Below are 57,211 nucleotides of genomic sequence, written 5' to 3' on the forward strand. Positions count from 1 at the left end.
AACATTGAAGCACGGTAGCCTTGTGGCTGTGGTTTTTTTTTTCCAAGCAGAGGACGCCATCCGAGCTGGCCAAACAGTTCTCGTGGCCTCGGAGATTTGTATAGGAGACAGCCCCCCCCCGCCTGCCCCGTCACGCGCGGCTCAAGAACTCAAACCGACGCAATCCCCCCCTAAGTCCGCCAAAACTCAAACCCCACCCTCATACCCCTGCTGCCGCCAAGCCTCAAACACCGTCACCGCCACCGCATTCGAGAGATTCAAGCTCCGCTGCCCCGCCCGCATAGGCAACCGCAACCGCTGCTGCGGGGCAAACATCGCCTGGTGTTCGTCGGACAACCCTGCGGTCTCCCGCCCGAACACAAACACGTCCCCCGGCTCGAAGCGCACATCCCCCACGCTACGCTGCGCCTGCGTCGTCAACGCATAGATATGCGAGGCCTGCGCCCCCGTATCCTGCAACGCCTCCTGCAGCGTGTCGTGCACCCGCACCGGCTGCCACTCGTGGTAATCCAGCCCTGCCCGGCGCATGCGCGCATCATCCAGCTCGAACCCCAACGGGCGCACCAGGTGCAATTGCGCGCCCGTATTGGCGCACAGGCGGATAGCGTTGCCCGTGTTGGGCGGAATCTCGGGGCAGACGAGGATGACGTGGAACATCGCGATAGGGCCGAAAACGTTGAAAGACTGGCGACCCACACGGGCCGCGCGTAGCGGATTGTCGCCGATTTACCCGGGGGCCCGCGGGGTACGGGCCACCACCAGCACCGTCACGCTGGCCGCTCCCGCCGCCCGCAATGCCTTCGCCGCCGCGTGCACCGTGCTTCCGGTCGTCATCACATCGTCCACCAAACCGACATGGCGCCCCGACAGATCCCGTACGCAATCAAACGCTCCCGTTGGCCCGCGTACCCGGGCCTGCCGTCCCAGCGCCGTCTGCCCAGGCGTCTCGCGGCGCCGCTTGAGCGCGGTGCAGGCCAGCGGCAGCGTCAGTTGCGCCGCCAGGCCACGCGCGATCTCCGCCGCGGGATTCATGCCGCGACGGCGCAGCGACTTTCGGCTGGACGGCACCGGCACCAGCAGCAAGCCACGCGGCAGTGCCTCGTACCGCCGCACCGACTGCGCCAGCAGCCGCGCCAGCACTGGCGCCGCACTGAGGCGCAACTGGGTCTTCAATTGGCTGACCAGCGCATCCGCCGGCGGCTCGTAGTCGAACGCCGCGATCGTCCGCCCGAAGGCCCGCGGCATCGCCAGGCAAGCCGTGCAATGCGGTGCGGCCAGACCCAGCCGCAATGCGCAGCGCGGACAACGGGGCGTCCGGGGATCGATTGCCAAGTCCGCCTCGCAGCCGTCGCACAGCCTGGCGCCGCGCACCCGCGCCCCGCACAAGGGACAATCGCCGGGCACGCGGGCAAGCAGGCCCCGCCCCATGGCCAGTAGGGACAATCGGCGGTGTCCGCCGGGATGCGCAATAATGTCTGCCATCCCCCATGAAATCATGATCCGCCCCGCGCCGCAGGCCCGGGCGCGACCGAAATGTCCCTGCCAGCACCCGCCACCCCGCCTTCGCTTCCCCTCGTTGCCGCCGACGTGCCACGCCAGTTCGCCCGCCGTGGCGACCTGGCCGAAGCCCAATTCCTGTATGGCGAGGTTGCCCGCCGCATGCTTGGCCGGCTGCAGTACATCCGCGTCAAGCCGCAAGCCATGCTGGACGCCGGCTGCGGCGCGGGCGACAACCTGCCCCTGCTGCGCGAACGCTATGCCGATGCCGCCTACACCGGCCTGGACAACTGTGAACCGCTGCTGGACATCGCCCGCAAGCGCCACGCCCCCGCCGGCCTGACCGCCTGGATCGGCAAGCTGGCCCGGCGCGGCCCGGCCGTCGGCTTCGTCAACGCGGACCTGGCCGCGACCGGCCTGGCGCCGGAATCCCTGGAACTGGTGTGGTCCAACCTGGCGCTGCACTGGCATCGCGAGCCGCACGCCGTGCTGGCCGAATGGCGCCGCATCCTGAAAGTGGGCGGGTTGGCCATGTTTTCCTGTCTGGGGCCTGCCACGCTACGCGAGCTGCGGCAGGCGCTGACCGACGCCGGCCTGCGCACCGCCACGCCGGCCTTCGTCGACATGCATGACTTTGGCGACCTGCTGGTCGAGAACGGTTTCGCAGACCCGGTAATGGACCAGGAAATCCTGACCCTGACCTACCGCACCCCCGAAAAACTGCTGCAAGACGTGCGCGCCCTGGGCGGCAACCCGGCAGAAGGCCGCCGCGGCGGGCTGGTCGGGCGGGCTTGGCAACAGCGCCTGTGCGCGGCGCTGGAATCCCAGCGCCGACCCGATGGCGTCATCGCCCTGAGCATCGAAGTGGCCTACGGCCACGCCTGGCGCGCCGCGACCCATCGCGGCAGCGCGGGGGAAACCCGGCTGTCGGTCAGCGCCATCGGCGGCCGCCAGCGCGGCACGCCCTGAGCCCGCAACAAGCAAAAGGGCCGCCAGCGGCGGCCCTTTGCGTCAACCCGGCTGTCCAGCCCTTTGCGCTTAGTGCAGGCGTTCCGGCAAGGTCGCCGTCACCCCCGGCTCTGCCGCCGACAGAGGCTGCATGGGCTCGGAATTGGCGCGGATGCGCCGCCGCAACACTGCGGTCGGCTCAGCCGGCGCGGCCTGGGGCGCCTCGCCACGCCATGCCTGCGACATCGATTCCACCACCAGCGGCAGATCACGCAGGCGATGGAACTGGCTGCGCAGCCAGCGCGCATCGTTGCCGCTACGCATGGCTTCGTCGCGCAGCGCGGCAATCATGTCGCCCGTGCCAAGCTCCTCGGCCACTGGCATCAACCGCTGGAACAGCGCGCGCAGATGGTCCATCAGGCGGGTACGCTGACCGTCGGGCGTCACGTAGCTGCCCTGCAGGCCGAAACGACAAGCCTGGAAGTGATTGCTACGGTACGACAACCAGGCCTTGTCGCTGGGATCGTCCTCGCGCATCAGCAGCACCGACAGCGCCTGGGCGAAGGCGGCGATCTGGCAGGCGCGCTCGACCGTCAGCGGCGTGTCGCAGACGCGGATTTCCACGGTGCCGAATTCAGGCTTGGGGCGAATGTCCCAGTACAGGTCCTTGATGCTCTCGGCCAGGCCGTAGGCGCGCAGTTGCGACAGATGGGCCTCGAACTGGTACCAGTCCTTGACCTCGGGCGGCATGTGCCCGGCCAGCGGGAAGCTGTTGACCGCATTCAGGCGCGAGCACGAGAACAGCGTATCCACGCCCTCGCAATACGGCGACGAGGCCGACAGCGCAATAAAGTGCGGCACATAGGGCGACAGGCGGCGCAGCAGCTTGATGGCGTCGTCGCCGCTCTTCACGCCCAGGTGTATGTGTTGGCCGAACACCGTAAATTGACGCGCCAGGTAACCATACATTTCTGCCAGGTACTGAAAGCGCGGGGTGTCGGAAATGGAGCGCTCTTGCCAGCGCATGAAGGGGTGAGCGCCACCGCCTGCCACGGAAACGCCAACGGCGTCGGCCGCTTCCACCAGGGCGTCGCGCATTTCGCGCATTTCGGCCAAGAGGCCCATCGGGTGCTCGTGCACCGAGGAATTCAATTCAATCATGGACCGTGTGATTTCCGGTTTGACGCGGTCGGCGATGGGGTGGTTGGCCATCTGGGCCAGCAGCTCGTCCGAGGCTGCGGTAAGGTCAAAACTGCGGGGGTCGATCAGTTGCAGCTCGAGTTCGATGCCCAGGGTGTTGGGGGCCGACGAAATGAACGGGATCTGTTCCATCTCGGACTCCTTCGAATGTGTGATGAGGGGGTGCGCCGTTCGACCTTGAAGCCCGGCAACTTCCCGGGGGGCGCTAGACGGCGGCTTGTGAACGCATAATAGCCGCATGTTTGTGGCAAAACGATTGAAAATAGTGACATTTGTGTGCAACATCGCGAAGCATTCGGTTTTGCCCTCTAGAACAGAGTGAGCGAGCACTCACAAGCTAGAAACGATGGGGCTTCCCGGCCCAAGGCGACCGAAATCGCAGTCTGGACGGGCCTTTTGGAAGGGGGTGGGATAACCCTTATTCGGGTTTACCCGCACAAAATGCGCAAGAAAAATGGCCGCCCTGCTGGGGCAGCAAACACGCATAGCGTGTGCAGCGTGGGGGTCCACACCCCGCCGCCGGGCCGCCCCAAGGCGGGGTCGCCCCCTCGGGGGGCAGCAAACACGCATAGCGTGTGCAGCGTGGGGGGCCCTCTATTTCCGCCAGAAGATGGGCGTGAACAGCACCAGGACCGTCAAGAGTTCCAACCGTCCGATCAGCATCGCGAAGGTGCAGACCCAGATCTGGAAGTCGGACAGCACCGCGAAATTGCCCATCGGGCCCACCGGGCCCAGGCCGGGGCCGGTGTTGTTGACGCTGGCGAACACGGCCGAGAAGGCCGTGATGGGGTCCAGCCCGGACAGCAGCAGCAGGCTGGTGAAGACGGCGATGGACAGGCCGTAGAACAGCATGAACGCCAGCACCGACGACATGGTCCGGGATTCCACCGCCCGGCCGTTGATCCGCACCGGACTGACCGCGTGCGGATGCAACATTGTTACCAGCTCGTTGCGCGCCTGCTTGACCAGCAGGATGGCCCGGATCATCTTGATGCCCCCTCCGGTCGACCCCGCCGACGTCGCAAAGCCCGACAGCAGCAGCATGGTCAACGGCGCGAACAGCGGCCACTGGGCGAAATCGGTATTGGCATAGCCCGTGGTGGTGGCCATGGAAATGGTGTTGAACATGCCGTAGCGCAGCGCTTGCAGGGGTTCCTGGTACACGCCCTTGACGTACAGGAACACCGAAATCACCAAGCCCACGCCCAGTACGATCACCAGATACGGGATGGCCTCGGGACAACGCAGATAGGCCCGGGGACTACGCTGGCGGAAAGCATTGAAGTGGGTGGCGAAGTTGATGCCGGCGATCAGCATGAACACCATGGCCACCATTTCGACCGCCACCGAATCGAAATGCGCGAAACCATCGTCCCAGGTGGAAAACCCGCCCAGGCCCATGGTGGTGGCCATGTGGCACCAGGCCTCGAACCAGGACAGCCCGACTGCCCGGTACGACAGCAGGCACAGGATCGAAAACGCGAAGTACACCGCGTACAAGGCCTTGGCCGTGCTGGCGATGCGCGGGGTCAGCCGCTCGTCTTTCATGGGGCCGGGCGTCTCGGCCCGCACCACCTGGTGGCCGCCCACGCCCAGCAGCGGCAGGATCGCAACCGCCAGCACCAGGATGCCCATGCCGCCGATCCAGATCAGCGTCGCGCGCCACAGGTTGATCGAAGCCGGCAACGCATCCAGGTTGGTCAGCACGGTGGCGCCGGTGGTAGTGAGCCCGGACATGGCCTCGAAATAGGCCCCGGTGAACGACAGCGGCAGCCCGGCGCGGTGGAAATAGATCAGCAGCGGAATCGCGGCCAACAGCGGCAGGCCGGCCCATACCGCCGACACCAGCACAAAGCCGTCGCGGGCCCGCAGTTCGCTGCGCGAGCGCCGCGTCACGGCGGCCAACACCACGCCGATGCCCAGGGAAATCAGGAATCCGTGCAGGAAGGCGTCGCGCGCGGCATCGCCGCCCACATAGGCGACCACGAGCGGAATGAGCATGGTGAGGGCGAACATCACCATGGTCAGGCCCAGGATATGCAGAGTGGCCAGGACGCGCTTCATGGCAGTTATCCGGCTGCCCCGGGCCCGCGGCAAAGGGAGGCGTACGGGCTCATCAGAAGAACGACGCCGAGACTTGGAACAGCTTTTCCACGCGCGGCATCTGCTTGCGCGAGGGCACGAAGACAATGACGTGGTCGTCGGTTTCGATCACGGTATCGGCATCAGGCAGGATGATTTCGTCTTCGCGCACCAGGGCACCGATGCTGGCGCCCTTGGGCAGGCTGATCTCGCCGACCCGGCGGCCCACCACCTTGGAAGTGGAGCGGTCACCGTGGGCGATGGCCTCCAGCGCCTCGGCCACGCCCTGGCGCAGCCGGTGCACGGCGGCCACGTCGCCCCGGCGCACGTGGCGCAGCAGTTCGCTCATGGTGGCCTGCGACGGCGACACGGCGATGTCGATATGGCTGCCCTGCATCAGTTCACCGTAGGCCTGCCGGTTGATCAGCGCGATCACCTTGCGTGCGCCCAGCCGCTTGGCCAGCAGCGACGACATGATGTTGTCCTCGTCGTCGCTGGTCAGCGCCAGCCAGGTGTCCATGTCTTCGATGTTTTCGCGTTCGAGCAGGGCCTCGTCGGTGCCGCTGCCATGGAGCACCAGCACGCTGTCGGGCAACTGGGTGGCCAGGTACTCGCAGCGCTTGAGATCGCGCTCGATGATGCGCACGCTGTAGTTTTCTTCGGCCAGCGCGCGCGCCAACCGCAGGCCGATATTGCCGCCGCCCGCGATCATCACGCGGCGCACGGCTTTTTCGGCTTCGCGCAGCTGGCGCACGGCGCGGCGGGCGTGGCGCGTGTCCACCACCAGCACCACCTCGTCGCCCGGCGCAATGACGGTGCCGGCGCCGGCCCGCAGTGGCCGCCCACCCCGCAGCACGTCGATCACGCGCGCGGTGACGTCGGGCCAGACCTCGCGCAGCTTGTCCACGGGATGGTGGGCCATGGGGCTGCCATGGCCGACGCGCACGGTCACCACGCTGACGCGGCCCTCGGCGAATTCCACCACCTGCAGCGCCTCGGGGAACTCGATCAGGCTGTGCAGATAGGTCGTGACGCTGCGCTCGGGGCTGATGATGGCGTCGATGCAGAAGCCCTCTTCGCTCATCAGTTCAGGGTGTTCGGGGAATTCGGCCGAGCGGATGCGGGCGATGCGGCGGGGAATGTTGAACAGCTGCCGCGCGATCTTGCAGGCCACCATGTTGGCGGCATCGGACGCGGCACAGGCGATCAGCAAGTCGGTGTCGGCGGCGCCGGCGGCTTCCAGCACCGACACCTGCGAGCCGTCGCCATGGACGACCCGCAGGTCGAAGTGTTCTTGCAGGTACTGGAGCTGGGCCGGGTCCGAGTCGATGACCGTGATGTCGTTCTGTTCCGACACCAGGTTCTCGGCCACGCTGGTGCCTACGCGACCAGCGCCCATGATGAGGATCTTCATGCGCCCCGCTTGCGGGCGGATTCGATGCCCAATTGCTTGAGCTTGCGGTAAAGATGGGTACGCTCGAGGCCGGTGCGTTCGGACACCCGCGTCATGCTGTGGCTTTCGCGGACCAGGTGGTATTCGAAGTAGATGCGTTCGAATTCGTCCCGGGCTTCACGCAGCGGCTGGTCCAGCGAAATGCTGCCCAGTTGCCCGTTGGCGGTGACCGGGACTTCGTTGGCCGGAGCGGCCGACAGCACGGGCGGATCGAGTTCGTCTTCGAGGGCGACGGTCGCGCTGGCCGCGGCCGGCGCCACGGCCGGTGCCGGATGCGGCGCCCGGCCCCGGGCCAGGCCGGCGGCCACGGTCTTGAGCAGACGCTGCAACGTAATGGGCTTTTCCAGGAAATCCATCGCACCGATGCGGGTGGCCTCGACCGCCGTATCGATGGTGGCATGGCCGCTCATCATGATGACGGGCATGTCCAGCAGACCCTGCGAGCCCCATTCCTTGAGCAGGCTCACGCCATCGGTGTCGGGCATCCAGATGTCCAGCAACACCAGATCGGGACGCATGCGAAGGCGCGCGGCGCGCGCTTGCGCCGCGTTTTCGGCCAATTCGACCGTGTGTCCTTCGTCGTAAAGGATTTCCGACAAAAGCTCGCGAATACCGACTTCGTCGTCAACCACCAGAATTCTGGCCATAAAGCATCCACCTATTGCGTAGCCGCATTATCCTTTTCTTGCGCGGTCGCGTCCATAGTATCGGACCCGGCTGCAAGCCGGGTCAACAAGATGGAAATCCGCGCGCCCCCTTCCTTGCGGTTCGCAAGGTCGATTCGCCCACCGTGCTCTTCCACAATCTTGCGTACGATTGCCAATCCTAACCCAGTCCCGTGGGACTTTGTGGTTACGTAGGGCTCGAAGGCGCGCTGCATGACCTGGGGCGGAAAGCCCGGGCCGGTGTCGGCCACCGTGAAGCGCAGGGCCTGGTGGTCGGCGCGGTCGGGCTGTTCGCTGCGCATCAGCTGGGTCGTGACGCTGACGCGACCCTCGCCGCCCTTCTCGGCAATGGCGTCGCGGGCATTGGACAGCAGGTTGTGGATCACCTGGCGCAACTGGGTCGGGTCACCTTCGATGGCTGGCAGGTCCGGTCCCAGGTTGACGTCCAGATTCAGGGCTTTCCCGGCTACGCGGGCAGGCGCGCCGCCATCGGGATCCCAGCCGTACAAGGACAGCACGTCGGCCACCAGGGCATTGAAATCGATACGTTGCATCACCGCCGGCGGCGTGCGCGCGTATTCGCGGAAGTCGTCCACCATCTGCTTGAGCGAGGCCACCTGGTTGACGATGGTGTTGGTGGAACGCTCGACGATCTGGGCCTCGGCGGGCTGCAGCTTGCCCTCCAGCTTCATGGCCAGGCGTTCGGCCGACAGCTGGATCGGGGTCAGGGGATTCTTGATCTCGTGGGCCAGACGGCGTGCGACCTCGCCCCAGGCGACGGTGCGGTTGGCCGAAATGACCTCGGTGATGTCGTCGAACACGACCAGGTAGCCGTTGCCCCGGCCATCCACCCGCAGATGGGTACCGCGCGCCAGCAGCGTCAGGGGCTGCGGGCCATTGGGGGTATCGCCCTGCTTGGGCGCGATCTCGAACTGCTGCTGCCAGTGCTGGCGCTCCGACCCGACCGCGGCGTGGGTGGAAAACGCCTGCCGAACGATGTTCGCAAATTCGAGCATGCCATCCACGGTTTCCAGCGGCCGCCCGATCACGGACCGCAGATCGGCCTGCAAAATGGTCTGCGCGCCCTGGTTGACGGTCGTGACGCGGAATGACTCGTCAAACACCAGCACCCCGGAAGACAGGTTGGACAGCACGCTTTCCAGGTAGACGTTGGAACGCTCGAGCTGCTGGCGGTTGCTTTCGACCATGCGGCGGGCTTCGTCCAGCTGGCGCGTCATGGCGTTGAACGACCGGGTGAGCTGGCCGACTTCGTCGCGCTCGGGCGGCTCGGGCAGCGGGCGGTAGTCGCCCACGCCCACGGCCTGGGTGCCGCCGGCCAGGCTGAGCAGGGGGCGCACCAGCCGCTTGGACAGCGACAGGGCCACGGCGATGGCGCCGAACGCCGCCAGCAGCAGCGCGAGGGTCAGCGTGATGCCGTACAGCTTGCGCAGGCCCAGCCGCGACAAGGCCAGCTCCTGGTAGTCGCGAAAGCCCTGCTGCACCAGGTTGGCGTTGTGGGCGATCTGCTCGGGCACCGGCTGCAGCAGTTGCAGCCAGCGGGGTTCGGACGCCGCGCCCAGCAAATTGTCGTAGCGGTCGGGCCCGGTCAGGGGAATCACGACCCGCAGGTGCAGGCCGCTGTCCATGCCGGGCTTGACGGGGTCGTCGGCCTCGGCGGCCGAATAGCCGCGCGACAGCCGCAGCTGGTTCATGACGGTGGGCGGCGGCATGGCGGGCAGCAGCTGGCCGTACTGGCTGGTCGAAAACGCCACCATGCGGCCGCTGCCGGTGAACACCATGGCTTCCTGCACGCCATTGGCCTCGCGCAGGCGGGTCAGCGCCAGGGTCACGCCGGTATCGGAATTGCGGTTCAGTTCGGCCGCCATGGACCGCGCGCGGGCGTCCAGGTCGGCCAGCAGGGAATCCAGTGCCGCGCGGCCCAGGTTCAGGCCCGCTTCCAGCGCCGTGTCGACCCGCACGTTGAACCAGGACTCGATCGAGCGCGACATGAACTGCACCGAAACGGTATAGATCAGCGCGCCGGGCACCACCCCGATCAGGGCGAACGCCAGGGAAAAGCGGGCTGTGAGCCGGGCGCCGAACTGCCGCCGCCGGATCTGCCGGGCCAGACGGACGGTCAGCGCCACCACCCAGACGAACAGGGCCAGGGCGAAAATGCCGTTCAGCACCAGCAGGATGTCGTAATAGCGGGCAAAGCGCGAGGCGTTGCCGGTGGACCATGCCAACAGGCCCAGCAATGCCAGGCCGCTCACGGCGCCGACCATCAGGGCCAGCCGAAGCAGCAGCCTCATGAGGGGTCTTTCTCCTTGTCGCCGAGCGAGAACGAGAAGTCCGTCCACGGCGTGCCTTGGGCCCACGAACTGCTGTTCAGGGCGTTGACCTGGAACGGCCGCGGCAGCAGCGAGGTATCCAGCCGCAGCCGCAGCTGGCCGCCGTAGACCACGCCTTCGTCGAAGTCATCCGCGTCGGCGACCTGCCAATTGCGGACATGGCGGATGACGCTCATGGCATCGTCCAGCGAGGCCACCGGGAAGGACAACTCGCCCACCCCGGCCCGCCATTGACGGGTCAGCGCGTTATAGAGCACCCGCCAGGTGCGCGAGGTGTCCACCAGGGACTTGTCGAACCACCACCACCGCTCGCGCGTGATGGTGAGATCGGCCGTGAAGTACAGCGGCACGCCGCGCTGGGCCGCGTCGCGCAACTGCTGATTCAGTTCGAATTCGATATCGGCGTCGATTTCAAGCTTGTCGCCGCGCACCACGGGTTCGACGCGCACGACTTTCGGTTCGGCCGCATGCGCCTGGCCGACCGGCGCAAACGAAAGCAAGGCAGATACGAACAACAACCCCAGAAATAAGCGTGAAATGATGGACATACGACACCGAAACCCCGTCATGCCCCTATTCTTGGCGATTCACGACGCCTTGGCAAACAAGGCGTAGAAAAACCCGTCCTGTTGCTGCGCAGGTGTTGCATCGACCGCAACTGGCAGCAATTGGCCGGGCGCGTCCAGCCGCTGGGCTTCGGGATGGCGCTGCAGGAATTCCAGCGCCTGGCGCGCCCCCTCGATCGGAAACACCGAGCACGTCACATACAGCAGGCGGCCGCCCGGCGCCACGGTGGTCCAGAGCGCGTCCAGGATCCGGGCTTGCAGCGTGGCGGTGCGGCGCACGTCGTTTTCGCGACGCAGCCAGCGGATGTCCGGGTGGCGACGCACGATGCCCGATGCCGTGCAGGGCACGTCGGCCAGCACGGCGTCGAACGGCTTGCCGTCCCACCAGGCGTCCAGGTCGGCGGCGTCGGCCGCCTGCAGGCGCACGCGGTCGCCCGACAGGCCCAGGCGATCCAGATTCTGGCCGACCCGCACCAGGCGGTCGGCGTCGGCGTCCAGGGCCAGCAGGTCGATGTCGGCCAATTCCAGCAGGTGGGCGGTCTTGCCGCCGGGCGCCGCGCAGGCGTCCAGCACGCGCATGCCGTCGGTCGGGGCCAGCAGTTCCGCAGCCCGCTGCGCGCCGGCGTCCTGCACCGACCACCAGCCTTCGGCAAAGCCGGGCAACTGGGTCACGGGCTTGGGCGAGGCCAGCACCACGCCGGCCACACCCACGGGATCGGCGGCCAGGCCAGCGGCCTCGAAAGCCGCCAGCACCTGCTCGCGGCTGGCGCGGCGGCGGTTCACGCGCAAGGTCAGCGGCGCCGGGACGTTGGCCGATTGCAGGATGGCCTGCCACTGCTGCGGGTAGGCCACGCGCAACTGCTTGACCCACCAGCCCGGGTGGTTCCATTGGGCTTCAGGGCTGTCCGCCACGGCGGCGTCCAGCGCCGCCCGTTCGCGCAGGAAGCGGCGCAGGCAGGCATTGAGCAGGCCCTTGAACGAGGCCAGGCTGCGAGTATTGGACGCGGCCGTCACGGCCTGGTCCACCACCGTGTGCGGCGCGTAGACCGGCATGCCCGGCAAGGCGGCTGCGGCATCACCCTCGGCCTTGAGCAGGGTCAGCGAGACCAGCAGCAGCGACTCGAACAGCACGTTGGGATAGCGCTGCACCAGCTCTCGGCCCACCGCGTCGGCCCAGCCCAGGTAACGCATGGCATGGAACGACACCGCCTGGGTGGCCGGCCGCAAGGCCGATTCGACGTCCGTCAGCGCGTCGGTGAGGGACCGGCCGTCCAGGACTTGCTCGACCACCCCCGCGCTGGAAAGCAGAACGGCGGACAGCGGCGGGGCGAGATGGGGGGAGTCGGAACGCGTGGACATGGCAGGAAATCAGAGGATAAGACCGCTATGGTAGCCCGGCGCGGTCTGCCTGCCCCGGGCAACCCTGCGGCCGGGCGCGCTTGCGCCCCGCCGCCGCTGGACGAACCGCCCTGCCGGCGTCACACTGGCCGCTTGCCACGGAGCCCGCCATGTCCACCGCCACGCTGCTGTTGTTCATCCTGGCCTCGGCCGTCGCCATCGTGACGCCCGGCCCGACCGTCCTGCTCGCCATGAGCAACGGCTCGCGCCATGGCGTGCGAGCCGCCTGCTGGGGCATGGGGGGCGCGGTGCTGGCAGACCTGATCCTGGTGGGCGCGGTGGCGTCCGGCTTGGGCGTGGTCCTGGCAGCCTCCGAGGTCGCCTTCCAACTCCTGAAGTGGGCGGGAGCGCTCTACCTGGCCTATCTGGGCTGGAAGATGCTGCGGTCCGATGCCGCGTTGGTCCTGCCGACCGCCCCCTCGGGCGCGGCGCGGCCCACCGGCCTGAAACTGGGGCTGCGCAGCTTCGTGGTGGCCGTCACCAACCCCAAGCTGCTGCTGTTCATGTCGGCTTTCCTGCCGCAATTCATCAATACGCAGGCCCCCCTGCTGCCGCAATACCTGACCGTCGCCTGCGTGCTGGCCTTGATGAACCTCATGACCATGCTGGCCTATGCCACGCTGGGCGCCCAGCTGGTGCGGGCTTTCCAGGGGGCCGGCCTGCGCTGGCTGAACCGCGTCTGCGGTTCGCTGATGATCGGGCTGGCGGGCACGTTGGCCCTCTACCGCCGCAGCGGGCCCTGACCCGCACGGCAACCGCAGGCCCCCCCACTTCGGGCGTTGGTCTGACATTTACCCCGGCCCGACCCGGGTGCCCTGGCGCCGTCCGCGCGCCTGAAACCCGCGTGCGCCCTGGCGCCGCCGTCCTTCCGACCCCTCGCTTCGCCTGACGGCCTGGGATTTTCCCTAGCTCGGCGAAAACTGGCCGCCAGGTTAATCTATGGTTATATGTAAACCAATAGTTAACAAAGCCGCTGCAAGGGCCCCGCCCTTCGCCAGCAACGGAGCCGGAGACAACCCATGCACCGCCCAAAGCCAGACCTTTTCCTGATCGCCGCCAGCCTGGTAGCCGTCGCCCTTCCCGTCATCGGCCTTGCGGCATTCCCCGCCGCGGCCGAGACCTTCGCCAGCACGCTGTTCGACTTTTCCACCCGCGCCTTCGGCACCCTGGTGCTGGTGTTCGTATTCGCCGCCGCGCTGGCCGCCGGGTATCTCGCCTTCAGCAAGTACGGCAACATCCGCCTGGGCAGCGGCAAGCCCGAATACGCCACCGCCACCTGGGTGTTCATGTTCATCTGTGCCGGCATGGGCTCATCCACCCTGTACTGGGGCGTCATGGAATGGGCCTACTACTACCAGACACCGGGGCTGCACCTGGCGGCGGGGTCGCGCGACGCGCTTGAGTACAGCATCAGCTACTCGTTCTTCCACTGGGGCATCAGCGCCTGGGCGCTCTACGCCATCGCGTCGCTGGCCCTGGCGTATCACTTCCACGTCCGCAAGAAAAGCGGCCTGGGCATGGCGTCCATCGTCGAAGCCGTCACCGGCCTGCGCGCCAACGGCTGGGTCGGGCGCGTCGTCGACCTGATCTTCGTCTTCACCATGTTCGGCGCCCTGACGGTGTCGCTGGCGCTGACTGCCTCGACGCTCACCCGCGGCCTGTCCGCCCTGACCGGCATGCCGGACACCTTCACCAGCCAGTTCATCGTCATCGCCATCATCTCGGTCGTGTTCTCGCTCAGTTCGTACGTCGGCATCGACGGCGGCATGCAGCGCCTGAGCAAAATCGTCTGCATCGGCGCCCTGGCCTATTCCGCCATCGTGCTGGTCGTCGGCCCCACGCAATTCACCGTCAACAACATCACCAACGGCCTGGGCCTGATGATCCAGAACTGGGTGCGCATGAGCCTGTTCACCGATCCGTCCGGCGATGGCGAGTTCACGCGCAGCTGGACGGTGTTCTATTGGCTGTGGTGGATTTCCTACGCGCCGGGGGTGGCCATGTTCGTCACTCGCGTGTCCCGCGGCCGCAAGATGAAGGAAGTGATCGCCGCGCTGGTGCTGGGCGGCAGCGCCGGCTGCTGGTTCTTCTTCGGCGCACTGGAAAGCTTCAGCATGCACCAGTACTTGACCCAGGCGGTCGACGTGCCCCGCCTGCTGGCCGAGCACAGCGGCGAAACCGCGGTGGTCACCCTGCTGACCAGCCTGCCCTGGGGCGGCGTGTTCCTGGCGGCCTTCCTCTTCATCATGGCCGTGTTCTGCGCCTCTCACATGGACGCCGTGGGCTACGCCATTGCTGCCACCAGCACCCGCAACCTGAAAGAAGGGCAAGACCCCAGCCCCACGCTGCGCCTGTTCTGGTGCGTGATGCTGGCGTTGCTGCCGCTGGCCATGCTGTTCGCCCACGTGTCGCTGAACACGATGAAGACCGCCGTGGTCCTCACGACCATCCCGTTCCTGCTGGTGCTGGGAATCAAGCTGTTCGGCCTGTTCCGCTGGCTGTCGCAAGACTATGGCGCCCTGTCCACGCAACAGATCGAAGAACAGGCGCGCCTTCTGGCCGCGAACGACCCCGCCGACGGCCAGCCCGCCCAAGCCGCTGCCCCGCACACCGCCCCCACCGCCATGCCCGTCCCCCGGGCCTGACCCCCGCTTTCCCGAACCATGGAGACCATCATGAACCCCAACACGAACACCATCGAACGCCTGCCCGCCGACTTTTGCACCAACGCCGACGTGGCCCACACCATCCCCGCCAGCTACTACACCAGCGACGCCATCTACGAATACGAAAAAGAGAAGATCTTTGCCGACAGCTGGATCTGCGTCGGTCACCGCAGCGAAGTCGCGGAAAACAACGCCTACATCACCCGTGACGTCATCGGCGAAAGCATCATCGTCGTGCGCGGCCGCGACGGCGTGCTGCGCGCCTTCTACAACGTCTGCCCCCACCGCGGCCACCAACTGCTGCAAGGCGACGGCAAGGCCAAGAACGTCATCACCTGCCCGTATCACGCCTGGACCTTCAAGCTCGATGGCGACCTGGCCCACGCCCGCAACTGCGACAACGTGGTCGACTTCGACAAGGCCAATTCCAGCCTGGTCGCGCTGCGCGTCGAGGAATACGCCGGCTTCATCTTCATCAACATGAATCCCGACGCCGGTTCGGTCGAGACCCAGCTGCCCGGCTTGCAGGCGCGCCTGCGTCAAGCCTGCCCGGTCATCGACGACCTGCACCTGGCGGCCCGCTTCGTCACCGAAACCCCCGCCAACTGGAAAAGCATCGTCGACAACTACATGGAGTGCTACCACTGCGCGCCGGCCCATCCGGGCTTTGCCGATTCCGTCGACGTCGGCCAATACACGCACACCATGCACGGCAACTGGAGCCTGCAGTTCGGCATCGCCAAGTCTTCCCCCAAGTCTTTCCAATTCGACGACAGCGTCAAGGACCCCTCGTTCGCGGGCTTCTGGGCGTGGCCGTGCACCATGTTCAACGTGCCGCCCGGCGGAAATTTCATGACGGTCATCTATGAGTTTCCGTCCAGCGCCGGCGTCACCCTGCAGCACTACGACATCTACTTCCTCAACAAGGAACTGACCGCGGAACAGCAATCCCTGATCGAGTGGTACCGCGACGTCTTCCGTCCCGAGGACCTGCGTCTGGTGGAAAGCGTGCAAAAAGGGCTGAAATCCCGCGGCTACCGTGGCCGCGGCCGCATCATGGTCGACCGCCAGCGCAGCGGCCAGAGCGAACACGGCATCGCGCATTTCCACCATCTGGTCGCGCAAGCACACCAAGACCGCCCTTGACCTGACCGCGGGCCCGGTGCCTTCCCTGCCCGGGCCCGCCGCTTTCCTTTCCGCCCAGGATTCCCATGCGCAAGACCGAATCTCCCCTGCTTCGCGAACAAGCCTTCATTGCCGGCCGTTGGTGCGACGCCGACAACCACGCCACCATCACGGTGACCGACCCCGCCACGGGCCAGGCTCTGGCCCAGGTACCCGACATGGGCGAAGCCGAAACCCGCCGCGCCATCATCGCCGCGCGCGACGCGCTGCCCGCATGGCGCGCCCGGCCCGCCCAAGAACGCTCACAGATCCTGCGCCGCTGGTTCGACTTGATGATCCAGCACGACGCTGAACTGGCACGACTGATGACGCGCGAACAAGGCAAGCCTCTGGCCGAAGCGCTGGGCGAAATCCGCTACGCCGCATCGTTCCTGGAATGGTTCGCCGAAGAGGGCAAGCGCGTCTATGGCGAACTGATTCCGGCGCCACGCGCCGATCGCCGCCTGATGGTCATGCGTCAGGGCATCGGCGTCTGCGCCGCCATTACCCCCTGGAACTTTCCGGCCGCAATGATCACCCGCAAGGTCGGGCCGGCCCTCGCTGCCGGCTGCACCATGGTGCTCAAGCCCGCGAACGAAACGCCGCTCTCCGCGCTGGCCCTGGCCGAGTTGGCCGCGCAGGCCGGCGTCCCCGACGGGGTATTGAACGTCGTTACCGGCGACGCGGTGGCCATCGGCGGCGAACTGACCCGCCACCCTGACGTCCGCAAGCTCAGTTTTACCGGTTCGACCGCCGTGGGAAGACGCCTGATGGCGCAATGTGCGCCCACCATCAAGAAGCTGTCCCTGGAACTGGGCGGCAACGCACCGTTCATCGTCTTCGACGACGCCGATCTTGACGAGGCCGTCGAAGGCGCCATTGCCGCCAAGTACCGCAATGCCGGCCAGACCTGCGTCTGCGTCAACCGCATCTACGTGCAGGACGCCGTCCATGACGCATTCGCCAGCCGGTTTGCCGCCAAGGCGGCCGCGTTGCGCGTCGGTGCCGGCCTGCAGGCCGACAGCCAGATCGGCCCGCTGATTACCCCCAAGGCCCTGACCCAGGTGCAACGCCTGATCGACGACGCCCGTGCCCAGGGCGCACGCCTGCTGACCGGCGGCGACCCCCATGCCTTGGGCGGCACGTTCATGGCGCCCACCGTGCTGGCGGACGTGCGGCCGGGCATGCGGGTGCTGCGCGAGGAAATCTTCGGCCCCGTGGCACCACTGGTGCGATTTCATGACGAGCAGGATGTCATTCGGCAGGCCAATGACACCGAATTCGGCCTGGCCGCGTACTTCTACACGCGCGACGCCAGCCGCGTGTGGCGTGTCGCCGAACAGCTTGAGTACGGCATGGTCGGCATCAACACCGGCATGATCTCGAACGAGGTCGCGCCGTTTGGCGGTGTGAAGCAATCAGGGCTGGGGCGCGAAGGCTCGCGCCATGGCATCGAAGACTACCTGGAAATGAAATACGTGTGCCAGGCCGTCTAAGGCTTGCGCAGAGATGCTCCATGACTAAATCCCACGAAAACATCGACGTGCGTGTCACTCGCGTCGAACAGGCCAGCGAACGGGTCAAGCGTTTCACCCTTGAACGCCGGGATGGCGAGCCGCTGCCGTCGTTCACTGGCGGCAGCCACGTCATCGTGCAGATGCGCGATTCGCGCGGCAAGCAGTTCAACAATGCCTATTCGCTGATGAGCGACCCGGCCGATACCCGCTGCTACCAGATCGGCGTGCGGCTCGAAGAGCAATCGCGAGGCGGCTCGGCGTTCATGCATGAACAGGTGCGGCCCGGCAGCGAGCTGGTCATCACCGCACCCAACAACCTGTTCGCGCTGGACAACAGCCCGGGACGCCACGTGATGGTGGCCGGGGGTATCGGCATCACGCCGTTTCTCGCCCACCTGCCCGAACTGCACCGACGCGCGGCCCGCTACCAGCTGCATTACGCCTACCGGGCGCCGGAACATGCCGCGTTCCGCGACGACCTGCTCGCCAGTCCGTACGCCGACCACGTCCGCTTCCATGTCGACAGCCAGGGGGAAAAACTGGATCTGGCCGGCCTGGCGCAGGGCCTGCAAGACACTGACCACCTCTATGTATGCGGCCCCAGGCCGCTGATCGACGCAGTCATCGCCGCGGCCGACGCGGCCGGCATTCCGCCTGCCCGCGTGCACTGGGAACAGTTCGCCGCAGCGCCCGCCACGGGCGGGGCATTCACGGTCGTACTGGCCCGTTCCGGCACCGAGCTGCGCGTCGACGCGGGTTGCAGCATCTTGCAGGCGATCGAAAAATCCAACGCGGCCCAGGTGGAATGCCTGTGCCGCGAAGGCGTGTGCGGCACCTGCGAGACCCGCATTCTGGAAGGCCAGGCCGAACACTTCGACCAATACCTCAGCGACGAGGAAAAAGCGGCACAGCAGACCATGATGATCTGCGTGTCGCGCGCGCACGGAGATCGTCTCGTGCTCGACCTGTAAGCCTGGCCCCGCCCGGCCAATCTCCCTCCCCCGTCATCCCCCGTCCGCTTGCCGACCGGCAAGCGGCGTGGCCCCCTTTTTGCCCCGCCCAATGAGAACAATCGTGAGAAAGCTGATTTGCAGTTCGTTCCTCGGTTCCGCAATCCTCGCTGCGCCGGCTAGTGCGCAGACCGCGCAGACCCCGCCGCAAGCGCCGGCTCACCCCCCGGGCTTTGTCCAGGACTCGCAACTGAACCTGCTGCTGCGCAACCTCTACTGGAACCACGATCGCAAAAATGGCCTGCCGGACAACCGCGAATGGGGCCAGGCATTGCGGCTGGCGTTCCAGTCCGGCTACACGCCCGGTCCGGTGGGCGTGGGCGTGGATCTGAACGCCTACGGCGTGGTGCGCCTGGGCGGTGACAGCGCACATGTCGGCCGCGCCGGCGTCCTGGTGCCGGACGGTCATGGCGGGGTACACGACGAATCCAGCACCGCCGAAGGCGCATTCAAGCTGAAGGGGTTTGCCAGTGAACTGCGCTATGGCAACAATCTGCGCCCCTACAACCCGGTCTTCGCGCCCGCCGACACGCGGCTGTTGCCCGCGTCGGCCACCGGCCTGTGGCTGACCAGCCAGCCGCGGCAGGATCTGTTCCTGGAAGCGGGCCGCATGACAAAAGCCCGCGACTTCAACCAGGTCAGCCACGACGGCCGCTTCTACGCCTCGTATGCCGGCGTCAGCACCGACCAGGTACTGTTCCTGGGCGGCCGCCATGACCTGGACGCGTCCACCCGCTTCAGCGCGTATGGCAGTGAATTCCGGGATATCTGGAAACAGCTCTATCTCGCCGCGGGCCACGGCTGGAAAATGCCCGGCGACGATACCTTGAACCTGGACCTGTCCGCTTACCGGTCCCTTGATAGCGGCGCCAAGCGCGCCGGTGACATCGACGTCACGGCCTGGGGACTGACGCTGTCCTACGTCGCAGACGCCCACACCTTCAAGGTGGCACGCCAGCAGGTGCATGGCGACCAGCCGCTGGATTACCTGGGCATGGGACCGGGCACCTATCACGACTCGATATACCTGCCAAACTCATCGCAGCTGGCCGACTTCAATGGTCCGCATGAAAAATCGTGGGGCTTCTTCTACGTACTGGACCTGGGCAAGCTGGACCTTGCCCGCATTCCCGGCGCCAGCATGCAACTGCGCTACGTGCGGGGTTCCGGTGCGGACGGCAACCACCTCGATCGAACCAGCCCCTATGCCTACTATGCCAACGGCGAGAAGCACTGGGAAAGCGACGTGGACCTGCGCTATGTCGTGCAGTCCGGCAGCGCACGTAACCTGTCGATGCGGCTGCGCTATGCCGTGCACCGCATGACCCAGGGCACATCAGGCGCATCATCCAACCAGTTCCGCCTGATTTTCGAATACCCATTGTCGATACTCTGAGTGCAGGCAAGCGCGGCCAGGATGCGTGAAACATGGCCGCGCAGAAGCCCACAAAGAACCGCTACCGCATTGCATTTTCACTGTCAATAGAAGGCGCTGCATTATGGGACCCTCAGCTATACTGATTGTTGGCCGGGGACAGCAGCGTCATGACGGAAAACAGCTTTTCACTTCACCTCAAAGAATTACTGGAACACCGCAAACTCTCCTTGCAGTCCGTGGCCAACGCGTTGGACGTCTCGCGCACGGCCGTACATAAATGGACGCGCGGCGGCGAAATCGATTACGGCAACCTGCGCAAGCTGGCGCAACTGCTGGACGTCAACTGGATCTGGCTGCGCTACGGCGAACAAGCGCTGCGCGATGTGCAGCAGACCGAAGTCGTCGAACTGCCCATGACAGAAGTGCGCCGTCGCTACACGGCCGAAATCATGGAAAACGAAGCCCGCATGAAACTGGCGCAGGAAAACGCCCGTATCGTCACGTGGGAATGGAATTGGCTGACGGACGCGGTGTCGTATTCCGCAAACGTGGAAGACGTCTACGGCTGGCCGGTGCGCCGCAACGAAGACTTCTGGATCCATGTGGTGCCGGAAGACGTCGAAGCGCTGCAACGCATCTACCGCCAATGCATGGAAGACGGCAGCAGCTACGAATATGACTTCCGTATCATCCAGCGCGACGGCGCGGTGCGCTGGATCACCTCGCGCGGCGCCTCGCTGCGCGACAGCGCGGGCCGGCTGGTGAAGATGATCGGCATCAGCATGGAAAGCACCGACCGCAAGCTGGCGGAAGAAAAACTGCGCCGTAGCGAAGAGCGCTTTCGCACCTTCTTCGAGCAAGCTGGCGTGGCGATGGCCTGGCTGGACCTGGACGGCCGCTGGCTGCGGGTCAACCCGCCCTTGTGCGCCCTGCTGGGCTACGACGCAGCGGAACTGTCCGGGCAGACTTTCCAGGCCCTCACGCATCCCGACGACCTGCCCGCCAACCTGCAGACCCTGTCGCGCCTGCTCAAAGGCGAGATTTTCGAAAGCGTCATGGAAAAGCGGCTACGCCGCAAGGATGGCAGCTTTACCTGGGTGCGCGTGCACGCGGCGCTGCAGCGCGATCAGGACGATGACGCACAAGGGCGTATCCTGTGCGTCTACAACGATGTCAGCGACTACCGCCAGCAAGTGGACGCATTGCAGCAACGCATCCACGAACTCGAACTGCAGGCGGGCAGCGACAAGAAGCGCCGCTGAGACCGCAGCAACGCGCCTCAAGGGCAGGGGCCACCGCAAGCCTCGGCCCCGGCTGGCGACCTGCCACCCTTATTCAGGGACGCATTAAATCCGACGCCCCTGCCGGCGACCCGCTAAAATAACGGCCCCCCGCCCTGCCGCGCTAAAATTGCGCACTATTTGATCACTGGCGCCGGCTAGCGCCCACCGAGGTATTCCATGTCTTCCCCCAAAGTCGGCTTTGTCAGCCTGGGCTGTCCTAAAGCCCTGGTCGACTCCGAACGCATCCTGACCCAACTGCGCACCGAAGGGTACGAAGTCACGCCCGAGTACAACGACGCCGACGTCGTCGTGGTCAACACCTGTGGCTTCATCGACAGCGCCAAGGCCGAATCGCTCGAAGCCATTGGCGAAGCGCTGGCCGAGAACGGCAAGGTCATCGTCACCGGCTGCATGGGCGTCGAGGAATCGGTGATCCGCAAGGTGCACCCCAGCGTGCTGTCCGTGACCGGTCCGCAGCAATACGAAGAAGTGGTGCGGGCCGTGCACGATGCCGCCCCGCCCAAGAAAGACCACAACCCCTATCTGGACTTGGTGCCGCCGCAGGGCATCAAGCTCACGCCGCGCCACTACGCCTACCTGAAGATTTCCGAAGGCTGCAACCACCGCTGCAGCTTCTGCATCATCCCGTCGATGCGCGGCGACCTGGTCAGCCGGCCCGTGGGCGACGTGCTCAGCGAAGCCGAGCGCCTGGTCAAGGCCGGCGTCAAGGAACTGCTGGTGATCTCGCAGGACACCAGCGCCTACGGCGTGGACGTGAAGTTCCGCAGCGGTTTCTGGAACGGCCGGCCCGTGCGCACCCGCATGACCGAGCTCTGTATGGCCTTGTCCGACATGGGCGTCTGGACGCGCCTGCACTACGTGTATCCGTACCCGCACGTGGACGAAGTGATTCCGCTGATGGCCGAGGGCAAGATCCTGCCCTACCTGGACATCCCCTTCCAGCACGCCAGCCCGCGCATCCTGAAGGCCATGAAGCGTCCGGCCTTTGAAGACAAGACCCTGGCCCGCATCAAGAAGTGGCGCGAGATCTGTCCAGACCTGACCATCCGCTCGACCTTCATCGTCGGCTTTCCCGGCGAAACCGAGGAAGACTTCCAGTACCTGCTGGACTGGATGCAAGAGGCCCAGCTCGACCGCGTCGGCTGTTTCCAGTATTCGCCGGTGGAAGGCGCGCCCGCAAACCTGCTGGACAACCCGGTGCCCGACGACGTCAAGCAGGACCGCTGGGAGCGCTTCATGGAACTGCAGCAGTCCATCTCGACCGCGCGCCTGGCCCGCAAGGTCGGCCGCGAGATCGACGTGCTGATCGACGAAGTGGACGAAGACGGCGCCGTGGGCCGCAGCAGCGCCGATGCGCCGGAAATCGACGGCTGTGTCTACGTCAGCTCGGACCGCGTGCTCAAGCCCGGCGACCTGGTGCGCGCCCGGGTCACCGACTCGGACGAATACGACCTCTGGGCCGATACGATCTAAGCGCGCCCCCCAAGCCGGCGGCCATGGCCGCCGGCTTACGCCTCCAGCAGCTTCAAACCCGCCACGCCGCCCACGATCAGCGCGATGCACGCCAGGCGCGCCGCGGACGGCGAATCGCCGAACAGCACGATCCCCAACACCGTGATGCCCACCGAGCCGATGCCGGTCCAGACCGCATAGGCCGTACCCGCGGGCAGGTGCCGCATCGCCAGCGTCAGCAGGAAGATACTGCCCAGGGCCGCGGCTATGCCGATGACGCTGGGCCAGAACCGCGTCCACCCGTCCGCATACTTCAATGCCAGCGCCATCACGATTTCGACCGCGCTCGCGGCCAGCAAGATCCACCAGGCCATCAGGGCCTCCCCACGAATCAACAGGCGGCCAGATTAGGGCCTATAGTTACCCAGGCACAAGTACGCACCTTTTGGTAACGATAGGAAGTCCCCATGGCAACCTCCCCGCATCGCGCACCCGCCGCAGACGTCTTCAACGCCGCCTGCCCCTCGCGTCGCGCGCTTGAATTGATCTCGGGAAAGTGGGTGCCGCTGCTCTTGCCGGCGCTGGCGCAAGGCCCGCTGCGCAACGGCGAACTGCTGCGCAAGCTGGACGGCATCTCGCAGAAGATCATGACGCAGACGCTGCGCGACCTGGAACGCCACGGGCTGGTGCGGCGCGAAGACATGCGCACGGTGCCGCCGCACGTGCGCTATCACCTGACCGAACTGGGCCAATCATTGAACGTGGCGCTGGTGGCGTTGGACCGATGGGCCGAAGCGCATCATGCGCAGTTGAATGCCGCCGCGCGCCGTCACGACGCGGCCACCCTGCAAGCCTGACGGGCACCCACGCCCAGAAGCGTCAACGGCGGGCAACCCCGATGGGCTGCCCGCCGCATGAACGCCTGGCCGCGGCGCCAAGCGCGTGGTGCCAGCCGGGTATCAGTGCTTGGCCAGGAAATCCGACAGGTCGTCGGCGTGCTCTTCCTCGACGGCCAGGATCTCTTCCAGCATGCGGCGCGTGGTGGAATCCTGTTCGCCGATGTAGTCGATCATCTGGCGGTAGCTATCGATGGCGATACGCTCGGCGATCAGGTTTTCCTTGATCATTTCTTCGAGCGTGTTGCCTTCGACATATTCGGAGTGGCTGCGCTCGAGCAGTCCCTTGGGCGACAGGTTGGGTTCGCCGCCCAGTTGCACGATGCGCTCTGCCAGCTTGTCGGCGTGTTCCTGCTCCTGGGCGGCGTGTTCGGCGAATTCGGCGGCCACCGGTTCGGCGTTCAGGCCGCGCGCCATGAAGAAGTGGCGCTTGTAGCGCAGCACACAGACGATTTCGGTGGCCAGTGCTTCGTTCAACAGCTTGAGTACCTGCTCTCGGTCGGCGCGATAGCTGTCGGTGACGGCGCCCGATTCGATGTCCTGGCGCGCCTTGGCGCGGATGGCCTTCACATCCATATCGAACGGGCGGCGGTCCTGTTCGCGGTTACGGGTCGTGTTTTCCATATCGTTAGCTCCTTTTTAGTGGGTTCTACGACGCTGGACTTCCAGTCGTTCCGAACGATCCAGTCTACCTACCGCTCGAAAAGATGCTGTGTCCAAACATTGCCCGCGACCCTGTTTCCGGGCGCTGCGCCCTCGTCGGAAGTCACTGGCAGCGCTTCTCGTAAACTATCGGCTTCCCGTAAGACCCGTGACGCAATCTGTAACGGGCTAGGCTATAAATAGCGTCATATGACACTGAAGAACATCTGCGTGTATTGCGGCTCCAACCCCGGCGCCCGCCCCGAATACCTGGAACAGGCCCGCGTGCTGGCCCGTGAACTGGTCAAGCGCGACCTGGGCCTGGTGTACGGCGGCTCGGTGGTCGGCATCATGGGCGTGATCGCCAACGAAGTGCTGGCCGGCGGTGGCCGCGTGATCGGCGTGATCCCGGAACTGCTGCAAAAGAAAGAACAGGCCCACCGCGGCCTGACCGAGCTGCATCTGGTGCAGAACATGCACGAGCGCAAGGCCATGATGATGGAAAAGGCCGACGGCTTCATCGCATTGCCCGGCGGCGCCGGCACGCTGGAAGAATTCTTCGAGGTCTGGACCTGGGCTCAGTTGAACATGCACCAGAAGCCCTGCGGCCTGCTGAACATCGCCGGCTACTACGACGCCCTGATGCAGTTCGTCGACCATGCGGTCGACGAAGCCTTCATGCGCCCCCAGCACCGCGACATGCTGGTGGTGGAAAGCGACCCCGCCACGCTGCTTGACCGCTACGCGATCTATGAGCCGCCCAACGTCTCGAAGTGGTTCGAGCCGGTGAAGGCCTGACGCCCTCCTCAACCCCCGCCCCCAAGGAACGCCCCGCAATGTCCACCGGCCCGTTGTCTCCCGCCTGCACCGAGTCCGTATTGCGTGACTACTTCCACGCCAAGGACGAAAACCGCCCGCACTACATGGCGCGCGCCTTCGCCCCGCAGGCCGTGCTGAAGATGGCCCTGCGCACGCAGGCCATCGCGTTTCCCCCTGAATCGCACGGCCTGGCCGCCATCACCGACACGCTGGTGCGCAAGTTCGGCCAGACCTACGAGAACGTCTACACGTTCTACCTGGCCCGGCCCGAAGCCGGCGCATGCCTGCCGGAATACCGCTGCGACTGGATCGTCGGCATGACGGAAAAGGCCACTGGCAATGTACGCGTAGGCTGTGGCCGATACGACTGGGCCTTCCAGCGCGACCCTTACCGCGCCCATCATCTGACCATCACCATCGAGACCATGGTGACGCTGCCGCCCGGCGATGCCGAGGCGGTGTTCGGCTGGCTGCTGGCGCTGGAGTATCCCTGGACCAACGCGCAGCGCGTGGTCGCCGGCGCTCCTCCGCTTGAAGACCTGGCCCCCGTGGTGCAGTATCTGCTTCACCCCATGTAGACCGGCAACGGATTGCTTACTTGAAATACGACATCGCAGCTTTCGACTTTGACGGAACCCTGGCAGACACCATGCCCTGGTTCAATTCCATCCTGAACACGGTTGCCGACAAATACGGCTTTCGCAAGATCGACGCGGCTGAACGCGACCAGCTGCGTCACCGCGAAGCCTCGGAAATCCTGAAATTCCTGGGCATTCCGCTCTGGAAGCTGCCTGCGATCATGGCGCATGTGCGCACGCTCATGCAGGAAATCGACCCCAGCGTGCACCTGTTCGATGGCATTCCCGACGCCCTGGCGCGCCTGAAGGCCGCCGGCATGCGGCTGGTGGTCGTCAGTTCGAATTCGCTCGAGAACGTGCAGCGGGTGCTGGGCCCGGACACCGTCGGCCTGTTCGACGACTATGAATGCGGCACGGACCTGTTCGGCAAGCCGGCCAAGATCGAGCGCCTGCTCAAGCGCCACGACACCGCGCCCGAACGCTTCCTGCTGGTGGGCGACGAAATGCGCGACATCGACGCCGCACGCAAGGCGGGCGTGCGGGTGGCATCGGTGGCCTGGGGGTACAACCATGTCGATGCGCTGCGCGAACGCGGCCCCGACGAACTGTTCCTGCACGTCGCCGACCTGCCGGCCCTGGCGAGCTGACGGCGGGCTCTCCCCAAGGAAGCACCCATGGCACGCAATGTCGAAATCAAAGCCCGGATAGCCAGCGTGGACGCCGTCGAGCCCCTGGCTGCGGCCCTGTCCGGCAAGCCGCCGGTCACCATCGCGCAGGACGACACGTTCTTTGCCTGCCCCAACGGTCGGCTCAAGCTGCGCGTCTTTGCCGACGGCACCGCCGAACTGATCTTCTATCGCCGCGCGGACGACACCGGACCGAAAGAGAGTTTCTACGTCATTTCGCCGACGTCATCGCCGGACACGCTGCGCGAAGCCCTGGCGCTGGCCTATGGCCTGGTGGGCCGCGTGCGCAAGACACGCCTGCTGCATATGACGGGGCGCACCCGCATCCATCTGGACCGGGTCGAAGGGCTGGGGGATTTCCTGGAACTGGAAGTGGTGCTGCGCGACGGCGAAAGCGTCGAGACCGGCATGGCCGAAGCCCACGAATTGCTGGCCAGCCTGCAGGTCAAGCCCGAACAGTTGCTGTCGGGCGCGTACCTGGATCTGCTGGCCGCACAAGGCTGAAAAGGCTGAAAGCCGTCGGCCCCGTGGGGACCGCCTGCTTGCGGCGCCGCGGAGCCAGGCAGGCGCCTCAGGCCGGCTGCCAGCCGCGCACGAACACGTCCACGGGCTGGCGCTTGCCGCCCGCCTTCTGCAATTCCAGCAAACGCAGCACACCGTCGCCGGTCGCGATATCGATGCCCTGGGCATCCGCGCGCAGCACGCTGCCGGGCGCGGCCGACGCGGGCTGGTCCAATGCCTGGGCGCGCCACACCTTCACCGGATCGTCCAGGCCGGGCAAGCGGATGCTGGCGCCCGGCACGGGGTTGAAGGCGCGTACCCGGCGCGCCAACAGGGCGGCGGGCAGGCTGCAATCGAGCGCGGCTTCGGCCTTGTCCAGCTTGGCGGCATAGGTGACGCCGTCTTCGGGCTGGCGCACCGGCCTCAGGCCGCCTTGTTCCAGCGCAGCCAGCGTGGCGACGATGGCCTCGCCGCCGGCCAGGGCCAGCGCGTCGTGCAATTGCGCCGCCGTGGTGTCGTCGGCGATGGGCACCACCCGTTCCAGCAGCATATCGCCGGTATCCAGGCCCGCATCCATCTGCATGATGGTGACGCCGGTACGGGCATCGCCCGCCTCGATGGCGCGCTGGATGGGCGCGGCACCGCGCCAGCGCGGCAACAGGCTGGCGTGGATGTTCAGGCAGCCCAGGCGCGGCAGGCCCAGCACCCATTGCGGCAGGATCAGGCCGTACGCCGCCACCACCATGACGTCGGGCGCCACGCGTTCGAGCAGTTCGCGAGCCTGGGCGGCCTCGTCGGGATAGCGGCCGTCCAGGCGCAGGCTGCGCGGCTGGGCGACTTCAATGCCGGCATCCAGCGCGGCCTGCTTGACCGGGCTGGGCGTGAGCTTGAGCCCCCGCCCCGCGGGACGGTCGGGCTGCGTCATGACCAGGGGAATATCGTGGCCTGCCGCCCGCAAGGCGTCGAAGGCGATACGGGCGAATTCCGGCGTGCCGGCAAAAACTAGGCGCATGGGGATCGGACCCGAAGAAAGGAAACAGGCATCAGGCGCGCAGCGCTTCGCGCTCGGCCTTTTTCAGCTTGGTCTTGATGCGGTTCTGCTTCAGCGAAGACAGGTACTCGACGAACACCTTGCCTTCAAGGTGATCCAGTTCGTGCTGCACGCACACGGCCAAGAGGCCATCGGCGTCGAACTCGAACGGCTTGCCGTCGATGTCCAGCGCCTTGCAGCGAATGCGCGAGGCGCGCTCGACTTCGTCGTACACGCCCGGCACGGACAGGCAGCCTTCTTCGTAGACCTTGTGGTCGTCGCTGTGCCAGGTGATCTCGGGGTTGATCAGCACCAGCAACTGGTTGCCTTCTTCAGACACGTCGATGACGACCACGCGCTCGTGCACGTCGACCTGGGTGGCGGCCAGGCCCACACCCGGCGCGTCGTACATGGTGTCGGCCATGTCACGCACCAGTTGGCGGATGCGGTCATCGACCTCGGCGACCGGCTTGGCCACTTTGTGCAAGCGCGGATCCGGGTAGCGAAGAATAGGTAGTAAAGCCATTGAAAGGGGTCGTCAGTGATAAGTGCCTGGATAAGAGTTTAATTCATTAGAGTCTTGATTTCTAATAGTTTTCGGCTAAACGGAAGATTGCACGGATCAACCTGCCCCCATTTTTGACCCCCTATCCGGGACGATTCGGTCCGCCCCTCGCCCGGCCCACGTCGCAGCCATGCGACACTCTCGGACGACCCGCGCTGCGAGCGCCCAGCCCTTTGCCCACCGATGCAGCCGGCCCGCCGGCGCCCTTCTTCATGCCGTTGACCCACACTGTTGCCGAATTGTCCGCCTGGCTGCGCCTGTCCCTGGAGCCCGGGGTCGGGTCCGCTACCGCCTGCACGTTGCTGGGCGCGCTGGGCCTGCCGGAACAGATCTATGCGCAGCGTGCCAGCGCCCTGATGCGCCAGGTGCCCGACGCGCTGGCGCGCCAGCTGGCCGCCCCCATGCCCGCCGACATGGCCGCGCAGGTCGACAGCGCCCTGCAATGGGTCGACGCCCCCGATCACCACATCCTGACCCTGGCCGACCCCGCCTATCCGCAAAGCCTGCTCACCATCGCCGACCCGCCCATCCTGCTCTACGTGACCGGCGATCCGGCCTATCTGCAAGGCCAGGCGCTGGCCGTGGTGGGCGCGCGCAACGCCACGCCGGGCGGCCAGGAAAACGCGCGCGCCTTCGCCCGCCACCTGGCGGGCAGCGGCTGGCGGGTCATCAGCGGGCTGGCCCTGGGCATTGACGCCGCGGCCCATGAAGGCGCGCTGGATGCCGGCCCCGGCGGCGCGGGCACGGTCGCGGTCATGGGCACCGGCATCGACCGCATCTATCCCGCCAAACATCGCGACCTGGCCCACCGCATCGCCGCCCAAGGCGCACTGGTGTCCGAATTGCCGCTGGGCACGGGCGCCCTGCCGCAGCACTTTCCCAAGCGCAACCGCATCGTGGCGGGGTTGGCGCGCGGCGTGCTGGTGGTCGAGGCGGCCAAGCAGAGCGGGTCCCTCATCACCGCCCGCCTGGCGGGCGAAAGCGGGCGCGAGGTCTTCGCCATTCCCGGTTCCATCCATTCGCCGCTGTCACGCGGCTGCCATGCCTTGATTCGCCAAGGCGCCAAGCTGGTGGAAACCGCGGCCGACATTACCGACGAACTGGGCGGCGGCCCCACGCCCGGCGCCCCGCGCGCCAAGGCGCAAGCGCCCGCCGCCTTGCCCGACCACCCCGTGCTGGATGCCCTGGGGTTCGACCCCCTGCACCTGGATGCCATCCAGGCGCGCTGCGGCCTGGACACGCCCACGCTGCAGGCCCAATTGCTGGAACTGGAACTGGCCGCCCGCGTGGCCCGACTGGACGACGGCCGCTTCCAGCGCCTGAAATAGGCGTTGGCGCTACTATTGGCGAAGGCGCCGTCGTGTTGCCGCGGCCGCCACCCGATACCGATACAGGAAGAGACATGGCTTTGCCCTCCCGCGTCAAGATCGTCGAGGTTTCCCCCCGCGACGGCCTGCAGAATGAAAAAGAATTCGTGTCCACCGACATCAAGGTGGAACTGGTCAACCGCCTGGCCGCTGCCGGATTTCCCAACGTCGAGGCGGCCTCGTTCGTGTCGCCCAAGTGGGTGCCGCAAATGGCCGACGGCGCCGACGTCATGGCGCGCATCGAACGCCGCCCCGGCACGATCTACTCGGTGCTGACGCCCAATATGAAGGGCTTCGAAGGCGCGCTGGCCGCCGGCGCGGACGAAATCGTCATTTTCGGCGCGGCCAGCGAGGCCTTCTCGCAAAAGAACATCAATTGCTCCATCGCCGAATCCATCGCGCGCTTCGAACCCGTGGTGCAGGCCGCCCGCGACGCCGGCATCCGCGTGCGCGGCAGCATCAGCTGCGCGCTGGGCTGTCCCTACCAGGGCGACGTGCCGATCGACGCGGTGGTCGACGTGGCCCGGCGCTACCTGGCCATGCAGGTCGATGAAATCGACGTCGCCGACACCATCGGCGTCGGCACGCCGCAACGCGTGCGCGATGTGATGGCGGCGGTCACCCGCGTGGTGGACCCGGCGCGCGTGTCGGGCCATTTCCATGACACCTACGGCCAGGCGCTGGCCAACATCCTGGCATCGCTGGAAACCGGCATTTCGATCTTCCACGCCTCGGTGGCCGGCCTGGGCGGCTGCCCCTATGCCAAGGGAGCCACCGGCAACGTGGCCACCGAAGACGTGCTGTACATGCTGCGCGGCCTGGATATCGATACGGGCGTGGACTTCGACGCCGTGGTCGACATCGGCCAATGGATGTCGGCCAACCTGAACCGCAAGGGCTCCAGCCGGGCCGGCAACGCCATTGCCGCCAAGCGGGCCGCCTGACGCGAAAACTCGTAGAATGGCTGCGCGCGTTTCGCGTGAGCGCCAGGACCGCCTGGCGCGCATCTTCTCGCAACGCTACCGGAATTTCGCAGCCGCATGACGTCCCCCGTCTCCGCCCCTCCACCCGAGGAACTTGCCGCCCTGCTGCGCGCCATCGGCCCCCTGCCCCTGTCGGGACAGGCATGGCCGGACTGGGTCCGCATCCTGACCTGGGTCATCCTGGCCGTGCTGGGCGTGCAGGTCGTCACCACCGCCATCCGCGCCCCCGCGCAGCCTTTCGACGCTGCGCTGGCCGTGGGCGTGGGACTGTGCTTCATCGGCCTGTTGTTCATCTCCTGGCACATGCAGACATCCATCACCACCATCGACGAACGCGGCCTGCGCCAAAGCTGGTTCGCGCGCCGCGAGGTCGCCTGGGAAGACGTGCGCGGCGCGCGATTCGTGCCGATGCTGTTTTCCAAGCGGCTGGTGGTGTTCACGCACAGTGGGCGGCCCGTGATTTTCCAGGGCGGCACGCGCGAACTGCGCAACGCATTCACCAGGATTGCCGAACTCTACCGGCGCAGTTGACGCGCCAGCCCCCGCGACGGCAGAGCATCGTCGCGCCCCTGTCCAGGAGCCCTGACGCATGACCGAGCTGGCCTATGCCTATCTCGCCCCTTCGGAATTCGCCCAACGGCAGGGCCAGGCCGACCTGAACCTGGCCACCAGCGGCGGTCTTGCACCGTCGGGCGCGGTGGCGCATCCCTTTTTCTTTTCCGGATTCGTGGCGCAGCCCGCCGTGGTGGCGCAAGCGCTGCTGATGCTGGCGCGGGTGGCACGCACGCGCTTCTATGTGCCGCCGAACACGCTGGCGGCGGTGCTGCGGGCGGCGGACCCGGTCGTGACCTGCACACCCGAAGGCTTGCGCTTCGAGTCCTTCAGCGTGTGCTGCGGCGTGTATGCGCGCCTGGACGTGGACGCGGCGGCGCTGGACGCCACGCATTCGGCGCCCGGCGTCACCAACGTGGACGTGAATCCCCCGCTGCGCCAGGCGCTGGCGGGGCTGCGCGCAGCGGAGCCCTTGCACCTGACCGTGGGCAGTGAGGCGTTGCGGGTCGCAACGCAAGCGGGCGAGATCGTCGAAGAGAAAGTCCCGCTGCCCACGCGCTGGCTCAAGGGATTTGCCGAGACGCAGATGCTGTCGGCGGGCATGAGGCCGCGTCACGAGCTCACGGGCGCGGCGCTGCGCCAGTTCGTGCAGGCCCTGCCACGTTCATCGGCGACCAAGACGGTGATGTGGGCGACCCAGGCCGCCCGTTCGCTGCGGCTGGCCACGCAGGCGACGCCCGGCGCGGTGTGCGTGGCAGGACCGGAACGGTTGCGGGTGCTGGAGCCGCTGCTGCGCTACGCCACGGCGCTGCGCGCCTATGGCGCCGATGTGGCGGCCGGCGCGCCGCCGCAGGCCAGCGCCTGGGTGCTGGAACTACCCGGCGCGCGGGTCACGCTGGGGCTGAGCCCGGAAAAATCGCGCGGCTTCTCGGGCGAAGGCTCGGTGCTGCATCTGATCGCGGGCGGCGATGCGAACGAGGACGCAGCTTTCGTCTCGACGTTGCTGGCCTTCGAGCCCCGCATCGATGTTGCCCAACTGGCCGCGCGAGCCCTGTTGCCGCCCGCGCAGATCGCATCCGCGCTGGCCGTGCTGGCGTCGTCCGGCCAGGTAGGGTTCGACCTGGCGGCGGGCGCGTATTTCCATCGCCCGCTGCCGGTGCAGGCGGGGCTGCTCGATACGCTGCATCCGCGGCTGGCCGACGCGCGCAAGCTGGTGGCGGACGGCGCGGTGCTGCCCGAGGGCGAGGGGCGGTATACGGTGCAGTCGGGGCCGCAGCGCTACCGGGTGGTGCTGGGTGCCGAGCCCGCGCAGGACCGCTGTACCTGCCCCTGGAACGCCAAATACCAGGGCACGCGCGGCCCTTGCAAGCACACGCTGGCCGTGCGCATGGTGCTCGATCCCCTCAATGCGCCTGGAGCCGACGCATGACCTTGAGCCTGACCGAACGCCGCGCGGCGCTGCGCGAGGCCGCGGGCGGCGACGCGACGGACGTCACCGCCTTTGCCTGCGCACTGACCGGTGCGGGCGAGGAAGACCGCGCCGCGCTGGCCAAGACCTTGCCGCCGTCGCGCCTGTTCAGCGCAGAGGGGCCGACGCCCAGGGCATGTTTCGTGTTGACCGCGCTGGGCAAGCCCAAGCTCGTGGCCGAGACCCTGGCGCCGGCGGATATGACGCGCAAGCGCGACTATGCCCCCCGCCATGCCGCGATGACGCCAGCCGTCATCGCCGCGGCGAGCGAACGGGACGCGCCGTGGCGCGCTGCATTCATCGAACTGTTGGCCGAGCAGCACTGGTGGGGCGAGGACCTGGTCTGGCCAGTGTGCAACGCGCTGGTTCGGCTGGATGACGCCACGCCCCCGTCCATGGCCTATCTCCGGTGTTTCGTGCGACAGGTCAGCGCCATCGGCGCGGACGGGCAACTGGACGAAGACCACGGCAAGCGCATGGCCGCGCATCTGCAGGCGCACCCCGATTGGGTCGAACGCGAGTTCTGGGCCTTGTTCCGAGTCGACGGAATGGGCGCCGATTACCCGCTCATCGAACGTACCGGCCCCGCCTGGGACGCCGCCATCCTGGCGCTTTGCCAGGCCAGCCCGGCATTCCGGGAACGCCTGCTGGCCGAGTCACTGGAAGCCTTGCTGCGAGACTTCTCCGCGAAAGTCATTGCCTGGTACTTGCGCGTGCATCGATTGGCCGATCCGACCGCGCACGAAGTCGCGGCCAGGCAACACACGTATTTCTCGGTGCTCGCCACGGCGCCCAGCACGGCGGTCGGCCTGGCCCAGGACATGCTCAAGCGCGCCGCCGCACAACTGGATGTGGACGCGATGATCGAGGCCGCGCCCGCCGTCCTGACCCGTACGGAGAAGAAGCTGGTCAAGGCCCAGCTCGCGCTGCTTGCCGCGCTCAAGACAGATGCCGGGCAAAGCGATCGCATCTCGCAGATCGTCGGCGAAGCGCTGGAAGGCATGCCGTTGGACCTGGCGCCGCTGGCGCGCAAGCTCATGGTTGCGACAGACGAGATGCGGCCTGCCGATGCGAATGGCGAGGCCTGCACGAAAGAGGACGACGTCAGCCGCACAATCACGATACCGGCACCACGCAGCACGTCGCTGCCGGACCTTCCCGAGCCTGCGCCCGACATCGGCGACGACGAGGCACTGCACGCCTTGATCGGGGCGCAGTTCGAGGGCGTCGGACACGGCGCCGAGTTACCCCGCATCTTCGACTACCTGGCCGACCGTCCGCAGATTGCGCTGCCCGAGGCGCTGCAACATCGCGCCGCCGAAATCATCGCGTCAGTGTGGGATGAACACAATGCCTCGCCGCGGCGCCTTCTGGCCGCCGCGCTGCTGGGCCGGGACGAGGTCAGTTTCCAGGGCTATGCCCGGTATGTCGTGGCCAGCGCAGGCAAGCCGGACCCCGTGGGCGTGGTGTTGCAGGAAAACACCTTCACCAGCAGCGGCTACGACGTCGAGACCGGAGATTGGAGGGTCAACGAAACCTGGACCTCGCGCTCGGGCTACCAATACCTGCCGACGCATTCGCCGCTGGCCCTGCTGGCGGGGGCCTTCCACGACCTGCGGTCGAGTCGGGCGCGGGGTGAACCCTTCGTAGCCCCGGCGCCCGTGCCGGCGCATCGCTTCGCCTGGCAACGAATGGTTGCCGCGCCGGGAGAAGGTACTTTCTCGCGTGATCTGGAAGTATTGGGAGAGGGCCCCAAGCCGTTCTGGATGCCGACGGACACCGCCGCAGTGACCAACACGCCCGCCTCGCCGGCCCTGGATGTCGCCGACGTACCGGCCGAATTCACCTTCCGCGTCCAGGAGGCCCGGCAGCAGGACGGCTACGACCAGGTCGTGCAATGGACGGCCTGGCTGCTGCGGTCCAACCCTGACACATTGGCCGCGCATTTCCATCCGATGCTGTGCGCGGCGGTGCAGGTGATCAACGTGCGCGGCCTTGCACCATTGCTGACGGCGCTGGGCGCGTCCCGGCAGGTGCCTGGTGCGCCCGTGTACTCGGCCTTGGCGCTGGCGGCATCGGCGAAGATGGCCGAGCAACGCGCCCAGGCCGCCGAGGCGATCGCGCGGCTGGCCGACGTTGGCCTGCTCGCCCCCGCGCCGTTTGCCGCGCAGATCGCGGCGCACCTGGCGCAGGGCTTCGTCCTGGCCGGACGACTCGCGCAGACACTGGCCGACGCCGCGTCTATCAGCGCCCTCTCCGGCGGCCGCGTGCTGCAGACGCTGGCGGCGCTGCTGCCGCATCTGCTCGACGCCCAAGGCAAGCCGCTGGCCCAGGCCGTCAAGCTCATCGAACTGGCCGCACGCCTGTCCAATGACTATGGCATGCCGGTGGCGCTGCCCGCCGCGCTGGCGGCGCGACGCAAGGGCGCGTCGGTGCTGGCGGTGACCTTGCGCAGCCTGGAAGCCGTCGTACCGCGTGTGACGCCTTTGGCCGAAACCGCCGCTGCCGCCGCGCAGCGGACTCACGAGAGATAACCACTCGCATGACTACCTACGCAAATCTCTGGGACTACTACCGCGATACGGCGCGGCTGATCCAGGATGGCGCGACCCTGCGCACCCTGTATGACGCCCTGCTTCAGGTGCAGTCGGACGATATGCGCGCGGTGGACGCGTCGCCCAAGCGGCTGCGCGAAATGACGCAGCGCTGGTCCCAGCGCCCGAACTTCGTGCCGATCCGCCTGAACGAGCGTTTCAACGGGCTACAGGTCGAGCATACGGATGACTACGTGCTGGCCATGGTCGCCGGGCTGGGCGGACGGCACGAACAGGAAGTGCGCCTCTTCATGCTGCGCCACGACCACGCGCTGCGCGACGAGGTGTTCTGGCGGATCTTCGAAGTGGAAGGCGGCGGCGAGATCTCGCTGGCGAACATCGACAAGTTCTCGCGCGAGGAATTGAACTGGCACAACACGGTCGTGCTGCTGACCAATGAAGGCACGCTGGACCGGGGCCGTGTGCTGCGCAGCTGCCTGCAGGCGATGAACCGGGATTTCTCCGCCTATCGCGCCGGCTGGTACTCGCGCCTGTATGCGACGCTGGCCCCCACGCCCGACGAGGTGGCGGCCGACCAGCAGTTGCTGCGGCGGTGCCTGGGCTCGTCGATCACGGCCACCGTGTCGCTGGCCGTGAAGCAGTTCGAGACGCTGCACAAGCATGGCCTGCTCGACGCCACGCCTTTCGTGGACGCTTGCGGCGGCGCATTCTCGGGGCCGAAGGCCGCGGCGCTGTCGGTGCTGCGCATTCTGGAAGCACTGGGCGCACAGGCACGGGGCGATTCGCAGGCCCTGGCGCAGGCGCTGGCCCTGGGTCTGGGGCATCCGCATGCCGACGTGCAACGGGCGGCGGTGAAGGCGCTGGTGAAGATGGGCCGGGTGGATCTGGCGCAACAGCAGCGCGACGCCCTGGCGCCGGCGGTGGCCGTCCTGCTGCCGCACGCCAGCGCCGCCGAGGTCGATGACAACGCGGGGGACGGTCTTGCGCCAGACGCCAATGCGCAGGGTGTGTCGGGCATGCCATCCCACTTGCCGCCACCCGAACCGCTGCGCCCCTGGACGGACGACGACGCCCAGGAACGCTATGCCGCACTGCTGGAAGCGCCCGCCGACGCCCTGGAATTCGAGCTGGCGCTGGCATGGCTGGCGACGTCCGGGCAAGTGGCTGCCACGGTCGCGCCCCTGGCCAAGCGGGCACGCCGCCTGGCCGAGCGCGAAAGACAGCACTACGCGGCGGCGCTGCTGCTGGCGGCGCACGAACCTGAAGCCCCGTTCCTGCCACGGCAGTATTGGCAGCAAACCAGCACCAGCCTGGTCAACGGCGAATGGGTGCAGGAACGCGAGGGCAAACCCCAGGCGCTGCCGAGCGCCGAGCAATCCACCCTGCTGCCCAGCTTCATCACCCGCCTTCGCGAGGTCGCCGCGATCGTGCAGGGCAAGACGCCGCGCCGCCCGTTGCTCGCCACGCCTACCGACACGCAAGGCTGGGTCGATGCCGATGCCCTGCTGGCCCGATTCGAGGCGGGCCGGGAAAGTGGCCCGCCGATGCCGGTGGATCTCACCCAGGCCTTGCTGCGCGTGCATCCCGAGCATCGGGCCCGGGCGGTCGAGGCTACCGGCGGCGCGTGGCCGCAGATCACCGACACCGTGCAGATCGAATGGCGCAGCCGCGGATCGAGCACCTTGAAGGCCGACGGCTCGCCGCAATGGGTGTGGTGGAGCCCCGTGATCCATGCCGCGCCCGACGAAGCGCCTTCGGCCACGCAACCGGCGCTGATTCCGTCAGGTCCGCTGCAATACAACGACTGGGGCGACGCCCATGCGCTGGTCTGCGCCGAACTCGGCCTGGCCAACCCCGCGTCGACCTTGCCGCTGGCCGCGGCCAGCATGGCGGTCATGAACACGGCAGCGGGCGACGAAGCCGAGCATCGCGCGGCCGCCGTGCTGCGCGTTCTTGCCGGGCATCCGGGCGCGTGGCACGCGGAAACCGTCCAACTGCTTGCCCTGGGCATGGCGGCCAAGCAGGCCGAGGTGCGCGCGCAAGCCGTGGAAGCGTTTGCCGCTGCGATTCCGCACCGCTTGGACGCAACCGCTGCCGCGCAGGCCTACGCCGCCTGCGTGCCCGCGATCGTCCTGACCCGCTGGGCAGCGTCCTTCACGGACGCGGCGACACTGGCGCCCGCCGCCGTCATCGCCATGCTGGGCGGTCTGTTGCCGCGCCTGGACCCCAAGACGCGCGGTATCGGCTCCTTGCTTACCGTGCTGCTGGATGAGTCGCTGCGCCACGCGCACCCCGTCCAGGCCGCGGACCTGCGCGGCTGGCTGGCGAGCTTTACTGGCACGTCCGCCGCCGCCAAAGCCGCCAAGGCGCTATTGGCGTTGTAAATCGATCAAGGAAACTTGCATGACCCTGACCGCCGAACAGTTTCACCAACGCATGTGGGAAATCCTGGAGCCCGTGGACACCGAGTTCTTCGAGGTCGTCGCCGCGCCCGCCCCCGACGCAGAAGCGATCGGGGCGCTTGAAGCCGCGGTCGGCTTTCCGCTGCCGGCAGCGTTTGCCGCCTTCTGCCAGCGCACCAACGGCTTGTGCGTGATGGCGCGCGAAGCTGTCTGGCCGCATGCGAAGGCGTTCGAGGTCGGCCCCGCCTGGACGTTCTGGCGCGGCCTGGTGCTGTTGGGCATCGACACCCCGGACTTGCCCGACTGGGCCAGCATCTCGGCGCAGCAGCGCCAGCTGGCCGAGGCCGGTCTGCCCGGCATCCTGCCCCTGCTGAAAATCGTGGGCGATGGCGGCCGGATCTGGGGCCTGGATCAGGCAGGAACCGTCGTGGTGATCGATGACTTGACCGATCCGCAGCCCCTGGACGGTGACTTTACCGATCTCTACGCCGAGCAGATCGCCGACCTGATGCAGCGCCAGCAAGACATGGCGCAGCGACTGGCCGAACGCGCGGCGCGCAAGCCAGGCAAGCTGCCGGGGTAGCATGCCTGGTAACGCCCCCGCTTCACCCAACGCCATCGAATCCCATCAATCGACCCAAGACAGGCAATGATCCGCTTACCGCTCAAGACCGCCGCCCTGATCGCGGGCATCGTGATGACCCTGGCCAGCCAGGCACAGCAGCCCGAGCAGGCACCCGCGCCGGCATCGACTGCGGCGCAGCCGCCCGTCGTCGGCGCCTGGCGCAAGGTGTCCGACGCTCAGCTCGATCAGCAGTACCGTTATTCCATGCTGCCTGACGTGGTCGCCGCGGGCAGCAAGTGGGCCGCCTACGATTACACGGCCGGCAAGACCGTGTGTTGCCTCGCGGTGGTCGGACCGGAGATCAGCGAGGCCGAGCTGGACAGCACCTATGGCATCCCGGGCCCGTGGATCACGGATCTGGTGAACGGCTGGAGTCTGGACGCCGCGCCGTATCGACCCCGCGTGCAGCTGCTGCGCGCGGAAGGCGCGCTAGTCGACTACGAATTTTCTGAAATGGCCGATGCGCTGGGCGGCCTGCTGCTGCCCGCCCAGGCCCAGGCGGTCGCGCCACACACGCTGCAGTTCGACGGCAAGCGTTACACCGTGGCGCGCAAGGAAGAGCCGCTCGCCAGCGGAGACGGCATGGTGCACACCTACGCCCTGCGACCCGCCCAGGGCGGCAAGCCCTTGGCGGTCGAGGTGCCCTACGGGATCTATTAGCCGTTGATCAGCGGATCGGCAGCGCGTACATCAGGCCACCCTGCGTCCATTGCGCATTCAGGCCGCGCTTGATCTTGAGCGGGCTGCCCTGGCCGACGTTGCGCTCGAAGCTTTCGCCGTAGTTGCCCACTTGCTTGACGATGTTGTAGGCCCACTTTTCGTCCAGCCCCAGGTTGGCGCCGCCACCGGGCGTGACGCCCAGGATGCGCTTGATGTTGGGGTTGGCGCTCTTGGTCTGTTCGTCGACGTTCTTGGACGTGACGCCGTATTCCTCGGCTTCGATCATGGCCGACAGCGACCAGCGCACGATGTTCAGCCAGGCGTCGTCGCCCTGGCGCACGAACGGGCCCAGCGGCTCTTTGGAGATGATCTCGGGCAGCACGACGTAGTCGTCGGGGTTCTGCAGCTTGGAAATGCGGATGGACGCCAGGCCCGAGGCGTCGGTCGAGAACACGTCGCAACGACCCGCGGCGAACGCGTTGACCACTTCGTTGAAGGTCTCGATCACGACCGGCTTGTACGTCACGTTGTTGGCGCGCGCCCAGTCGGCCAGCGTGTTTTCGTTGGACGTGCCGGTTTGCAGGCAGATCGTGGCGCCGTTGATTTCCTTGGCGCTCTTGACGCCCAGCGACTTGGGCACCAGGAAACCCTGGCCGTCGTAGAAGTTGATGCCGGCATGGATGATGCCCAGCGCGGTGTCACGCTGCTGCGTCACGGTGGTGTTGCGTGTCAGGACGTCGACTTCGCCGGACTGCAGCGCGGTGAAGCGCTGCTGCGAATTGAGCGGCACTACCTTGATCTTGTCGGCATCGCCGAACACGGCCGCCGCGATGGCCCGGCACAGGTCCACATCAAGTCCTTGCCACTTGCCTTGCGCGTCGGGCGCGGAAAAACCCGCAAAACCCGTGGTGGTGCCGCAGGCAACCGCCCCGCGCTGGCGCACCACATCCAGCGTCGCCGCCTGTGCACCCTGTGCCGCTGCGAACAGCAGCGCCGCGCCCACCAACCCTTTAGCAATATTCATGACCTGGATTCCTGTAGTACCCGGACGCGCCAGCGCCCTGTTGTAGCGGGGCGCGCAAGCGCGCCAAGGCGTGAAGCTTATAGACATGAAGCGCCCGCGCCAAATAACAAGCGCTTATTTAGGTATATCAGGCCGCCAGCGAAATCGACACGGGCTGGTTGGCCTCGCAGGCGTCCAGCGCCCGGCTCAGGCGCTGCATGCCCAGCGCGATCTGGCTTTCGTTCATAGTGGCGAAGGACATGCGCATGGCGTGCATGTCGGCCTGCGCCGCATCGGCATAGAAAGCCTTGCCGGGCACGTAGACCACTTCGTGCTCGATCGCATAGGGCAACAGGCGCGTGGCATCGACCTCGCCGGTCAGGCGGGCCCAGAAGAACATGCCGCCTTCTGGCTTGCGAAAGACGATGCGGCCGTTCAATTCACGCGCCAGCGCATCGGCCATGGCGTCGCAACGCAAGCCATAGGCCGCGCGGATGCGGGGTACATGTTCTTCGTAGCGGCCATTGGCCAGATACTGGGCCACGACTTCCTGGATCCAGGCGGACGAGGCCATGTCGTCGGCAGCCTTGGCGCCGACGCAACGGCGACGGATTTCGGGCGGAGCCACCAGCCAGCCGATGCGCAGGGCCGGCGCCATGGTCTTGGACATGCTGGCCAGGTACACGGCCCAGTGACGGGCTTCGCCTTCGGCCAGTGCCATGATGGGCGGCACGGCTTCGCCGGCAAAGCGCAGTTCGCTGTAGGGATCGTCTTCGACGATCAGGAAGCGGTGCTTGACGGCCAGTTCCAGCAAGCGCAGGCGGCGCTGGCGCGAAATGGTGGCGCCGCACGGGTTCGAGAACGACGCCACGACGCAGACCATCTTGGGCTTGATGCGCGCGGCCAGTTCGTCGAGCGCCTCGATATCGACGCCGTCCGGACCCGACGGCACGGTGTGCACCGTGGCGCCGGTATAGCGCAGCGCCTGTACGGAATTGGGGAAGGCGGGCGATTCGATGATGGCGTGGTCGCCGGGCTGCAACATCACGCGGGTCAACAGCGCCATGGCCTGCTGCGAGCCGCCGGTGACGGCCAGTTCGGTATCCGGGTTGCAGTGCAGGCCGCGCACCGCCGACAGGCGAGCCAGCTCGTTGCGCAGGCTGGCCTGGCCATCGATGTTGGAATACTGCAGGCATGCGCCCAGGCGCGCCATGACCTGGGTGGAGGCGATCGACAGGCCGTCCACGTCGAACAGTTCCTGGGCGGGATAGCCGCCCGCCAGCGAAATGGTGCCGGGACGCATCGCGTAAGGCATGAGCGAGCGGATCGGGGAAGCGGGGGGATTCAGGAAAGGCGTGGCGAAAGCGTAGTCGGGCGCGACACTGGACATGGCGGAGGGAACGAGGAAAAGGGATGGACCGCGCTGCCCTGGGGACCGCGCCGGGGGTTAAAACATTGAAATCTAAACAAATATCTACAAATTCTAAGCCTGCCGATCAAACAGGGTCAACGAAGATACGGTCCCATTTGACCGAGTGTGGTGAAACCGGCTGCCCAGGTCCTACACTATGGGACATTCCGACCCAAAGAGAACCGCATGACCGTCGTAGACACCATGGCCGGGCGCCTTGCCCGAATCCAGCAACGCATTGCGCAGGCCTGCGAACGCGCCGGCCGAGCGCCGGACAGCGTGACGCTGCTGCCGGTCAGCAAGACGTTCGAGGTGGACGCCGTGCGCGAGGCCATGGCGCTGGGCCTGACCCGTTTCGGCGAAAACAAGACGCAGGAACTGCGCCAGAAGGCCGCCGCGCTGGCGGGCCAGGGCGTGCAATGGGTGCTGATCGGTCACTTGCAGACCAACAAGGCCAAGGACGCGGCCCGCGACGCCACCGAGCTGCAATCGCTGGACCGCGTGGATCTGGCCGAGGCCCTGCACCGCCGCCTGCTCAATGAGGGCCGGACCCTGGACGTGCTGGTGCAGGTCAAGACCTCATCCGAACCCAGCAAGTTCGGCATGGACCCCGCCGACGTGCCCGACTTCCTGCGCCGCATCGCAACCGAATTCCCCACCCTGCGCGTGCAGGGCCTGATGACCATGGCGGTCAACTCACCCGATCCGGCCCAGGTGCGCGCCTGCTTCCGTGCCCTGCGCGAACTGCGCGACCAGTTGCGCCAGGAAGCCATCGCCGGCGTGTCGCTGGACCGCCTGTCGATGGGCATGAGCGGCGATTTCGAGCTGGCGATCGAAGAAGGTTCCACCGAGGTCCGCATCGGTACCGCCATTTTTGGTGTCCGCAGCTACCCCGATCCGCAATAAGCCGCTGATTCCGGGCCTCGAAACAGACGCATATTGCCCCGGGCGCGGGGCATAATGACGTCGCAAAAAACGAGGAGACACCCCATGCACAAACACGCACGGCGCCTTTTGGCGCTTGCCGCCCTGTCGCTGGCCGCCACCGCGGCCGCCGCCCAATCCTGGCCCACCCAGCCCATCCGCTGGATCGTGCCCTACCCGGCCGGCGGCGGTGCCGACGTGGTCGCGCGCACCGTCGCCAGCGGCATCGAAAAGCCGCTGGGCCAGACCATCGTGGTCGAAAACCGCCCCGGCGCCGCCACCATCATCGGCGCCACCGCCATCTCGCAGGCCGAACCCACCGGCTACGTGATCGGCACGGCCGACTCGGGCACCCTGGCGTTCAATCCGTCGCTGTACGCCAAGCTGTCCTACGATCCGTCCAAGTTCACCTATATCGGCGGCATCGCCAAGTTCCCGCTGCTCCTGGCCGTGAACGTCAATTCGCCCTACAAGACGGTGGACGACGTGATCCAGGCCGCCAGGAAAGAGCCGGGCAAGCTGACCGCCGCGTCGGCCGGCGCGGGCTCGCCGCACCATCTGGCGCTGGAACTGTTCAAGCAGCGCACGGGCGCCAACCTGCTGCACGTGCCCTACAAGGGCGCCGCGCCGGCCATCCAGGACCTGCTGGGTGGACAGGTGGACGTGATGTTCATCGACCTGGCCGCCGGCCTGCCCAACGTCAAGGCCGGCAAGCTGCGCGTGCTGGCCTCGGCCACGCCCGAGCGCGTCGCCGTGCTGCCCGACGCCCCCACCATGGCCGAACAAGGCGTGCCTGACTTCACTGCCTACGCCTGGCAAGGCCTGGTCGCCCCCGGAGGCCTGCCCGAACCCGTGGTCAAGAAGCTGTCGGCTGAACTCGACGCCGCGCTCAAGTCGCCTGCCGTGTCGCAGAAGATGCTGGACATGGGTGTGATCCCCATGCCGCTGTCGGCCAAGGACTTCAAGGCCTACGCCGAACAGGAACGCACCACCTGGGCAGAGGTGATCAAGAAGGCGAACATCAAGCTGGAATAGGCGGCGCCTGATACGCGATGCCTGACCCTGCACAAACGCGGCCCTCGGGCCGCGTTTGTGCTTTGGCGAACGCCGGACCACCTCGGCAGTCCGTGACGGCTTGCCGCAGCCGCGCGTCTCAGCGGACGCCTCTCAGGCGCCTGGCAACGTCACCGCCATGCGCAGGCGCTCCACGCATTGCCTGCCCTGCTCGATCGCCTGGCCGAACGCGTCTGAGTTGATCTCGTCGTGGCCGAACCAGCTGACCTTGCGCACGCTGCGGTAGCGATACTGGTAGCCTGACGCCGCGGGCGCGCCGTCCAGGTCCACGTCTATCCAGGCCGAACGCACCTGGCAATGCAGTGCCGGTGCCTCCAGCTTCGCGCCGGCCAGCGTCACGTCATAGGACGAGGTTTCCGGCGTACCCAGGTAGATGTCGGCCAGTTGACCGGCTTGGCGATAGCGGGCAAAGAATTCCCAATCGTCGGCAAGGCCTGCCGGCGATCGCACGTACTCCTTGCCCACGCGCTCCAGCGCCCGCAGATCCACCAGCGTCGCGTCGATGCGGTAGACGGCCGGCACCACGAAGCCGCTGGCGGCGCGTTGCAGCACGCAATCACGATTCTCGGCGGCGAAGCTGCGGCACAGCGCCTGGTCCATGGCCGTCGCGCCGCCCTCGCGGTCGCCCACGCTGATCTCGGCGGCGACCATGGCGCGCACGTCCACCGAGGCGCGGACCTCGGCTTGCCCGGCCTGGCCGAAACGCTCGTGGCGGGTGACCGCGACACCGCTCACCGGGCTTTCCAGTGCGATGTCCTCGCGCCGCACCTGCCCCTTGGCATCCATGACGAAAGCCCAGCGCTGCTGGATATCCGGCATGGAGAAACCAGGAATGAACACAGGATTGGTCGGGTCCAGCCACCAGGTCTCGCCTTGCACGCGGGCCCGCACGATGGCGTGATTGGGCGCCGACAGCCCCGGCAGCAACACGTCGGGTGCGACCGTGCCGCGCGCCACCAGCGCGGGCTCGGCCTCGATGCCTGCGGCGCGCAACATGGCGGCCAGCAACACCGCCAGGTCCTTGCAGTCGCCGTAGCCGCGGTGCTCGATCTCATCCAGCGCAAACGGAATGTGGCCACGCTCGCTGGCGCGCCAGTCGCCCAGATAGCGGTAGTGTTCGTTGATGTGGCGCATCAAGCCGGCCACGGCTTCCCGGGGCGGCTTGCCCTGTTGCGCCGCGACGGCCTGCGCCGCCTCGGCGGGCAACTGGGCCGCCAGGATGCTGTTGTAGCGCGCCGCGAGCGGGCCGAAGTAATCCTGCAATTCCGTGGAACTGCCGATCTCCAGGCGCGGATAGCGGCGCAGATAGCCCTTGTCCGACTCGTCGACGTACGCGTAGTAACGGGGCGCCGCCGCCAATTCGACCGTGATCCGCTTGCCGTCTGGCGCAACCACGAAGCGGTAAGCATCCATGCCCTGGGCGCGCCAGGCCATGGGCCGGTCAGCGCTGAATTCGGCCCGGAAGCGGTCCTGGCGCACCGCCCGCGGCGACAGGTCCAACAGGTAGTGGAACTGCGTGGCCGACGGCACGCCGGCAAAGCGCTCACGCAGCGTGTAGACGATGGTGCTGCCGACCCGCAGATTGGGAAACGCCAGCGAGGTTTGCTTCTGCCGCAGGAACCCCTTGTCGGGATTGGGCGCCATGCGCGTGTCGATCTGCGCCGCCGTCAAGGGCACGGGCTTCTGGCCGGGCTGGATCAGTTCCGCGCGCTCCACCTTCAGGCTGTCGCTTTCTGCATAGCTGCGGTCGATGCGGGACACCAGCTCGCGCCCCGCCAGCGTCAGGATGGTGTAGCGGTAGGTGCTGACGCACTCGGTGCTGTTGTCCTTGTCGAAGCGGCAATGGAACTCGGTTTCGCCTGCCAGGGGCGCCTCGGCGATGGGTTGCAGGGCCGCCTGAACGGACTGACTGGCGATGGCCGCCACGATGGCGACCAAAATCTGGACTCTGGAAGGAAAAGACATGGGAGGCGATGCAATCTCTTTAATACAACTGAGACTCGATATTATTTGTTATAAAATATCAGCACAAGCCAGCCCGTCCCACCCCCCTGTCCGACGCCGCCGTTGGCGGCGAGTGTCAGTCTTTGATCCGGCCAAAAAAAACGCCTGGCGGATAAGCCAGGCGATCTTGCAGGCGGGCCGCCCGGCCGATGGCCAGGCGACACCCAGTCACTACACCAGCACGCGCTCGATGCCGCCCGCATTGGCGCGGCGCACGTAGTCTTCCATCCAGCCTTCGCCCAGGATGTGGCGCGCCATTTCGACCACGATGTAGTCGGCGTCCATGCCGGTGTCGCCTTCATAGCGCGACAGGCCTTGCAGGCACGACGGGCACGAAGTCAGGACCTTGATGTCGCCGGTGAAGCCGTCGCTGCGCAGCGCGGCATCGCCCTTCAAGAGCTCTTCCTGCTTGCGAAAGCGCACCTGCGTGGAGATGTCGGGCCGGCTGACCGCCAGCGTGCCCGATTCGCCGCAGCAGCGGTCGCTCTTGACCGCGCCGTCGCCCACCAGCGACCGCACGGTCTTCATCGGGTCCTGCAGCTTCATGGGCGTGTGGCAGGGGTCGTGGTACATGTAGCGCACGCCCTTGGCCCCTTCAAGCTTGATGCCCTTTTCGAGCAGGTACTCGTGGATGTCGATCAGGCGGCAGCCCGGGAAGATCTTGTCGAACTCGTAACCCGAGAGCTGGTCATAGCAGGTGCCGCAGCTGACCACCACCGTCTTGATGTCCAGGTAGTTCAGCGTGTTGGCAACCCGGTGGAACAGCACCCGGTTGTCGGTGATGATCTGCTCGGCCTTGTCGGTCATGCCGTTGCCGCGCTGCGGATAGCCGCAGCACAGGTAGCCCGGCGGCAGCACGGTCTGCACGCCGGCATGCCACAGCATGGCCTGCGTTGCCAGGCCCACCTGCGAGAACAGGCGCTCGGACCCGCAACCCGGGAAATAGAACACCGCTTCCGTATCGGCCGTGGTGGCCTTGGGGTCGCGGATGATCGGCACGTAGTTGGCGTCTTCGATGTCCAGCAGCTTGCGCGCGGCCTGCTTGGGCAGCCCGCCCGGCATCTTCTTGTTGACGAAGTGCACCACCTGCTCGCGCAGCGGCGGCTTGCCCACGGTGGCGGGCGGCGCGGCCGTCTGCTTCTTGACCAGGCCCGACAGCAGGTCATGCGCGGCGCGCTGCACCTTGTACCCCACCCCCACCATGGCCTTGCGGGTGGCGTTGATGGTGGCCGGGTCCTTGGCGTTCAGGAAGAACATGGCGCTGGCCGTGCCCGGGTTGAACGACTTGCGGCCCATGCGGCGCAGCACGGCGCGCATGTTCATCGATACGTCGCCGAAGTCGATGTCGACCGGACAGGGGTTGTAGCACTTGTGGCAGACCGTGCAGTGGTCGGCCACGTCTTCGAATTCTTCCCAGTGCTTCAGGCTGACGCCGCGGCGGGTCTGCTCTTCGTAAAGAAAGGCTTCGACCAGCAGCGAAGTCGCCAGGATCTTGTTGCGAGGCGAATACAGCAGGTTGGCGCGCGGCACGTGGGTCGCGCACACCGGCTTGCACTTGCCGCAGCGCAGGCAGTCCTTGATGGAATCCGAGATGGCGCCGATGTCGCTTTGCTGCATGATCAGCGACTCGTGGCCCATCAGGTTGAAGCTGGGCGTCCAGGCATGGCGCAGGTCGGCGCCCGGCATCAGCTTGCCGGCGTTGAAGTGGCCGTTGGGGTCGACGCGGCGCTTGTAGTCCTGGAACGGCTTCAGTTCGGCTTCGGTCAGGAATTCGTACTTGGTCAGGCCGATGCCGTGTTCGCCCGAGATCACGCCGTCCAGGTCGCGCGCGATCTGCATGATGCGCTCGACGGCCTGGTGGGCCTCTTGCAGCATGCCGTAGTCGTCGGAGTTGACCGGGATGTTGGTGTGCACGTTGCCATCGCCCGCGTGCATGTGCAGCGCCACGAACACGCGGCTCTTGAGCACCCGGCCGTGGATGGCGATCAGTTCGTCCAGGATGGGCTTGCGCGCCGCGCCCGAGAACGCGGCCTGCAGGCCGGCCAGCACCTCGGTCTTCCAGGACACGCGGATCGTGCGGTCTTGCACCACGTCGAAGACGCGCGCCTGCGGCTGGGTCGTCAGGCGCTCGGCCAGCGTGGCGGCCAGGGGCGACAGGCCCAGGCCGTCCAGTTGCGGCATGGCTTGCGCCAGCGGCAGGTCCAGGTTGTCCAGCAGCCACTGCCAGCGCTGGCGCGCCGCGGCCAGCAGGTCGATGGCCTGGCGGGTGCGCTCGGCCAGCACCTGGGCACGGGTTTCGTCATCGTCGGACGCGTCTTCCGCCTTGCCCACCGGCAGCGGCGTACAGAGGTAGTCGTCCAGCGCGTCGAGCAGCCGCAGCTTGTTGCGGGTCGACAGTTCGATGTTGATGCGTTCGATGTGATCCGTGTACTCGCCCATGCGGGGCAGCGGAATCACGACGTCTTCGTTGATCTTGAAGGCGTTGGTGTGGCGGGCGATGGCGGCGGTGCGCGAACGATCGAGCCAGAATTTCTTGCGGGCCTCGGCGCTGACCGCCACGAAACCTTCGCCATGGCGCGTGTTGGCCAGGCGCACCACTTCGCTGGCGGCGGCCGCCACGGCATCTTCGTCGTCACCGACGATGTCGCCGATCAGGACCATCTTGGGCAGCGAGCCGCGCTTGCTCTTGGTGGCGTAGCCCACCGCGCGCAGATAGCGTTCGTCCAGGTGTTCCAGGCCGGCCAGGATGGCGCCGCGGGCGCGGCCTTCGCCGTCCAGGTAGCCCTTGACCTCGACGATCGACGGGATGGCGTCGCGCGCCTGGCCGAAGAATTCCATGCAGACGGTGCGGGTGTGCTTGGGCATGCGGTGCAGCACCCAGCGCGCCGACGTGATCAGCCCATCGCAGCCTTCTTTCTGGATGCCCGGCAGGCCGGCCAGGAACTTGTCGGTGACGTCCTTGCCCAGGCCTTCTTTGCGGAACACGCGGCCCGCGATGTCCAGGGTCTCGGTCTTGAGCAGGCGCTCGCCAGGCTTGCCGCGGCCGTCGAACCACTTGAGTTCGAAGCGGGCCACGTCCACGTCGTGGATCTTGCCCATGTTGTGCGCCAGGCGCGTGACTTCCAGCCAGTTGCCGTCCGGGTCGACCATGCGCCACCAGGCCAGGTTGTCCAGCGCGGTGCCCCACAGCACGGCCTTCTTGCCGCCGGCGTTCATGGCGATGTTGCCGCCCACGCACGAGGCTTCGGCCGAGGTCGGGTCCACGGCGAACACGAAGCCGGCCGCCTCGGCGGCTTCGGACACGCGCTTGGTGACCACGCCGGCGCCGGCGTGGATGACCGCCACGGGTTCGGTCAGCCCGGGCAAGATACAGGACTCGACCTTGCCCAGCTTGTCGAATTTCTCGGTATTGATGACTGCCGACTTCCAGGTCAGCGGAATCGCACCGCCGGTATAGCCGGTGCCACCGCCGCGCGGCACGATGGTCAGGCCCAATTCGATACAGGCCGTCACCAGCGCGGCGATCTCGTCTTCGGTGTCCGGCGTCAGCACCACGAACGGGTACTCGACCCGCCAGTCGGTGGCGTCGGTGACGTGCGACACGCGCGACAGGCCGTCGAACTTGATGTTGTCGCGCGCCGTGATGCGGCCCAGCACCTTTTGCGCCTGCTTGCGCAACATGGCGGTCTGGTCGAATTCCCCTTCGAACGCGGCAATGGCCGAACGCGCCCGGGCCAACAGGCCCACGACCTTTTCGTCGCGGTGCGGGTCGTGGCCGGCTTCGGCGGGTGCACCGGGTTCGCGGCGGCGGTCGATTTCGCCCAGCCGGTGGTGCAGCGCATCGATCAGCTGCTTGCGGCGCTTGGGGTTGTCGAGCAGGTCGTCCTGCAGGTACGGATTGCGGCGTACCACCCAGATGTCGCCCAGCACCTCGTACAGCATCCGCGCGGAACGCCCCGTGCGGCGTTCGCCGCGCAGGTCGCCCAGGAGGCTCCAGGCGTCTTCGCCCAGCAGCCGGCCGACGATCTCGCGATCGGAAAACGACGTGTAGTTGTAGGGAATTTCGCGCAGTCGCGCGGGAGCGGCGGGCGGCATCGCCCCGTTCAAGATGTGGCTAGCGAGTGGGGCGTTCATGGCGGCAAGAGGGGGCCCTTAAAAAATTATTTTATGCCATTGGCCGGAACTGCCCCCGAATACCCCCAGGGAAGCGCTCGAAAACAGGAATATTCGGACAAAATACGTCCCCAATTAAGGAGGCCGTCAGCCCTAGACCTGCCCCGGAAACAGCCACAACAGGCTGGCGGTCATGGCCAGGTAGCGCAGGAACTTGCCGATCGCCATGAAGGCCACGCACGGCCAGAACGGCAGCCGCAGCCAGCCGGCCACGGCGCACAGCGGATCGCCCACCACCGGCAGCCACGACAGCAGCAAAGCCGGCGGCCCCATGCGGTGGATCCAGGCGTGGGCCCGTTCGTTCCAGCGGCCGCGCATGCGGCCATCTGCGGTGGCATTCGGGTGGGGGTCCTTTCCAGACGGATGCTTGTCCTTCCAGCGGTGGACCGCCTTTTCAGCCCCTAACCCCATCGCGTAGCTGATCGCCCCGCCGATGGTGTTGCCCACCGTCGCCACCAGGATCGCCGCCCAGAACATGTCCGGCGACAGCTTGATGTAGCCGAACACCGCCGGTTCGGACCCCAGCGGCAGCAAGGTGGCCGAGATCAACGAGACGGCAAAAATGGCGGACAGGCCCACCGAGGGCAAGGCCAACAGGTCCAGCAGCCAGTGAACGGCAAAGAGAAGGCTTTCTTCCATAGGACTATGAGTGTAGCCGCGGCGCGGCCCTGGCCTGCCAAGCGTGTCCGATGCGTGGCGATCCGCCGCGAAATCGCGGGCCGGCCCGGCTTTCCCTGCAATAATCAGCCCCACGCCCTCGCGGCCCTCCTTTCTGGCCCCTACCCCAAGCGCAGTCCATGTCCACTGATTACCTGAAACGCATCCTGACCTCGAAGGTCTACGACGTCGCGGTCGAATCGCCGCTCGAAGCCGCGCCGCTGCTGTCGCAGCGTATGTCGAACACGATTCTGCTCAAGCGCGAAGATACCCAGGCGGTCTTCAGCTTCAAGCTGCGCGGGGCCTACAACAAGATGGCCAACCTGACGCCCGCGGCGCGCAACCGCGGCGTCATCGCGGCCTCGGCCGGCAACCATGCACAGGGCGTGGCGCTGGCCGCCACCCGCCTGGGATGCCGCGCCGTCATCGTCATGCCCACCACCAGCCCGCAGGTCAAGGTCGACGCGGTGCGACGCCTGGGCGGCGAAGTGGTGCTGGCCGGCGAGAGCTTTTCCGACGCCTACGCCCATGCGCAAGTGCTGGAAAAGAAAGAAAAACTGACCTTCGTGCACCCCTTCGACGATCCCGACGTGATCGCCGGCCAGGGCACGGTGGGCATGGAAATCCTGCGCCAGCACCCCGGTCCCATCGACGCCATCTTCGTGGCTATCGGCGGCGGTGGCCTGATCGCGGGCGTGGCGGCGTACATCAAGCAGCTGCGCCCTGAGATCAAGATCATCGGCGTGCAGACCGAAGACTCCGACGCCATGCTGCGCAGCGTGCGCGCCGGCCGCCGGGTACAGTTGAACGACGTGGGGCTGTTTTCCGACGGCACGGCCGTCAAGATGGTCGGCGCCGAAACCTTCAAGCTCACGCGCAAGTACGTCGACGATTTCGTGGTGGTGGACACCGATTCGATCTGCGCCGCCATCAAGGACGTATTCCAGGACACCCGCAGCGTGCTGGAACCGGCCGGCGCCATGGCCGTGGCCGGCGCCAAGCAGTACGCCGCCGAGCACAACCTGAAGGGCAAGACCCTGGTCGCCATCGCCTGCGGCGCCAACATGAACTTCGACCGCCTGCGCTTCGTGGCCGAGCGCGCCGAGGTCGGCGAGATGCGCGAAGCCGTCTTCGCCGTCACCATGCCCGAGCAGCGCGGCAGCTTCCGCCGCTTCTGCGAACTGGTGGGCGAGCGCAGCGTGACCGAATTCAACTACCGCATTTCCGATTCCGACCGCGCCCATGTGTTCGTCGGCCTGCAAGTCTCGTCGCCGGCCGAACCCGACAAGATCGCCAGCCACTTTCGCCACCACGGTTTCGACACGCTGGACCTGACGCATGACGAAATGGCCAAGACGCACTTGCGCCACATGGTCGGCGGCCGTTCGGCGCAGGCGCGCGACGAGCTTCTGTACCGCTTCGAATTCCCGGAACGCCCGGGCGCGCTGATGCGTTTCCTGAACGCGATGAATCCCGACTGGAACATCAGCCTGTTCCACTACCGCAACCAGGGTGCCGACTATGGCCGCATCCTGATCGGCATCCAGGTGCCGGCGGCCGACAAGAAACAGTTCCGCCACTTCGTAGCCGAACTGGGCTATCCGCACTGGAACGAGACCGACAACCCGGCCTACAAACTGTTCCTGTAGCGCCTTTTTCGCACAGGGAAAACGAGAGGGCCTCCCGATGGAGGCCCTTCCCTTCTTTGCTCAAGACCCGCCCGGCTGCAACCTGAAGGGGGGGCTCGCTGTCACTCGGCGGCTCACGGAGATGTGCCGCGCATTCAGCAAGGTGCAGCCGGACCGGCTTTGGCTTAGAACCGGTGACGCACACCCACCGCGAAGGCGGTGTCGCGCGCATCCTTCTGGAACGCGTAGTTGTCGCCATACGAGGCGTACGCGTACAGGTTGGTGCGCTTGGTGAAGTCGTAGGTGTAGCCCAGGCTGTAGACGTTGAACGTCGCATCGTCGCCGGTCAGCTTGTCGTTGCTGGCCGTGGCGCGCTGCCACGAACCGAACACCGCGTGGCGACCCAGCGGCACGGTAGCGCCGATCATGTACGAGTTGGCGCGGAAACCATCAGCCAGCTTGAACGAACCCAGCTTCTGCATGCCGTCCGGCGTGGTGCCCATGTTCTGACCGATGAACCAGCCGTCGCGGGTCTGGCCAAAGGCGGCAGCCAGCTTCACCACTTCAAAGTCGTACGAACCGCCGATGATGTATTCCTGGATGCGGGCATTCGACTGGCCGCCAGCGCGATCGTTGGACGGATCGAAACGGTCATACGCGGCCGCCAGGTTCAGCGGGCCATTCAGGTATTGCACGCCTGCGGTGATGACACGGTTGTTGTTGCCCGTGGCAAAGCCGGTCTGCTTCGAATCATTGACGCTGTCGTCGGCGCTGAACGAGTAGCCCACACCGGCCTTGAAACCGCCCATGCTGGGGGTTTGGTACAGGACCATGTTGTCCAGGCGCATCGTGTTGGCGCTGCCGAACGTGGTACCCAGGTTGGCGGTGTTGTAGCTGATCGAGAACGGGTCGATCGAACCGAAGTACTTCGAGGCCAGGTTGGTCTGGCGGCCGAATTCCAGGCGGCCCCAGCTGTCGCTGTCCAGGCCCACGGTGGCTTGGCGGCCCCACAGGCGGCCATTCTGCAGCGATTGGCCATTCATCGGGCCAAAACCGGCTTCCAGGTTGAACACGGCGCGCAATCCGTCGCCCAGGTCTTCCGAGCCGCGCAGGCCGAAACGCGAGCCGCTGCTCACGCCCTGCGTGCCACCAAAACGGCTTTGCTTGGCGCCGTCGAACTTCACCTGCTCGTAGCCGACACCGGCGTCGATCAAGCCGTACAGCGTCACGGAGTCGGCGGCTTGCGCAGCACCGGCAGAGCCGGCCAGCAACGCGACGGCCAATAGCGTCTTCTTCATAAAAGTCCCCAAAATGGCAAGATAAAAGGCAATCCACCACCGCACGGCGAAAGCCGCCGGGGTGGCGGGCCGCTACGAAAAAGCGAGCGGCCTGTGCACTGAATCTAGTTTCGATCTTGGAACAATTTGAAGTAACCCGGATTTCGACGAACAACTTTCCATGGGTGGGATAATGCCCGCCGCACAGCGCCACAAGGCTGCCGAGAATCCGCGATAACGCCTTGATATCAAATGTGAAGTCTTACTCGCAATTGAGGCGCCCACCGTGTCGGACGCGCGCATGGCGGCGCGTGCCACGACATCACTTGTTGCGCCGGCCGCACAGTTTTTGCGGCATAAACGCGACATCCTGCGCCGTATCGTCCTGCACTGCCGGGACAAAAAACCCCTGGTCACGCCAGGGGTTCTATCCGATCTGCCTCGGCAGCGTCGACTCAACGGCCCTTGGGCGGATAGTCGAGTTCGCCAAAGGTGTATTCGCCGCTGGCCTTGGCGCGGGCCAGTTCGTCGCGGACTTGTTCGCGGGTCTTGCCCACCGATTCCGGCGCGGCGGCGCGAGGCGGGTAATCCAGCTCGGCGCTGGTGACCTGGCCGGCAACCTTGGCGCTTTGCAGTTCCTGCTGGACTTGTTCGCGCGACAGGCTGGTGCGCTGCACCGTGGCGGGCGGGTAATCCAGTTCGCCGGACGTGACCTGGCCTGCGGCCTTGGCGGCCTGCAGTTCCTGCTGGACCTGTTCGCGGGTCTTGCCGTCGGCGTGGGCGGCGGACATGCCCACCAGCGTTGCGGTAACCATTAGTGCGGTAGCTAGGGCTTTCATTGTGATGACTCCATCCTAAACCTTGCATACCGTCGGCGGCCGGGACGGCTGCTGCGATATGACAATTTGATTGCTGGGATGAAGTATCTGGTTATTAGGCCTTAGTAAAAACCCTTATTTTGGTGAACATATTTGCACTGATGGGACAATTGCACGCTGTATCCGACGCATCCTGCTCATCAATTGCGCAATTGCCCCGAGGCAGCGGTTCGGGTCGAGGCGCGTCGGCATTCAGCAAGACGCCAGCCAGGTAACGAAAAATGAACTTGCCCCGCTGCGCAAGGCGCATTCAGCGTGGCTAAATAGACATTTCCACTGCCGGGATAATAATTCCATTTATGATACAAACCTGCCAGAAATGGAATTTTGACTTTCGAGGGCCTCATGGATATCCAGCTTAACGACATCGCGTTGTTTGTCGAAGTCGCCAAGCGCAAGAACTTCAGCCATGCCGCCGAGGCCTTGAATATTCCGACCTCTACGCTGTCACGCCGTGTCAGCGAGCTGGAACGCAGCGTCGGAATGCGCCTGCTCAACCGCAGCACCCGCAAAATCGACCTGACCGAGGCGGGCGCCATCTATTTCGAGCGCTGCCGCCACATCGTCGAAGAAGCCCGCATCGCACACGACCAGTTGCTGGACATGGCGGTACAGCCCAAGGGCCGCCTGCGCATTTCACTGCCGACCAGCCTGGCGCAGCTATTCCTGCCTGCGGTGATCCGAGAGTTTCGCGAACAGCATCCCGACATCGAGTGCGATTTCGACTTGAGCATGCGGCCGATCGACCCGATCAGCAACCCGTTCGACCTGATCCTGCGCTTTGGCCAGCAGCCCGATTCCAGCCTGATCTCGCGCAAGATCGTGTTGATGGCCCACCAGCTGTACGCCTCGCCCGACTACCTGGCCCGCCACGGCGAACCGCGGGTACCCGCCGACCTCACCCACCACGAATGCCTGCGCCCCACCATGCGTGACGAGTCATCCTTCTGGATGCTGCATTCAGGCGAGAAGGTCGAACGCGTGCAGGTGTCCGGCCGACTGTCGGCCAACAACGTCGGCATGCTGGGGCGATTGGCCGGGCAAGGCCTGGGCATCACGCCGCTGTTGGTGTTCGAAGCGATGGAACGGGCGATCAACCAGGCAGGCCTGGTGCGGGTGCTGCCCGAATGGAGCCTGACCCCCCTGCCCTTGTTTGCCTTGCTGCCGTCGCGCATGCTGCCGGCCAAGACCAAGGCGTTCCTGGACTTCATCCAGCCGCGGCTGTCGGACGGCTGAGCACTGACGCCCCGGACGTGCCGAATGAACTACGCCGTCTGGCTGTCGTACTTACAGACGGTGTAGAGCGGCGTGCCGGTCGCCGCGACCTTGGCAGATCCACCCAGGTCAGGCAAGTCGATGATGGCGGCGGCCTCGACCACGTTGGCGCCCAGGCGCTGCAGCAGCTTGATGGCCGCCAGCATGGTGCCCCCCGTGGCGATCAGGTCGTCGACCAGCAGGACGCGTTGGCCGGTGCGCACCGAATCGGTGTGCATCTCGACCGACGCATTGCCGTATTCCAGTGAGTATTCCTCGGCCACCGTGCGGTAAGGCAGCTTGCCCTTCTTGCGTACCGGCACGAAACCCAGGTTCAGTTCATAGGCCAGCACGCTGCCGATGATGAAGCCGCGCGCATCCACACCCGCGACCAGATCCAGGCGCTGGCGCATGTAACGGTAGACGAAGAGATCGATCAGCACCCGGAATGCGCGAGGATCCTGCAGCACGGGCGTGATGTCGCGAAAAATGACACCAGGTTGGGGCCAGTCTGGAACGCTGCGGATAGTGCGCCGGATGTACTCGGCGTTGTCGGTCTGCATGGTAAGACGGCCCTGAAGAATTGAAGCAAGGCGAACTATAACCTTGCCACCGCGCTTAAGCCAGGATTGCCGCCAGGGATGACAATTCATGAAGCCGCCCGTCGCGTAACGCATAGCGGCGGTCGACGGCGCCGGGCGGCAGGGCCGCATGCGTCGCCAGCACCACGGTGCGTCCCCGCACCGCCTGGCCCAGGTCAGTCAGGAATTGCGCCTCGACGGCCGCGTCCAGTCCCGCCGTCGGTTCGTCCAGCACAATGACCGCGGCCGGTGACAGCAGCGCACGGGCCAGGCACAGGCGCCGCGCCTGGCCCGCCGACAGCTGCGAGCCGGTTTCGCCCGCCCAGGTGTCCAGGCCGTCGGGCAGGCCGCGCACGAACTCGCCGAGGCGCGCGGCATCGAGTGCGCGCCACAGCGCCACGTCGTCCGCCTGGGGATCGCCGATCAGCAGGTTGGTGCGCAGCGTGCCCAGGAATACCGGCGCGTCCTGCGACAGCAGCGCGATGCGTCGATGCCAATCCGCCTGGGCGCACGCCCGCGCGTCCACGCCGGCAAAACGCACCTGGCCCCGCTGAGGATCTTCCAGGCGCAACAACAGGTTCAGCAGCGTGGATTTTCCCGCGCCGCTCTCGCCCACGATCGCCACGCGTTCGCCGGGCGCCACCGCCAGGCGCAGATCACGCAGCACGGGTACGGGTTGACCATGCGTGCGAGCCGGATAGGAAAAATCGACGCCTTCCAGTTCCAGCGCGCCGCGCAGCGGCAGCGGGTGGGGCACAGCCGGGTCCGCCATGTCCGGCTCGCGCTGCGTCACGTCACGGATGCGCGCGGCGGCCGACAGCGCCGATCCCATGCGCGAGGCGCCACGCATGATGGGGCCGGCGACTTCGAAGATACCGATGACCGCCAGCAGCAAACCGACCAGCAGCGGCCCCTCGATCCTGCCCGCGGCATACGTATCCAGGCCGAACCACAACAACGCCAGCACCGACAGCCCGGCCGCGATCTGCAGGAACCACTGACCGCGCGCCGCCACCCGCGCCTGGCTGGCGCGCGCCTTCGCGCTGGCGGCGCACAGCCGTTCGAAATGCGCACAGGTCTGGGCCTGCGCGTGCAATGCAACCATGTCGGCGTGACCATCCACCGCATCCAGCGTGGCCGCGCGCAGCCCTGCCGCGCTTTCCTGCGCAGCCGCACCGGGCTTGCGGGCCGCGCGCACCAGCCACAGCGGCACCAGCAGGCAGGCCGTCAGCAGGGCCAGCGCGAACGTCAGCGCCGCCGCCGGCACCCAGTAGCCCAGCACTGCGGTCAGGATCGCGCCGGCCAGGATGGCCGTGGCCAACGGCGCCAGCACGAACAGGAACACCGTATCGAGCGCATCGACGTCA

General features: G+C 66.5%; 48 protein-coding genes (1 of these 48 cut by a window edge). 26 read left to right on the forward strand and 22 right to left on the reverse strand.

Going from position 1 to position 57,211, the window contains the following annotated elements:
• Window positions 1–186: 186 nt before the first annotated feature.
• Window positions 187–657 carry a tRNA (cytidine(34)-2'-O)-methyltransferase gene (locus AC6LJ2_RS11385; protein ID WP_025141082.1) on the reverse strand — a complete coding sequence of 157 codons (471 nt, stop codon included), beginning with the start codon at window positions 655–657 and terminating at the stop codon, window positions 187–189.
• Window positions 658–726: 69 nt separating this feature from the next.
• Window positions 727–1,443: a ComFC family protein gene (locus AC6LJ2_RS11390; protein ID WP_445657748.1), complete on the reverse strand. Its 717-nt coding sequence runs from the start codon at window positions 1,441–1,443 to the stop codon at window positions 727–729.
• A gap of 90 nt (window positions 1,444–1,533) precedes the next feature.
• Between AC6LJ2_RS11390 and AC6LJ2_RS11395 the strand changes: the two genes are divergently transcribed.
• A complete protein-coding gene (locus tag AC6LJ2_RS11395; protein WP_498151390.1) occupies window positions 1,534–2,466 on the forward strand; it encodes a methyltransferase domain-containing protein in 933 nt (310 codons plus the stop codon).
• Between the two features lie 69 nt (window positions 2,467–2,535).
• Here AC6LJ2_RS11395 and AC6LJ2_RS11400 read toward each other — a convergent pair whose 3' ends face one another.
• The 7 genes from AC6LJ2_RS11400 to rsmB all read right to left on the reverse strand — a co-directional run bounded on the left by AC6LJ2_RS11400 (window position 2,536) and on the right by rsmB (window position 12,121).
• Window positions 2,536–3,777, reverse strand: coding sequence for a YbdK family carboxylate-amine ligase (locus AC6LJ2_RS11400; protein ID WP_263914905.1), 1,242 nt, complete (start codon window positions 3,775–3,777; stop codon window positions 2,536–2,538).
• A gap of 462 nt (window positions 3,778–4,239) precedes the next feature.
• Complete coding sequence (locus AC6LJ2_RS11405; protein WP_263914904.1) at window positions 4,240–5,709, reverse strand: TrkH family potassium uptake protein; 1,470 nt, start codon at window positions 5,707–5,709, stop codon at window positions 4,240–4,242.
• Between the two features lie 52 nt (window positions 5,710–5,761).
• Entirely contained in the window at window positions 5,762–7,141 is a 1,380-nt protein-coding gene (gene trkA, locus AC6LJ2_RS11410; protein ID WP_263914903.1) for a Trk system potassium transporter TrkA, read from the reverse strand.
• Window positions 7,138–7,827 carry a response regulator gene (locus tag AC6LJ2_RS11415; protein ID WP_263914902.1) on the reverse strand — a complete coding sequence of 230 codons (690 nt, stop codon included), beginning with the start codon at window positions 7,825–7,827 and terminating at the stop codon, window positions 7,138–7,140. The genes trkA and AC6LJ2_RS11415 overlap by 4 nt, the downstream gene beginning before the upstream one ends.
• 11 nt (window positions 7,828–7,838) lie before the next feature.
• Window positions 7,839–10,157 carry a sensor histidine kinase gene (locus AC6LJ2_RS11420; RefSeq protein WP_445657750.1) on the reverse strand — a complete coding sequence of 773 codons (2,319 nt, stop codon included), beginning with the start codon at window positions 10,155–10,157 and terminating at the stop codon, window positions 7,839–7,841.
• Entirely contained in the window at window positions 10,154–10,744 is a 591-nt protein-coding gene (locus AC6LJ2_RS11425; RefSeq protein ID WP_263914900.1) for a DUF4390 domain-containing protein, read from the reverse strand. The genes AC6LJ2_RS11420 and AC6LJ2_RS11425 overlap by 4 nt, the downstream gene beginning before the upstream one ends.
• A 39-nt stretch (window positions 10,745–10,783) precedes the next feature.
• A complete protein-coding gene (rsmB, locus tag AC6LJ2_RS11430; RefSeq protein ID WP_263914899.1) occupies window positions 10,784–12,121 on the reverse strand; it encodes a 16S rRNA (cytosine(967)-C(5))-methyltransferase RsmB in 1,338 nt (445 codons plus the stop codon).
• Window positions 12,122–12,270: 149 nt separating this feature from the next.
• Here rsmB and AC6LJ2_RS11435 point away from each other — a divergent pair, with 149 nt between their 5' ends.
• From AC6LJ2_RS11435 to rimO, 8 genes are all read left to right on the forward strand, one after another.
• Complete coding sequence (locus tag AC6LJ2_RS11435) at window positions 12,271–12,903, forward strand: LysE family translocator (protein ID WP_263914898.1); 633 nt, start codon at window positions 12,271–12,273, stop codon at window positions 12,901–12,903.
• A 276-nt stretch (window positions 12,904–13,179) separates the two neighbouring features.
• Window positions 13,180–14,805, forward strand: coding sequence for a BCCT family transporter (locus AC6LJ2_RS11440; RefSeq protein WP_498151391.1), 1,626 nt, complete (start codon window positions 13,180–13,182; stop codon window positions 14,803–14,805).
• A gap of 30 nt (window positions 14,806–14,835) precedes the next feature.
• Window positions 14,836–15,972: an aromatic ring-hydroxylating oxygenase subunit alpha gene (locus tag AC6LJ2_RS11445; RefSeq protein WP_263914896.1), complete on the forward strand. Its 1,137-nt coding sequence runs from the start codon at window positions 14,836–14,838 to the stop codon at window positions 15,970–15,972.
• Between the two features lie 65 nt (window positions 15,973–16,037).
• Window positions 16,038–17,486, forward strand: a complete 1,449-nt coding sequence (locus AC6LJ2_RS11450) for an NAD-dependent succinate-semialdehyde dehydrogenase (protein ID WP_263914895.1) — start codon at window positions 16,038–16,040, stop codon at window positions 17,484–17,486.
• A gap of 20 nt (window positions 17,487–17,506) precedes the next feature.
• A complete protein-coding gene (locus AC6LJ2_RS11455) occupies window positions 17,507–18,478 on the forward strand; it encodes a PDR/VanB family oxidoreductase (RefSeq protein ID WP_498151392.1) in 972 nt (323 codons plus the stop codon).
• A gap of 103 nt (window positions 18,479–18,581) precedes the next feature.
• The gene (locus AC6LJ2_RS11460; protein WP_263914893.1) at window positions 18,582–19,913 is read left to right on the forward strand and encodes an OprD family outer membrane porin; all 1,332 of its coding nucleotides are present in this window, start codon (window positions 18,582–18,584) and stop codon (window positions 19,911–19,913) included.
• A gap of 149 nt (window positions 19,914–20,062) precedes the next feature.
• A complete protein-coding gene (locus AC6LJ2_RS11465; protein WP_263914892.1) occupies window positions 20,063–21,157 on the forward strand; it encodes a helix-turn-helix domain-containing protein in 1,095 nt (364 codons plus the stop codon).
• A gap of 198 nt (window positions 21,158–21,355) precedes the next feature.
• On the forward strand, window positions 21,356–22,672 hold the full coding sequence (rimO, locus tag AC6LJ2_RS11470) for a 30S ribosomal protein S12 methylthiotransferase RimO (RefSeq protein ID WP_263914891.1): 1,317 nt from the start codon (window positions 21,356–21,358) through the stop codon (window positions 22,670–22,672).
• 35 nt (window positions 22,673–22,707) lie between these two features.
• Here the strand turns inward: rimO and AC6LJ2_RS11475 are convergent, their stop codons facing one another.
• The gene (locus AC6LJ2_RS11475) at window positions 22,708–23,025 is read right to left on the reverse strand and encodes a DMT family transporter (RefSeq protein ID WP_263914890.1); all 318 of its coding nucleotides are present in this window, start codon (window positions 23,023–23,025) and stop codon (window positions 22,708–22,710) included.
• 93 nt (window positions 23,026–23,118) lie between these two features.
• Here AC6LJ2_RS11475 and AC6LJ2_RS11480 point away from each other — a divergent pair, with 93 nt between their 5' ends.
• Complete coding sequence (locus tag AC6LJ2_RS11480; protein WP_498151393.1) at window positions 23,119–23,508, forward strand: winged helix-turn-helix transcriptional regulator; 390 nt, start codon at window positions 23,119–23,121, stop codon at window positions 23,506–23,508.
• Between the two features lie 102 nt (window positions 23,509–23,610).
• Here the strand turns inward: AC6LJ2_RS11480 and AC6LJ2_RS11485 are convergent, their stop codons facing one another.
• Window positions 23,611–24,171, reverse strand: coding sequence for a ferritin-like domain-containing protein (locus tag AC6LJ2_RS11485; RefSeq protein WP_263914888.1), 561 nt, complete (start codon window positions 24,169–24,171; stop codon window positions 23,611–23,613).
• A gap of 228 nt (window positions 24,172–24,399) precedes the next feature.
• On the opposite strand from AC6LJ2_RS11485, the gene AC6LJ2_RS11490 reads away from it, so the two are divergent.
• The 4 genes from AC6LJ2_RS11490 to AC6LJ2_RS11505 are packed head-to-tail and all read left to right on the forward strand — an operon-like array spanning window position 24,400 to window position 26,776.
• Window positions 24,400–24,987: an LOG family protein gene (locus AC6LJ2_RS11490; protein WP_445657755.1), complete on the forward strand. Its 588-nt coding sequence runs from the start codon at window positions 24,400–24,402 to the stop codon at window positions 24,985–24,987.
• Between the two features lie 38 nt (window positions 24,988–25,025).
• Window positions 25,026–25,586 (forward strand): hypothetical protein, encoded by a 561-nt coding sequence (locus AC6LJ2_RS11495; protein ID WP_263914886.1) that lies wholly within the window; start codon window positions 25,026–25,028, stop codon window positions 25,584–25,586.
• Between the two features lie 20 nt (window positions 25,587–25,606).
• On the forward strand, window positions 25,607–26,233 hold the full coding sequence (locus AC6LJ2_RS11500; protein WP_498151394.1) for an HAD-IA family hydrolase: 627 nt from the start codon (window positions 25,607–25,609) through the stop codon (window positions 26,231–26,233).
• Between the two features lie 27 nt (window positions 26,234–26,260).
• Window positions 26,261–26,776 carry a class IV adenylate cyclase gene (locus AC6LJ2_RS11505; RefSeq protein ID WP_498151395.1) on the forward strand — a complete coding sequence of 172 codons (516 nt, stop codon included), beginning with the start codon at window positions 26,261–26,263 and terminating at the stop codon, window positions 26,774–26,776.
• 67 nt (window positions 26,777–26,843) lie between these two features.
• On the opposite strand, the gene fmt is transcribed toward AC6LJ2_RS11505, so the two are convergent.
• Together fmt and def are read right to left on the reverse strand one after the other, a co-directional pair.
• Window positions 26,844–27,785 (reverse strand): methionyl-tRNA formyltransferase, encoded by a 942-nt coding sequence (fmt, locus tag AC6LJ2_RS11510; RefSeq protein ID WP_263914883.1) that lies wholly within the window; start codon window positions 27,783–27,785, stop codon window positions 26,844–26,846.
• Window positions 27,786–27,816: 31 nt separating this feature from the next.
• On the reverse strand, window positions 27,817–28,329 hold the full coding sequence (gene def, locus AC6LJ2_RS11515; protein WP_263914882.1) for a peptide deformylase: 513 nt from the start codon (window positions 28,327–28,329) through the stop codon (window positions 27,817–27,819).
• Window positions 28,330–28,580: 251 nt separating this feature from the next.
• On the opposite strand from def, the gene dprA reads away from it, so the two are divergent.
• From dprA to AC6LJ2_RS11555, 8 genes are all read left to right on the forward strand, one after another.
• Entirely contained in the window at window positions 28,581–29,696 is a 1,116-nt protein-coding gene (dprA, locus tag AC6LJ2_RS11520) for a DNA-processing protein DprA (protein WP_263914881.1), read from the forward strand.
• Between the two features lie 74 nt (window positions 29,697–29,770).
• Window positions 29,771–30,679, forward strand: coding sequence for a hydroxymethylglutaryl-CoA lyase (locus AC6LJ2_RS11525; protein WP_445657759.1), 909 nt, complete (start codon window positions 29,771–29,773; stop codon window positions 30,677–30,679).
• Window positions 30,680–30,775: 96 nt separating this feature from the next.
• A complete protein-coding gene (locus tag AC6LJ2_RS11530; protein WP_263914879.1) occupies window positions 30,776–31,249 on the forward strand; it encodes a hypothetical protein in 474 nt (157 codons plus the stop codon).
• 58 nt (window positions 31,250–31,307) lie between these two features.
• Window positions 31,308–32,699: an SWIM zinc finger family protein gene (locus tag AC6LJ2_RS11535; protein WP_498151396.1), complete on the forward strand. Its 1,392-nt coding sequence runs from the start codon at window positions 31,308–31,310 to the stop codon at window positions 32,697–32,699.
• On the forward strand, window positions 32,696–35,272 hold the full coding sequence (locus tag AC6LJ2_RS11540) for a DUF6493 family protein (protein WP_498151397.1): 2,577 nt from the start codon (window positions 32,696–32,698) through the stop codon (window positions 35,270–35,272). The genes AC6LJ2_RS11535 and AC6LJ2_RS11540 overlap by 4 nt, the downstream gene beginning before the upstream one ends.
• An 8-nt stretch (window positions 35,273–35,280) precedes the next feature.
• A complete protein-coding gene (locus AC6LJ2_RS11545) occupies window positions 35,281–37,677 on the forward strand; it encodes a DUF6493 family protein (protein WP_498151398.1) in 2,397 nt (798 codons plus the stop codon).
• Between the two features lie 19 nt (window positions 37,678–37,696).
• Window positions 37,697–38,278: an SMI1/KNR4 family protein gene (locus AC6LJ2_RS11550; RefSeq protein WP_445657763.1), complete on the forward strand. Its 582-nt coding sequence runs from the start codon at window positions 37,697–37,699 to the stop codon at window positions 38,276–38,278.
• Between the two features lie 66 nt (window positions 38,279–38,344).
• Entirely contained in the window at window positions 38,345–38,980 is a 636-nt protein-coding gene (locus tag AC6LJ2_RS11555; RefSeq protein WP_498151399.1) for a hypothetical protein, read from the forward strand.
• A gap of 7 nt (window positions 38,981–38,987) precedes the next feature.
• Here AC6LJ2_RS11555 and AC6LJ2_RS11560 read toward each other — a convergent pair whose 3' ends face one another.
• Complete coding sequence (locus tag AC6LJ2_RS11560; RefSeq protein ID WP_445657765.1) at window positions 38,988–40,004, reverse strand: amino acid ABC transporter substrate-binding protein; 1,017 nt, start codon at window positions 40,002–40,004, stop codon at window positions 38,988–38,990.
• 127 nt (window positions 40,005–40,131) lie between these two features.
• Window positions 40,132–41,373: an aminotransferase class I/II-fold pyridoxal phosphate-dependent enzyme gene (locus AC6LJ2_RS11565; RefSeq protein ID WP_263914872.1), complete on the reverse strand. Its 1,242-nt coding sequence runs from the start codon at window positions 41,371–41,373 to the stop codon at window positions 40,132–40,134.
• A 207-nt stretch (window positions 41,374–41,580) separates the two neighbouring features.
• On the opposite strand from AC6LJ2_RS11565, the gene AC6LJ2_RS11570 reads away from it, so the two are divergent.
• Both AC6LJ2_RS11570 and AC6LJ2_RS11575 read left to right on the forward strand, forming a co-directional pair.
• Window positions 41,581–42,300 (forward strand): YggS family pyridoxal phosphate-dependent enzyme, encoded by a 720-nt coding sequence (locus tag AC6LJ2_RS11570; RefSeq protein WP_263914871.1) that lies wholly within the window; start codon window positions 41,581–41,583, stop codon window positions 42,298–42,300.
• Window positions 42,301–42,384: 84 nt separating this feature from the next.
• Window positions 42,385–43,353 (forward strand): Bug family tripartite tricarboxylate transporter substrate binding protein, encoded by a 969-nt coding sequence (locus tag AC6LJ2_RS11575; protein WP_263914870.1) that lies wholly within the window; start codon window positions 42,385–42,387, stop codon window positions 43,351–43,353.
• Window positions 43,354–43,485: 132 nt separating this feature from the next.
• On the opposite strand, the gene AC6LJ2_RS11580 is transcribed toward AC6LJ2_RS11575, so the two are convergent.
• The 3 genes from AC6LJ2_RS11580 to AC6LJ2_RS11590 all read right to left on the reverse strand — a co-directional run bounded on the left by AC6LJ2_RS11580 (window position 43,486) and on the right by AC6LJ2_RS11590 (window position 50,208).
• Window positions 43,486–45,357 (reverse strand): DUF3857 domain-containing transglutaminase family protein, encoded by a 1,872-nt coding sequence (locus tag AC6LJ2_RS11580; RefSeq protein WP_498151400.1) that lies wholly within the window; start codon window positions 45,355–45,357, stop codon window positions 43,486–43,488.
• A 210-nt stretch (window positions 45,358–45,567) separates the two neighbouring features.
• A complete protein-coding gene (locus AC6LJ2_RS11585; RefSeq protein ID WP_263914868.1) occupies window positions 45,568–49,530 on the reverse strand; it encodes a DUF3683 domain-containing protein in 3,963 nt (1,320 codons plus the stop codon).
• A 132-nt stretch (window positions 49,531–49,662) separates the two neighbouring features.
• Window positions 49,663–50,208 carry a YqaA family protein gene (locus AC6LJ2_RS11590; protein WP_263914867.1) on the reverse strand — a complete coding sequence of 182 codons (546 nt, stop codon included), beginning with the start codon at window positions 50,206–50,208 and terminating at the stop codon, window positions 49,663–49,665.
• A gap of 158 nt (window positions 50,209–50,366) precedes the next feature.
• On the opposite strand from AC6LJ2_RS11590, the gene ilvA reads away from it, so the two are divergent.
• Window positions 50,367–51,875: a threonine ammonia-lyase, biosynthetic gene (gene ilvA / locus AC6LJ2_RS11595; protein WP_498151401.1), complete on the forward strand. Its 1,509-nt coding sequence runs from the start codon at window positions 50,367–50,369 to the stop codon at window positions 51,873–51,875.
• A 164-nt stretch (window positions 51,876–52,039) separates the two neighbouring features.
• Here the strand turns inward: ilvA and AC6LJ2_RS11600 are convergent, their stop codons facing one another.
• Window positions 52,040–53,152, reverse strand: coding sequence for a porin (locus AC6LJ2_RS11600; RefSeq protein ID WP_263914865.1), 1,113 nt, complete (start codon window positions 53,150–53,152; stop codon window positions 52,040–52,042).
• Between the two features lie 434 nt (window positions 53,153–53,586).
• Window positions 53,587–53,970 carry a DUF4148 domain-containing protein gene (locus AC6LJ2_RS11605; protein WP_263914864.1) on the reverse strand — a complete coding sequence of 128 codons (384 nt, stop codon included), beginning with the start codon at window positions 53,968–53,970 and terminating at the stop codon, window positions 53,587–53,589.
• A 384-nt stretch (window positions 53,971–54,354) separates the two neighbouring features.
• On the opposite strand from AC6LJ2_RS11605, the gene AC6LJ2_RS11610 reads away from it, so the two are divergent.
• Entirely contained in the window at window positions 54,355–55,245 is an 891-nt protein-coding gene (locus AC6LJ2_RS11610; protein WP_263914863.1) for a LysR family transcriptional regulator, read from the forward strand.
• Between the two features lie 29 nt (window positions 55,246–55,274).
• On the opposite strand, the gene AC6LJ2_RS11615 is transcribed toward AC6LJ2_RS11610, so the two are convergent.
• Window positions 55,275–55,826 (reverse strand): adenine phosphoribosyltransferase, encoded by a 552-nt coding sequence (locus AC6LJ2_RS11615; protein ID WP_263914862.1) that lies wholly within the window; start codon window positions 55,824–55,826, stop codon window positions 55,275–55,277.
• 55 nt (window positions 55,827–55,881) lie between these two features.
• Window positions 55,882–57,211, reverse strand: partial view of a thiol reductant ABC exporter subunit CydC gene (cydC, locus tag AC6LJ2_RS11620; RefSeq protein ID WP_498151402.1) — the 3' portion only. 368 nt of this gene lie beyond the right edge of the window; 1,330 of the gene's 1,698 nt are visible here — the last part of the coding sequence; its start codon lies off the right edge, out of view; it ends in the stop codon at window positions 55,882–55,884.

The sequence above is a fragment of the Achromobacter sp. 1014246743 genome, assembly GCF_059760725.1.

What these genes read in the sequence shown, in the direction of transcription:
- AC6LJ2_RS11475 (WP_263914890.1), bottom strand. Translation starts at nt 23,025, where the DNA reads ATGGCCTGGTGGATCTTGCTGGCCGCGAGCGCGGTCGAAATCGTGATG.
- def (WP_263914882.1), bottom strand. Translation starts at nt 28,329, where the DNA reads ATGGCTTTACTACCTATTCTTCGCTACCCGGATCCGCGCTTGCACAAA.
- AC6LJ2_RS11605 (WP_263914864.1), bottom strand. Translation starts at nt 53,970, where the DNA reads ATGAAAGCCCTAGCTACCGCACTAATGGTTACCGCAACGCTGGTGGGC.
- AC6LJ2_RS11435 (WP_263914898.1), top strand. Translation starts at nt 12,271, where the DNA reads ATGTCCACCGCCACGCTGCTGTTGTTCATCCTGGCCTCGGCCGTCGCC.
- AC6LJ2_RS11425 (WP_263914900.1), bottom strand. Translation starts at nt 10,744, where the DNA reads ATGTCCATCATTTCACGCTTATTTCTGGGGTTGTTGTTCGTATCTGCC.
- rsmB (WP_263914899.1), bottom strand. Translation starts at nt 12,121, where the DNA reads ATGTCCACGCGTTCCGACTCCCCCCATCTCGCCCCGCCGCTGTCCGCC.
- AC6LJ2_RS11385 (WP_025141082.1), bottom strand. Translation starts at nt 657, where the DNA reads ATGTTCCACGTCATCCTCGTCTGCCCCGAGATTCCGCCCAACACGGGC.
- AC6LJ2_RS11565 (WP_263914872.1), bottom strand. Translation starts at nt 41,373, where the DNA reads ATGTCCAGTGTCGCGCCCGACTACGCTTTCGCCACGCCTTTCCTGAAT.
- AC6LJ2_RS11590 (WP_263914867.1), bottom strand. Translation starts at nt 50,208, where the DNA reads ATGGAAGAAAGCCTTCTCTTTGCCGTTCACTGGCTGCTGGACCTGTTG.
- AC6LJ2_RS11455 (WP_498151392.1), top strand. Translation starts at nt 17,507, where the DNA reads ATGACTAAATCCCACGAAAACATCGACGTGCGTGTCACTCGCGTCGAA.
- dprA (WP_263914881.1), top strand. Translation starts at nt 28,581, where the DNA reads ATGCCGTTGACCCACACTGTTGCCGAATTGTCCGCCTGGCTGCGCCTG.
- AC6LJ2_RS11550 (WP_445657763.1), top strand. Translation starts at nt 37,697, where the DNA reads ATGACCCTGACCGCCGAACAGTTTCACCAACGCATGTGGGAAATCCTG.
- AC6LJ2_RS11530 (WP_263914879.1), top strand. Translation starts at nt 30,776, where the DNA reads ATGACGTCCCCCGTCTCCGCCCCTCCACCCGAGGAACTTGCCGCCCTG.
- AC6LJ2_RS11405 (WP_263914904.1), bottom strand. Translation starts at nt 5,709, where the DNA reads ATGAAGCGCGTCCTGGCCACTCTGCATATCCTGGGCCTGACCATGGTG.
- AC6LJ2_RS11585 (WP_263914868.1), bottom strand. Translation starts at nt 49,530, where the DNA reads ATGAACGCCCCACTCGCTAGCCACATCTTGAACGGGGCGATGCCGCCC.
- AC6LJ2_RS11495 (WP_263914886.1), top strand. Translation starts at nt 25,026, where the DNA reads ATGTCCACCGGCCCGTTGTCTCCCGCCTGCACCGAGTCCGTATTGCGT.
- AC6LJ2_RS11485 (WP_263914888.1), bottom strand. Translation starts at nt 24,171, where the DNA reads ATGGAAAACACGACCCGTAACCGCGAACAGGACCGCCGCCCGTTCGAT.
- AC6LJ2_RS11490 (WP_445657755.1), top strand. Translation starts at nt 24,400, where the DNA reads ATGACACTGAAGAACATCTGCGTGTATTGCGGCTCCAACCCCGGCGCC.
- AC6LJ2_RS11545 (WP_498151398.1), top strand. Translation starts at nt 35,281, where the DNA reads ATGACTACCTACGCAAATCTCTGGGACTACTACCGCGATACGGCGCGG.
- AC6LJ2_RS11445 (WP_263914896.1), top strand. Translation starts at nt 14,836, where the DNA reads ATGAACCCCAACACGAACACCATCGAACGCCTGCCCGCCGACTTTTGC.
- AC6LJ2_RS11440 (WP_498151391.1), top strand. Translation starts at nt 13,180, where the DNA reads ATGCACCGCCCAAAGCCAGACCTTTTCCTGATCGCCGCCAGCCTGGTA.
- AC6LJ2_RS11450 (WP_263914895.1), top strand. Translation starts at nt 16,038, where the DNA reads ATGCGCAAGACCGAATCTCCCCTGCTTCGCGAACAAGCCTTCATTGCC.
- AC6LJ2_RS11540 (WP_498151397.1), top strand. Translation starts at nt 32,696, where the DNA reads ATGACCTTGAGCCTGACCGAACGCCGCGCGGCGCTGCGCGAGGCCGCG.
- AC6LJ2_RS11415 (WP_263914902.1), bottom strand. Translation starts at nt 7,827, where the DNA reads ATGGCCAGAATTCTGGTGGTTGACGACGAAGTCGGTATTCGCGAGCTT.
- AC6LJ2_RS11580 (WP_498151400.1), bottom strand. Translation starts at nt 45,357, where the DNA reads ATGTCTTTTCCTTCCAGAGTCCAGATTTTGGTCGCCATCGTGGCGGCC.
- AC6LJ2_RS11420 (WP_445657750.1), bottom strand. Translation starts at nt 10,157, where the DNA reads ATGAGGCTGCTGCTTCGGCTGGCCCTGATGGTCGGCGCCGTGAGCGGC.
- AC6LJ2_RS11480 (WP_498151393.1), top strand. Translation starts at nt 23,119, where the DNA reads ATGGCAACCTCCCCGCATCGCGCACCCGCCGCAGACGTCTTCAACGCC.
- AC6LJ2_RS11600 (WP_263914865.1), bottom strand. Translation starts at nt 53,152, where the DNA reads ATGAAGAAGACGCTATTGGCCGTCGCGTTGCTGGCCGGCTCTGCCGGT.
- rimO (WP_263914891.1), top strand. Translation starts at nt 21,356, where the DNA reads ATGTCTTCCCCCAAAGTCGGCTTTGTCAGCCTGGGCTGTCCTAAAGCC.
- AC6LJ2_RS11610 (WP_263914863.1), top strand. Translation starts at nt 54,355, where the DNA reads ATGGATATCCAGCTTAACGACATCGCGTTGTTTGTCGAAGTCGCCAAG.
- AC6LJ2_RS11465 (WP_263914892.1), top strand. Translation starts at nt 20,063, where the DNA reads ATGACGGAAAACAGCTTTTCACTTCACCTCAAAGAATTACTGGAACAC.
- ilvA (WP_498151401.1), top strand. Translation starts at nt 50,367, where the DNA reads ATGTCCACTGATTACCTGAAACGCATCCTGACCTCGAAGGTCTACGAC.
- trkA (WP_263914903.1), bottom strand. Translation starts at nt 7,141, where the DNA reads ATGAAGATCCTCATCATGGGCGCTGGTCGCGTAGGCACCAGCGTGGCC.
- fmt (WP_263914883.1), bottom strand. Translation starts at nt 27,785, where the DNA reads ATGCGCCTAGTTTTTGCCGGCACGCCGGAATTCGCCCGTATCGCCTTC.
- AC6LJ2_RS11400 (WP_263914905.1), bottom strand. Translation starts at nt 3,777, where the DNA reads ATGGAACAGATCCCGTTCATTTCGTCGGCCCCCAACACCCTGGGCATC.
- AC6LJ2_RS11505 (WP_498151395.1), top strand. Translation starts at nt 26,261, where the DNA reads ATGGCACGCAATGTCGAAATCAAAGCCCGGATAGCCAGCGTGGACGCC.
- AC6LJ2_RS11615 (WP_263914862.1), bottom strand. Translation starts at nt 55,826, where the DNA reads ATGCAGACCGACAACGCCGAGTACATCCGGCGCACTATCCGCAGCGTT.
- AC6LJ2_RS11570 (WP_263914871.1), top strand. Translation starts at nt 41,581, where the DNA reads ATGACCGTCGTAGACACCATGGCCGGGCGCCTTGCCCGAATCCAGCAA.
- AC6LJ2_RS11525 (WP_445657759.1), top strand. Translation starts at nt 29,771, where the DNA reads ATGGCTTTGCCCTCCCGCGTCAAGATCGTCGAGGTTTCCCCCCGCGAC.
- AC6LJ2_RS11395 (WP_498151390.1), top strand. Translation starts at nt 1,534, where the DNA reads ATGTCCCTGCCAGCACCCGCCACCCCGCCTTCGCTTCCCCTCGTTGCC.
- AC6LJ2_RS11560 (WP_445657765.1), bottom strand. Translation starts at nt 40,004, where the DNA reads ATGAATATTGCTAAAGGGTTGGTGGGCGCGGCGCTGCTGTTCGCAGCG.
- AC6LJ2_RS11535 (WP_498151396.1), top strand. Translation starts at nt 31,308, where the DNA reads ATGACCGAGCTGGCCTATGCCTATCTCGCCCCTTCGGAATTCGCCCAA.
- AC6LJ2_RS11555 (WP_498151399.1), top strand. Translation starts at nt 38,345, where the DNA reads ATGATCCGCTTACCGCTCAAGACCGCCGCCCTGATCGCGGGCATCGTG.
- AC6LJ2_RS11575 (WP_263914870.1), top strand. Translation starts at nt 42,385, where the DNA reads ATGCACAAACACGCACGGCGCCTTTTGGCGCTTGCCGCCCTGTCGCTG.